52 protein-coding genes and 1 tRNA gene are annotated in these 55,576 nt (G+C 68.9%); 28 read left to right on the plus strand and 25 right to left on the minus strand.

Annotation, left to right across the window (positions count from 1 at the left end; all coding sequences use genetic code 11):
- The first annotated feature begins 252 nt into the window (after positions 1-252).
- The 3 genes from tilS to NQ204_RS10455 are packed head-to-tail and all read left to right on the plus strand — an operon-like array spanning position 253 to position 2,704.
- Positions 253-1,539: a tRNA lysidine(34) synthetase TilS gene (gene tilS / locus NQ204_RS10445; RefSeq protein ID WP_256643830.1), complete on the plus strand. Its 1,287-nt coding sequence runs from the start codon at positions 253-255 to the stop codon at positions 1,537-1,539.
- Positions 1,540-1,575: 36 nt separating this feature from the next.
- A complete protein-coding gene (locus NQ204_RS10450) occupies positions 1,576-1,836 on the plus strand; it encodes an exodeoxyribonuclease VII small subunit (protein ID WP_006381978.1) in 261 nt (86 codons plus the stop codon).
- Positions 1,826-2,704, plus strand: coding sequence for a polyprenyl synthetase family protein (locus NQ204_RS10455; RefSeq protein ID WP_116864705.1), 879 nt, complete (start codon positions 1,826-1,828; stop codon positions 2,702-2,704). The genes NQ204_RS10450 and NQ204_RS10455 overlap by 11 nt, the downstream gene beginning before the upstream one ends.
- A 120-nt stretch (positions 2,705-2,824) precedes the next feature.
- On the opposite strand, the gene NQ204_RS10460 is transcribed toward NQ204_RS10455, so the two are convergent.
- Complete coding sequence (locus NQ204_RS10460; RefSeq protein WP_116864706.1) at positions 2,825-3,187, minus strand: DUF4870 domain-containing protein; 363 nt, start codon at positions 3,185-3,187, stop codon at positions 2,825-2,827.
- An 87-nt stretch (positions 3,188-3,274) separates the two neighbouring features.
- A complete protein-coding gene (gene pmbA / locus NQ204_RS10465; protein WP_116864707.1) occupies positions 3,275-4,642 on the minus strand; it encodes a metalloprotease PmbA in 1,368 nt (455 codons plus the stop codon).
- 68 nt (positions 4,643-4,710) lie between these two features.
- Here pmbA and yjgA point away from each other — a divergent pair, with 68 nt between their 5' ends.
- Positions 4,711-5,298: a ribosome biogenesis factor YjgA gene (gene yjgA / locus NQ204_RS10470; protein WP_116864708.1), complete on the plus strand. Its 588-nt coding sequence runs from the start codon at positions 4,711-4,713 to the stop codon at positions 5,296-5,298.
- A 41-nt stretch (positions 5,299-5,339) separates the two neighbouring features.
- Here the strand turns inward: yjgA and tldD are convergent, their stop codons facing one another.
- The 4 genes from tldD to NQ204_RS10490 all read right to left on the minus strand — a co-directional run bounded on the left by tldD (position 5,340) and on the right by NQ204_RS10490 (position 12,868).
- Complete coding sequence (tldD, locus tag NQ204_RS10475; protein WP_200753320.1) at positions 5,340-6,785, minus strand: metalloprotease TldD; 1,446 nt, start codon at positions 6,783-6,785, stop codon at positions 5,340-5,342.
- Positions 6,786-6,849: 64 nt separating this feature from the next.
- On the minus strand, positions 6,850-10,749 hold the full coding sequence (locus NQ204_RS10480; RefSeq protein ID WP_256643831.1) for a YhdP family protein: 3,900 nt from the start codon (positions 10,747-10,749) through the stop codon (positions 6,850-6,852).
- A 30-nt stretch (positions 10,750-10,779) separates the two neighbouring features.
- Positions 10,780-12,267: a ribonuclease G gene (gene rng, locus NQ204_RS10485; RefSeq protein ID WP_116864711.1), complete on the minus strand. Its 1,488-nt coding sequence runs from the start codon at positions 12,265-12,267 to the stop codon at positions 10,780-10,782.
- On the minus strand, positions 12,260-12,868 hold the full coding sequence (locus tag NQ204_RS10490) for a Maf family nucleotide pyrophosphatase (protein WP_256643832.1): 609 nt from the start codon (positions 12,866-12,868) through the stop codon (positions 12,260-12,262). Before NQ204_RS10490 ends, rng begins: the two co-directional genes overlap by 8 nt.
- Before the next feature lie 130 nt (positions 12,869-12,998).
- Between NQ204_RS10490 and NQ204_RS10495 the strand changes: the two genes are divergently transcribed.
- The 4 genes from NQ204_RS10495 to arcD all read left to right on the plus strand — a co-directional run bounded on the left by NQ204_RS10495 (position 12,999) and on the right by arcD (position 19,152).
- The gene (locus NQ204_RS10495; protein WP_256643833.1) at positions 12,999-13,736 is read left to right on the plus strand and encodes an SIMPL domain-containing protein; all 738 of its coding nucleotides are present in this window, start codon (positions 12,999-13,001) and stop codon (positions 13,734-13,736) included.
- 219 nt (positions 13,737-13,955) lie between these two features.
- Complete coding sequence (locus NQ204_RS10500) at positions 13,956-14,615, plus strand: energy transducer TonB (protein ID WP_116864714.1); 660 nt, start codon at positions 13,956-13,958, stop codon at positions 14,613-14,615.
- A 219-nt stretch (positions 14,616-14,834) separates the two neighbouring features.
- Positions 14,835-17,624 (plus strand): TonB-dependent receptor, encoded by a 2,790-nt coding sequence (locus tag NQ204_RS10505; protein WP_116864715.1) that lies wholly within the window; start codon positions 14,835-14,837, stop codon positions 17,622-17,624.
- A 106-nt stretch (positions 17,625-17,730) separates the two neighbouring features.
- The gene (arcD, locus tag NQ204_RS10510) at positions 17,731-19,152 is read left to right on the plus strand and encodes an arginine-ornithine antiporter (protein WP_256643834.1); all 1,422 of its coding nucleotides are present in this window, start codon (positions 17,731-17,733) and stop codon (positions 19,150-19,152) included.
- 74 nt (positions 19,153-19,226) lie between these two features.
- On the opposite strand, the gene NQ204_RS10515 is transcribed toward arcD, so the two are convergent.
- The 8 genes from NQ204_RS10515 to NQ204_RS10550 all read right to left on the minus strand — a co-directional run bounded on the left by NQ204_RS10515 (position 19,227) and on the right by NQ204_RS10550 (position 26,132).
- A tRNA-Asn gene (locus NQ204_RS10515) sits at positions 19,227-19,303 on the minus strand.
- Between the two features lie 22 nt (positions 19,304-19,325).
- Positions 19,326-19,796 (minus strand): 23S rRNA (pseudouridine(1915)-N(3))-methyltransferase RlmH, encoded by a 471-nt coding sequence (gene rlmH, locus NQ204_RS10520; RefSeq protein WP_079222687.1) that lies wholly within the window; start codon positions 19,794-19,796, stop codon positions 19,326-19,328.
- Between the two features lie 66 nt (positions 19,797-19,862).
- Positions 19,863-20,276: a ribosome silencing factor gene (gene rsfS, locus NQ204_RS10525; RefSeq protein WP_256643835.1), complete on the minus strand. Its 414-nt coding sequence runs from the start codon at positions 20,274-20,276 to the stop codon at positions 19,863-19,865.
- 70 nt (positions 20,277-20,346) lie between these two features.
- Positions 20,347-21,012, minus strand: a complete 666-nt coding sequence (gene nadD, locus NQ204_RS10530; RefSeq protein ID WP_305888370.1) for a nicotinate-nucleotide adenylyltransferase — start codon at positions 21,010-21,012, stop codon at positions 20,347-20,349.
- A 3-nt stretch (positions 21,013-21,015) separates the two neighbouring features.
- A complete protein-coding gene (gene holA / locus NQ204_RS10535) occupies positions 21,016-22,053 on the minus strand; it encodes a DNA polymerase III subunit delta (protein WP_108769535.1) in 1,038 nt (345 codons plus the stop codon).
- A 13-nt stretch (positions 22,054-22,066) separates the two neighbouring features.
- A complete protein-coding gene (locus NQ204_RS10540; protein WP_256643837.1) occupies positions 22,067-22,651 on the minus strand; it encodes an LPS-assembly lipoprotein LptE in 585 nt (194 codons plus the stop codon).
- A gap of 133 nt (positions 22,652-22,784) precedes the next feature.
- Positions 22,785-25,427, minus strand: a complete 2,643-nt coding sequence (gene leuS / locus NQ204_RS10545; protein WP_116865380.1) for a leucine--tRNA ligase — start codon at positions 25,425-25,427, stop codon at positions 22,785-22,787.
- A 105-nt stretch (positions 25,428-25,532) separates the two neighbouring features.
- Entirely contained in the window at positions 25,533-26,132 is a 600-nt protein-coding gene (locus tag NQ204_RS10550) for a DUF998 domain-containing protein (RefSeq protein ID WP_256643838.1), read from the minus strand.
- Positions 26,133-26,295: 163 nt separating this feature from the next.
- On the opposite strand from NQ204_RS10550, the gene trxA reads away from it, so the two are divergent.
- The 3 genes from trxA (at position 26,296) to NQ204_RS10565 (ending at position 30,586) form a co-directional block, all read left to right on the plus strand.
- On the plus strand, positions 26,296-27,156 hold the full coding sequence (gene trxA / locus NQ204_RS10555) for a thioredoxin (RefSeq protein WP_116865073.1): 861 nt from the start codon (positions 26,296-26,298) through the stop codon (positions 27,154-27,156).
- A 107-nt stretch (positions 27,157-27,263) separates the two neighbouring features.
- A complete protein-coding gene (locus tag NQ204_RS10560; RefSeq protein ID WP_305888371.1) occupies positions 27,264-28,964 on the plus strand; it encodes a FecR family protein in 1,701 nt (566 codons plus the stop codon).
- Positions 28,961-30,586, plus strand: a complete 1,626-nt coding sequence (locus NQ204_RS10565; protein WP_256643840.1) for a CHASE2 domain-containing protein — start codon at positions 28,961-28,963, stop codon at positions 30,584-30,586. The genes NQ204_RS10560 and NQ204_RS10565 overlap by 4 nt, the downstream gene beginning before the upstream one ends.
- A gap of 125 nt (positions 30,587-30,711) precedes the next feature.
- Here NQ204_RS10565 and NQ204_RS10570 read toward each other — a convergent pair whose 3' ends face one another.
- A complete protein-coding gene (locus NQ204_RS10570; protein WP_256643841.1) occupies positions 30,712-31,164 on the minus strand; it encodes an REP-associated tyrosine transposase in 453 nt (150 codons plus the stop codon).
- Between the two features lie 289 nt (positions 31,165-31,453).
- Between NQ204_RS10570 and NQ204_RS10575 the strand changes: the two genes are divergently transcribed.
- On the plus strand, positions 31,454-31,918 hold the full coding sequence (locus tag NQ204_RS10575; RefSeq protein ID WP_116865077.1) for a DUF4442 domain-containing protein: 465 nt from the start codon (positions 31,454-31,456) through the stop codon (positions 31,916-31,918).
- A gap of 1 nt (position 31,919) precedes the next feature.
- Here the strand turns inward: NQ204_RS10575 and NQ204_RS10580 are convergent, their stop codons facing one another.
- Positions 31,920-33,176 carry a hypothetical protein gene (locus NQ204_RS10580; protein ID WP_256643842.1) on the minus strand — a complete coding sequence of 419 codons (1,257 nt, stop codon included), beginning with the start codon at positions 33,174-33,176 and terminating at the stop codon, positions 31,920-31,922.
- Between the two features lie 96 nt (positions 33,177-33,272).
- Between NQ204_RS10580 and NQ204_RS10585 the strand changes: the two genes are divergently transcribed.
- The 9 genes from NQ204_RS10585 (at position 33,273) to NQ204_RS10625 (ending at position 41,875) form a co-directional block, all read left to right on the plus strand.
- Positions 33,273-33,956 carry a DUF502 domain-containing protein gene (locus NQ204_RS10585; protein WP_256643843.1) on the plus strand — a complete coding sequence of 228 codons (684 nt, stop codon included), beginning with the start codon at positions 33,273-33,275 and terminating at the stop codon, positions 33,954-33,956.
- Positions 33,953-34,750 carry a queuosine precursor transporter gene (locus NQ204_RS10590; protein ID WP_256643844.1) on the plus strand — a complete coding sequence of 266 codons (798 nt, stop codon included), beginning with the start codon at positions 33,953-33,955 and terminating at the stop codon, positions 34,748-34,750. Before NQ204_RS10585 ends, NQ204_RS10590 begins: the two co-directional genes overlap by 4 nt.
- Before the next feature lie 94 nt (positions 34,751-34,844).
- Positions 34,845-36,779, plus strand: a complete 1,935-nt coding sequence (locus NQ204_RS10595; RefSeq protein WP_256643845.1) for a DUF885 domain-containing protein — start codon at positions 34,845-34,847, stop codon at positions 36,777-36,779.
- On the plus strand, positions 36,776-37,183 hold the full coding sequence (gene gloA2, locus NQ204_RS10600) for an SMU1112c/YaeR family gloxylase I-like metalloprotein (RefSeq protein WP_116865081.1): 408 nt from the start codon (positions 36,776-36,778) through the stop codon (positions 37,181-37,183). Before NQ204_RS10595 ends, gloA2 begins: the two co-directional genes overlap by 4 nt.
- A 309-nt stretch (positions 37,184-37,492) precedes the next feature.
- On the plus strand, positions 37,493-37,942 hold the full coding sequence (locus NQ204_RS10605) for a DUF2147 domain-containing protein (protein WP_116864970.1): 450 nt from the start codon (positions 37,493-37,495) through the stop codon (positions 37,940-37,942).
- A gap of 102 nt (positions 37,943-38,044) precedes the next feature.
- Entirely contained in the window at positions 38,045-40,120 is a 2,076-nt protein-coding gene (gene metG / locus NQ204_RS10610; RefSeq protein ID WP_256643846.1) for a methionine--tRNA ligase, read from the plus strand.
- A gap of 76 nt (positions 40,121-40,196) precedes the next feature.
- On the plus strand, positions 40,197-40,787 hold the full coding sequence (locus tag NQ204_RS10615) for an HAD family hydrolase (RefSeq protein WP_256643864.1): 591 nt from the start codon (positions 40,197-40,199) through the stop codon (positions 40,785-40,787).
- 25 nt (positions 40,788-40,812) lie between these two features.
- Positions 40,813-41,226: an Rnf electron transport complex subunit RnfB gene (gene rnfB / locus NQ204_RS10620; RefSeq protein ID WP_256643847.1), complete on the plus strand. Its 414-nt coding sequence runs from the start codon at positions 40,813-40,815 to the stop codon at positions 41,224-41,226.
- 292 nt (positions 41,227-41,518) lie between these two features.
- Positions 41,519-41,875 (plus strand): hypothetical protein, encoded by a 357-nt coding sequence (locus NQ204_RS10625; RefSeq protein WP_256643848.1) that lies wholly within the window; start codon positions 41,519-41,521, stop codon positions 41,873-41,875.
- A 191-nt stretch (positions 41,876-42,066) separates the two neighbouring features.
- Here NQ204_RS10625 and NQ204_RS10630 read toward each other — a convergent pair whose 3' ends face one another.
- Positions 42,067-42,414, minus strand: a complete 348-nt coding sequence (locus NQ204_RS10630) for a RidA family protein (protein ID WP_108750666.1) — start codon at positions 42,412-42,414, stop codon at positions 42,067-42,069.
- A gap of 194 nt (positions 42,415-42,608) precedes the next feature.
- Here NQ204_RS10630 and mprF point away from each other — a divergent pair, with 194 nt between their 5' ends.
- Complete coding sequence (gene mprF / locus NQ204_RS10635) at positions 42,609-45,173, plus strand: bifunctional lysylphosphatidylglycerol flippase/synthetase MprF (RefSeq protein ID WP_256643849.1); 2,565 nt, start codon at positions 42,609-42,611, stop codon at positions 45,171-45,173.
- 51 nt (positions 45,174-45,224) lie between these two features.
- Here the strand turns inward: mprF and NQ204_RS10640 are convergent, their stop codons facing one another.
- The 4 genes from NQ204_RS10640 to NQ204_RS10655 all read right to left on the minus strand — a co-directional run bounded on the left by NQ204_RS10640 (position 45,225) and on the right by NQ204_RS10655 (position 48,098).
- The gene (locus NQ204_RS10640; RefSeq protein ID WP_305888372.1) at positions 45,225-46,571 is read right to left on the minus strand and encodes a virulence factor family protein; all 1,347 of its coding nucleotides are present in this window, start codon (positions 46,569-46,571) and stop codon (positions 45,225-45,227) included.
- Positions 46,572-46,649: 78 nt separating this feature from the next.
- The gene (locus NQ204_RS10645; protein WP_116864976.1) at positions 46,650-47,267 is read right to left on the minus strand and encodes a DUF998 domain-containing protein; all 618 of its coding nucleotides are present in this window, start codon (positions 47,265-47,267) and stop codon (positions 46,650-46,652) included.
- The gene (locus NQ204_RS10650; protein ID WP_207776500.1) at positions 47,264-47,437 is read right to left on the minus strand and encodes an oxidoreductase-like domain-containing protein; all 174 of its coding nucleotides are present in this window, start codon (positions 47,435-47,437) and stop codon (positions 47,264-47,266) included. Before NQ204_RS10650 ends, NQ204_RS10645 begins: the two co-directional genes overlap by 4 nt.
- Before the next feature lie 58 nt (positions 47,438-47,495).
- Positions 47,496-48,098 carry an HD domain-containing protein gene (locus NQ204_RS10655; RefSeq protein ID WP_116864978.1) on the minus strand — a complete coding sequence of 201 codons (603 nt, stop codon included), beginning with the start codon at positions 48,096-48,098 and terminating at the stop codon, positions 47,496-47,498.
- 231 nt (positions 48,099-48,329) lie between these two features.
- Here NQ204_RS10655 and NQ204_RS10660 point away from each other — a divergent pair, with 231 nt between their 5' ends.
- Positions 48,330-49,481 carry a tetratricopeptide repeat protein gene (locus NQ204_RS10660; protein WP_488192357.1) on the plus strand — a complete coding sequence of 384 codons (1,152 nt, stop codon included), beginning with the start codon at positions 48,330-48,332 and terminating at the stop codon, positions 49,479-49,481.
- Between the two features lie 7 nt (positions 49,482-49,488).
- Here NQ204_RS10660 and NQ204_RS10665 read toward each other — a convergent pair whose 3' ends face one another.
- Positions 49,489-49,824 carry a zinc ribbon domain-containing protein YjdM gene (locus NQ204_RS10665; protein ID WP_256643851.1) on the minus strand — a complete coding sequence of 112 codons (336 nt, stop codon included), beginning with the start codon at positions 49,822-49,824 and terminating at the stop codon, positions 49,489-49,491.
- A 585-nt stretch (positions 49,825-50,409) separates the two neighbouring features.
- Between NQ204_RS10665 and NQ204_RS10670 the strand changes: the two genes are divergently transcribed.
- The 3 genes from NQ204_RS10670 (at position 50,410) to NQ204_RS10680 (ending at position 52,487) form a co-directional block, all read left to right on the plus strand.
- Positions 50,410-51,771, plus strand: a complete 1,362-nt coding sequence (locus tag NQ204_RS10670; protein WP_256643852.1) for an Hsp70 family protein — start codon at positions 50,410-50,412, stop codon at positions 51,769-51,771.
- A gap of 228 nt (positions 51,772-51,999) precedes the next feature.
- On the plus strand, positions 52,000-52,293 hold the full coding sequence (locus tag NQ204_RS10675; protein WP_108747862.1) for a YkgJ family cysteine cluster protein: 294 nt from the start codon (positions 52,000-52,002) through the stop codon (positions 52,291-52,293).
- A gap of 11 nt (positions 52,294-52,304) precedes the next feature.
- Entirely contained in the window at positions 52,305-52,487 is a 183-nt protein-coding gene (locus tag NQ204_RS10680; RefSeq protein ID WP_079222716.1) for a hypothetical protein, read from the plus strand.
- A 48-nt stretch (positions 52,488-52,535) separates the two neighbouring features.
- Here NQ204_RS10680 and NQ204_RS10685 read toward each other — a convergent pair whose 3' ends face one another.
- From NQ204_RS10685 to NQ204_RS10695, 3 genes are read right to left on the minus strand one after another with little or no spacing between them, the layout of a single operon-like run.
- Entirely contained in the window at positions 52,536-53,414 is an 879-nt protein-coding gene (locus tag NQ204_RS10685) for a DUF4097 family beta strand repeat-containing protein (RefSeq protein WP_256643853.1), read from the minus strand.
- Between the two features lie 11 nt (positions 53,415-53,425).
- Positions 53,426-53,968, minus strand: coding sequence for a hypothetical protein (locus NQ204_RS10690; protein WP_256643854.1), 543 nt, complete (start codon positions 53,966-53,968; stop codon positions 53,426-53,428).
- Entirely contained in the window at positions 53,965-54,543 is a 579-nt protein-coding gene (locus NQ204_RS10695) for an RNA polymerase sigma factor (protein WP_116865456.1), read from the minus strand. Before NQ204_RS10695 ends, NQ204_RS10690 begins: the two co-directional genes overlap by 4 nt.
- Before the next feature lie 122 nt (positions 54,544-54,665).
- Between NQ204_RS10695 and NQ204_RS10700 the strand changes: the two genes are divergently transcribed.
- Together NQ204_RS10700 and NQ204_RS10705 are read left to right on the plus strand one after the other, a co-directional pair.
- Positions 54,666-54,845 (plus strand): hypothetical protein, encoded by a 180-nt coding sequence (locus tag NQ204_RS10700; RefSeq protein ID WP_256643855.1) that lies wholly within the window; start codon positions 54,666-54,668, stop codon positions 54,843-54,845.
- 35 nt (positions 54,846-54,880) lie between these two features.
- Positions 54,881-55,474: a mechanosensitive ion channel family protein gene (locus NQ204_RS10705; protein ID WP_116865458.1), complete on the plus strand. Its 594-nt coding sequence runs from the start codon at positions 54,881-54,883 to the stop codon at positions 55,472-55,474.
- Positions 55,475-55,576 lie beyond the last annotated feature (102 nt).

Raw genomic sequence — 55,576 nt, forward strand, 5'->3', positions numbered from 1 at the left:
GAGGGGGTGTGAGCGGCATGGGCCCGAGGCATGCCTCGGGCGGGTTGGGCAGGACGCCCAACCCCGGTCTTGCCGTGGGCGCAGGACAGCGCACACGAGCAAGCGGCGACCGAGCTTACAGGGACGTACTTGCAGCGTCCCCCTCAACCGGACCCACCCCGCCATCCCACGGTAAGCCCGCTGTTGCTGTTGCTTCGGCTTCGGCAGGTGCAGGGCGCAGCCCTGCCAGACACCCCCCTTATACTTGCCGCCGTGAGTACCTTTCCCACTCTGGTCACGCTGGAAACCCCGCTGCTCGTCGCCTACAGCGGCGGCCTGGACTCGACCGTGCTGCTGCACTGGCTGCAACACTGCGCCCACACCAGCGGCACACCGCTGCGCGCCGTGCACGTGCACCACGGCCTGCAGGCCAGCGCCGATTCCTGGGTGCAGCACTGCCAGCAGCAATGTGATGCCTTGGGCATCGAACTCGCCGTGCATCGCGTGCAGGTCGACACCGCTGCCGGCCTGGGCCTGGAAGCCGCCGCTCGACAGGCGCGACGCGCGGCCTTTGCCGCTGAACTGCGCGACGGCGAAACGCTGGCACTGGCCCAGCACCAGGATGACCAGGCCGAAACGTTTTTACTGCGTGCACTGCGCAGTTCCGGCATCGATGGCCTGGCGTCGATGGCCGTCGACAGCACCCTGCAGCGCCACCGCCTGTGGCGGCCGCTGCTGCACACCGCACGCGACGCGCTGCGCGACTATGCGCAGGCACGTGCCCTGCACTGGATCGAAGACCCCAGCAACGCGCGCGACGACGCCGACCGCAATTTCCTGCGGCTGCACGTGATGCCACTGCTGCGCCAGCGCTGGCCGCACGCGGCCGCGGCGCTGGCCGGCAGCGCCGACCATTGCGCGCAGACCCGCGCGTTGCTGGACGAGGAAGATGCCGAACTGATCGCCCATCTCGAAGTGGCGCCACGGGTGTTGTCGCTGGAGCTGCTGCGCCAGGTGTCGCCCGCGCGCGGTGCGCGCGTGCTGCGTGCCTGGGTGCGCGCGCATGGCGCAGCACCGTTGTCGGCCACGGTGCTGCGGCAACTGCAGCTGGAACTGCTGGAAGCATCCAGCGATCGCCAGGCGCAGGTGCGCTGGCAGGATCATGCCATCCAGCAATGGCGTGGCCACGCCTACCTGTTGCCGGCACACCTGCCCGCCCTGCCAGCGGACTGGCAGGCCGCGTGGGATGGCCGTGCGCCGCTGCCACTGCCCGATGGCGGGCAGCTGCGCCTGCTCGGCGGCGCGGCGTTTGAGCGGCCGGTGCAGGTGCGTCCGCGGCAGGGTGGCGAACGCATCCTGCTGCCCGGCCGCAGCCATTCACACGCGTTGAAGGACTGCCTGCAGCGCGAGCACTTGGCGCCCTGGCGGCGTGCGCAGCTGCCCCTGTTGTTCGATGGCGGGCAGTTGCTGGCCGCCGCCGACGTGGTGGTTTCCGCGCCCTTGCAGGCCTGGCTGCAGGACCACGATGCGCAGTTGCAGTGGCGGCCCGGCGGCTGGTGAATTGACCCCCGCGCGGCAGCCGTCCACACTTGTCGCATGGCCAAGAAGTCCCCCGAAAACGCCTCCCCTGTTGCCCAGTTCGAGCAGTCGCTTGAATCGCTGGAACAGCTGGTGGAGCAGATGGAAACCGGCGAGCTGAGCCTGGAAGCTTCGCTCAGTGCTTACGAACGCGGCGTCGGTCTGTACCGCCAGTGCCAGCAGGCGCTGGAGCAGGCCGAGCTGCGCGTGCGCCTGCTCAGCGATCCGGCCCAGCCCGAAACCGCAGAACCCTTCGACCCGCCCAGCCATGACGGCTGAAGCGCAGTTCGCCCGCTGGCGCGACCGTATCGAAAGCCAGCTCGATGCCGCCCTGCCCTCGCCGGCCGATGCGCCGCAACGCCTGCACCAGGCGATGCGCTATTCGGTGCTGGGCGGTGGCAAGCGCATGCGCCCGCTGCTGGTGTATGCCAGCGGCCAGCTGTTCGGCGCACCGCTGGACCAGCTCGATGCCGCCGCCATGGCGGTGGAGATGATCCACGCCTATTCGCTGGTGCATGACGACCTGCCGGCGATGGACGATGACGCCCTGCGCCGTGGCAAGCCCACCACCCATATCGCCTTCGACGAGGCCACCGCGATCCTCGCCGGCGATGCCCTGCAGACCCGCGCGTTCGGCCTGCTGGCCGATGCACCGCTGCCGGCCACCCTGCGCGTGGCCTGTCTGCAGACCCTGGCCCACGCCTCCGGTGCGTCCGGCATGTGCGGTGGCCAGGCGCTGGATATCGATGCCACTGGCCAGCAGCAGTCGCTGGCCGCACTCACCCGCATGCACGCGCTGAAGACCGGTGCGCTGATCCGCGCCGCGGTGCGCATGGGTGCGCTGTGCGGCCACGCCCCCGAGGTACGGCTGGCCCAGCTGGATGACTTCGCCGATGCGCTCGGCCTGGCCTTCCAGGTACGCGATGACATCCTCGATGTCGAAGCCAGTTCCGAGCAGCTGGGCAAGACCGCCGGCAAGGACCAGGCGCAGGACAAGAGCACCTTCCCTGCCCTGCTGGGCATGGACGGTGCCAAGGCGCACCTGCGTGAGCTGGCAGCGCGCATGCAGTCGGTGTTGGCCGGCCATGGCGAAGAGGCCGACGCACTGCGTGCGCTGGCAACGCTGGCGGTGGAACGCGATCACTGAAAGCGCTGACGCAGCCGCGCGCCGCGCTCGCCGGGCATGGCCCGGCGCTACCATACGCGCCCCAAATGGAAACGCCCGGCATCGCCGGGCGCTTCTTTCTGCGTCGTTGAGCGTTGCCGCTTATTTGATCAGGCGCAGGGTGAACGGGTAACGGTAGGTTTCGCCGTTGTTGGACTTCACTGCAGCGATGATGCACAGGACCAGGTTGGCCACGTACACGATCGGCATCAGGATGGCGCCGATGATGACGAAGCTGAGGATCACGCAGGCCAGCACCGCGATGGCGACGGTGATCTGGAAGTTCAGCGCTTCCTTGGACTGGTCGGTGACGAAGCCCTTGCCGGCGTCATCCTTGTTGATGAGCCAGATGATAAGGGCACCGATGAAACCGGTGAAGATGCCCAGCAGGTGCGCTGCCAGCGCCATGGTGCGCTGGTCGCTCGGCACGCTCGAGGCGGCCGGCACGTTTTCGAAATCGCTCACGACAAAACTCCTTTTTTTTGGGTGGTCTTGACCGACCGGCGGCAGGCCGGTCGCGTCAGGCGCGCATAGCTTACGCCATCAATGACATCAATCATTACCAGCGATGGTCATCCGCCCGACCAGGATCGAGCCAGTGCGGATGTGCGAGCGCGGGTCGACGTCGCTGCCGACCGCTTCGATGGCGGCAAACATCTCCCGCAGGTTGCCGGCGATGGTGATGCCATCGACCGGGTACTGGATCTCGCCGTTCTCGACCTTGAAGCCGCCGGCGCCCCGCGAATAATCGCCGGTCACCCCGTTCACGCCCTGCCCCATCAGCTCGGTCACCAGCAGGCCCTGGCCCATCTGCCGGGCGATATCGTGCAGCGAACCGGCGTTGGCCGCCAGCTGCAGGTTGTGCACGCCGCCGGCATTGGCGGTGGTCTGCAGGCCCAGCTTGCGCGCCGAATAGCTGCCAAGCACGTAGCGCTGCAACACGCCGTCGCGGACCAGGGCCGAGGCCCGGGTGGCCACGCCGTCGCCGTCGAAGGCGGCCGAGCGCAGGCCGCGGCGCAGGTGCGGCAGCTCCTCGATCTGCATCCAGTCCGGGAACAGCTGCTGGCCGACGCTGTCCAGCAGGAAGCTGGCCTGGCGGTACAGGGCACCGCCGGACACCGCCGAAAGCAGGTGGCCGACCAGGCTGCGCGCCACTTCCGGGGCGAACAGCACCGGCATGCTGCCGGTCGGCAACGAACGCGGCTGCAGGCGGGAGACGGTGCGCTCGGCGGCGCGGCGGCCCACGTGGTCCGCCGCCTCCAGGTCCTCGCGGGCTAGGCCGCCGGTGTACCAGCCGTCGCGCTGCATGCCATCGCCGCTGCCGGCGATCAGGGCGCAGCCGACCGAATGGTGGGTGCCGCGCTCGCGGCCGATGAAGCCGTGCGAATTGGCGTAGACCGAGACGCTCTGCATGCTGGACACCGAGGCGCCGTCGGAATTGCTGATCCTCGGGTCGGCCTCGCGGCCGGCCGCTTCGCAGGCCAGGGCCAGGTCCACTGCCTCGTCGGCCTGCAGTGCCCAGGGGTGCCAGCTGTCCAGGTCGGGGAAATCGCGGGCCATCAGCGCCGCGTCGGCCAGGCCGGCAGCCGGGTCGTCCTCGGTGTGGCGGGCGATCGCGCAGGCCTGCTCGACAGTGGCCGCCAGGCTCGCCTCGTTCAGGTCGGCGGTGCTGGCGCTGCCCTTGCGCTGGCCGAAATAGACGGTCATGGCAATGCCGCGGTCGCGGGTGGACTGCACGGTCTCGACCTCGCCGAGACGGACGTTCACTTCCATCCCGCGGTCTTCGCTGCAGCTCACTTCGGCCTGGCTGGCGCCCAGCGCGCGGGCGCGCTCCAGCAGCTGCTGGGAAAGGTCGGCCAGGCGTTCCAGACGGGCCGGGCTGTCGTCGCCGGCGGCCACTTCAGGGGCGATCACGTTCAATGCTTTATCCTGTGCGGGTTGGGCCCGGCATCACGCCGGGCGACTTTTTTTGAAATCAGGTATGGACGATGCGCGGACGCGACGAAGAAACCGGTGAATTCCACGACAAGAGCCGCAGCCAGAACCGGCGCGACGCGCTCGATGTCCTGGCCTTGGGCGAGAAGCTGGTGTCGCTGACCCCGGCCCAGCTGGCGCGCCTGCCGGTGCCGGAAGACCTGCTCCCGCATATCGCCGAGTGCAAGCGGATCACCGCCCACATTGCCCACAAGCGGCAGCTGGCGTTCCTGGCCAAGCACATGCGCCGCGAGGAAGACGCCACGCTGGACGCGATCCGCGATGCGTTGGACGCCAACAGCGAAACCGGCCGCCGTGAAGTGGCGATGATGCACCGCGCCGAAGACTGGCGCGAGCGCCTGCTGGCCGATGGCGACAAGGCGCTCGGCGCCCTGCTCGACGAGTACCCGCAGGCCGACCGCCAGCAGCTGCGTACGCTGGTGCGCAACGCCCAGGCCGAAAAGGCCAAGAACAAGCCGCCGCGCGCCTACCGCGAGATCTTCCAGGTGCTGCGCACGCTGATGCTGCCGGCGGCGCTGGGCCTGAAAGCCGCGGCCGATGAGGCCGACGACGTCAAGACCGACGACGCCGACGAGGACTGAGTCCCCGCCGGCCCGGGCGGTGGCGCTGGCCATCGCCCGGCTCAGGCCTGGGTACCGCCGACAGTGATGCCTTCGATCAGCAGCGAAGGCTGGCCCACGCCCACCGGCACGCTCTGGCCATCCTTGCCGCAGATTCCGACGCCCTCGTCCAGGGCCAAATCGTTGCCGACCATGCGCACCTTCTGCATGGTTTCCGGGCCGTTGCCGATCAGGGTCGCGCCCTTCACCGGCGCGGTGATCCGGCCATCCTCGATCAGGTAGGCCTCGGTGGCCGAGAACACGTACTTGCCGCTGGTGATGTCGACCTGGCCGCCACCGAAGTTGACCGCATACAGGCCCTTCTTCACCGAGCGGATCATTTCCTGCGGATCGTGCTCGCCGGCGCGCATGTAGGTGTTGGTCATGCGCGGCATGGTCAGGTGCGCGAACGACTCGCGACGCCCGTTGCCGGTCGGCGCCACGCCCATCAGGCGGGCATTAAGGCTGTCCTGCATGTAGCCGACCAGGATGCCGTCCTCGATCAGCGTGGTGCACTGGCTCGGGTGGCCCTCGTCATCGATGTTGAGCGAACCGCGGCGCCCGTCCAGGGTGCCGTCGTCGACGATGGTCACGCCCGGCGCGGCCACGCGTTCGCCGATGCGGCCGGCGTAGACGCTGGTGCCCTTGCGGTTGAAGTCGCCTTCCAGGCCGTGGCCCACGGCTTCATGCAGCAGCACGCCGGGCCAGCCCGGGCCGAGCACCACCGGCATCACGCCGGCCGGGGCCGGTACGGCTTCGAGATTCACCAGCGCCTGGCGCAGGGCCTCGCGGGCGAAGGCTTCGGGCCGGCCATCGGCGAACAGTTCGGCATAGCCATAGCGGCCACCGCCGCCGGCATAGCCCGATTCACGGCGGCCGTTCTGCTCGACGATCACCTGCACGTTCAGCCGCACCAGCGGGCGCACGTCGGCGCCCAGCACGCCGTCGGTGCGGGCCACCAGCACGGTGTCGACGCCACCGGACAGGCTCACCATCACCTGCTTCACCCGCGGGTCGGCGGCACGCAGATAGCCATCCAGGCGCTTGAGCACCTCGACCTTGGCCTCGTTGCCCAGGCTGTCGATCGGGTCCAGGGTCGGGTACAGCGCGCGCGCGTTGCCGCGCAGCAGCGAACGCCCGGCCTGGGCGCCGCCTTCGCGCGAGATCGCGCGGGCCGACTGCGCGGCGGTCAGCAGCGCGTCGGCATGGATGTCATCGGAATAGGCGAAGCCGGTCTTCTCGCCGGCGATGGCGCGCACGCCCACGCCCTGCTCGATGGAATGGGCGCCGTCCTTGACGATGCCATCCTCCACGCTCCAGCTTTCGCGCCGGGCATGCTGGAAGTACAGGTCGCCGAAGTCCACGCCGGGGCCGAGCAGCTGGCCGAAGGTGCGCTCCAGGCCGGCGGTATCCAGGCCGCCGGGGCGCAGCAGGCGGTCCTGGGCAAGCGTCAGTGCGTTATCAGTCATGGTCTCGATCTGGGGGTCTGGAGGCGGCCAGGCAAGGCTGCCGGATGAACAGGGGCCGCGACGCTCAACGCGGGCGCGGCTGGTCGGTGACGGTCGGCGGCACGGACGGAGCCGGTGCAGGCGCGCGCGGCGGGGCCGGGGTCCGTTCACGGCTGCGCTCGATCACCTCCACCTTCGGCTCCTTCCAGGGGCCGGTCACCCGGTAGGTACGGGCGCCGATCTCGCCGAGTGGCTTGGACAATACCGCATTGGTGGCCGCACCCAGCGCCGCGCCCACCGGCCCGCCGGCCACCGCGCCGACCACGGTCAGCAGGTTGCCTGCACGCGGATTGACGTCGATGGTCTGGTCGAACTGCTGCTGGCGCAGGTCGGTCTGGCCACGGATGGTGATGTTGGCCGCCGGGCCTTCGATCAGCACCTTGTCGGTGCGCGCCATGCCGTCGCCGAACTGCATGCCGCCTTCGATGTGATTGAAGGCGAAGCCCTTGGAGAAGAAATCGCGGAAATCGAACATCAGGCGACGCGGCAGCTGGGCCACGCTGAGCAGGCCGAGCACGCGGCCCGCGCCGGGATCCAGTTCCAGCAGCTGGCCGTTGCGCGCATCGATGTCGAGCGTGCCCTGCAGGTTACCCAGCTGGAAATCCGACGGCCCACCGGCCCAGGCCGCCTGCAGCTGCGCCTGGCCGGAGCCGCCGCGCAGCTGGCCGGCGTAGTCGAGGTTCTGCATCAGCCCGCCCAGGTCTTCGCTGCGCACCTTGGCGGTCAGCTCGGTGCGCGCGCCGGCGCCCTTGCCCAGCCACCGGCCGGTGATGTCGATCTCCTGCTCCGGGGCACGGAAGCGCAGCTCGTCCACGCTCAGGCCGTTGCCCAGCGGGCGCGTGCGCAGCACCGCCTGGCCCAGCATCACCTTGCCGAATTTCAGGTCGGCGATGTCCAGAGCGAACGGCGGCAGTTTGGCCGGATCCATGTCATCGGCACCGGTCTGCGGCCGCGTCGCGGCCACGGCGGTGTCAGCCCCCGGCGCCGCCGGCGGTGACTGCCAGTACACGCGGTCGAGCTGGCCGCTGATGGTGCCGCCATCGGCATTGGGCACGCTCAGGTGGCCGGCCAGCGAAGGGCCGTCCAGGCGCACGTCCAGCGCCTGCGCGCCCGGCCGCAGCTGCAGCCGCGTCTGTTCGAAGATGCCGCCGATCAGCATCAGCCTGCCGACCTGCACGTCCACCGCGCGCAGCGGCATCGGGTCGCCATCGCCACCGGCGCCACGGGCAAGGCCGATCCATTCCAGCGCATCCAGGGTCGGGCTGCGGCCGTTGATGGCCAGCCCGCTGGTCGGCGGGTCGCGGTCAACGCGGTCGCTGCCCATCGTGACCTGCACGCCGGTCTGGCTGTTGTGGGTGCGCGCGGCCAGGGCCAGGCGCTGGCCGAACGCCACGTCGATGCGGCCATCGCCCATCGGCAGCTGTGCCGACACGGTGGTCGCCAGCGCATCGGCAGCCGGCTTGTCGAGCGGCGCCGGCAGGTCCAGGCGGGTGCCCACCAGGTCCGAATGCAGGCGCAGCTCGCTGGGCGGGGCCGGCGCACCGGGCGCCACCTTGGGCAGGTTGACGGCGACGGTCCAGGCCGAGGTGCCCTCAAGATAGGGCTTCAGCCAGGCCATTTCCGGCGCACGGTCGATCAGCACCTTGGCATCCAGGTGCGCGGCCAGTTCCGATTCAAAGGCCAGCGCCGGGTTGCGCACATAGCCGCCGGCACGCAGGCTCAGGTGGCCGTCCTGGCCGAGGTAGCGCACGGCCAGCTCCTCGGCGGCAAAGCCACCGCTGCCGTAGCGGGCCTGGCCCTGCATGGCGTCGAATTCCAGATCGAAGCGCTTGTCCACCAGCTTCACACCGGCCAGGTCCACCGTGCCCTGCAGGTGCCCACCGCCTTCATCGTGGTGCAGCGGCTGCAGCAGGTCGAAGTGCACATTGGCCGGGCCGCTGGCGACCAGGTTGTCGAGCGTGTCGCCGTAGTCCTTGTGCAGGCCACTCTGTCGCAGCATCGCCAGCAGGCGCCCCGCCTCGCTCTGGCTGTCGGCGCGCACGTACAGCGGCGCGTGGCCGAAATCTTCGATGCCGGCCTCGAACTTCTGTACCGCTACACCGGCCAGGTCACCGCGGCCTTGCATGTGGAAGCCCGGCCCGATGAAGGCGATATCGGCGTCGACCTGGCCCATCAGCGGCCAGTCGTGCTGGAAGCGGATGTCGCCGTTGCTGATGTGGCCGGTGGCCTCGAAGCGGCCATCGTTGTTGTCGAACGGCCAATCGTCCAGATCGCCGCTGACCAGGCCGATGCCGCCGCGCACCTGGCCACCCACCAGCGCGGCGTCCAGCCAGTCGGTGGCGCCCTTGCTCATCTTGGAATGGATCCAGAACCGCTTGGCGGCGGTCATCGGCACGTCGTCCAGCTTGGCCGCCAGCTGCAGCCACGGGCGCGTGCCGTCGCCCTGGAACCAGACGCCGCCACGTACGTCGGCCGCATAGTTGGTGCCTTCCACGCGCATCGCCGGGGTGCCGATACGCCAGCCACCGGCTTCGTCACGCCAGCCGACGATCTGCCCGGCCAGATGCAGGTCGTGGCGCTCGCCGAAACCGGTCGGCCAGTCGAACTGCAGCTCCTGCTGGGGCTTCAGCTGCAGGCTGAAGCCATCGGCATCGCCTTGGAAACGGCCACCCAGGCCACGCACACCGGGGGCATCGCCGACGCTGGCAAAGCCCAGCGCCTGCAGTTCGCCCTGCGCCCACAACGGGCCGTCGCGCTCGCCCCACAGCTGCAGCGACTGCACATCCAGCTGCGGCTTGGACAGGTACAGCCAGCGGCGCAGGCCCGGTTCCAGGCGGTCGCTCAGGGCCAGCGCGCGCAGGGCGGTACCCGCCTGCACCGGCCCACTGCTGATCCGCAGCTGCTTGCCCACCTGCACCTGCAGGCCATCGAGCTGTTGTTCGTCCGCCCCGCTCTGCAGGCGCAGGCGCGGCACCTGCAGCGCCCAGCCATCGCCCTGGCGCTGCCAGCGCAGGCGTGCCTGCACGCGCTGCAGCTGCAGGGCGGGCGTGGTCATGCTCTGTAGCGGCGCGCTCTGTAGCGGCGCGCCCTGCAGCGGCGCGCCGTCCACGCGCACCTCGCGCAGGTCCGAATCGGTGGTCAGGGCCACCGGCGCGAAATCGCGCAGGACCAGCCACAGGTTGAGTTCGCCCTTGCCTTCGCGCAGGCGCAGGCCGCCGGCCGCCAGCAACGGCGACCACGCTTTGAAATCGACGGGATCCGCGCCCAGCCAGGCCTCGCCGTTGCCGTGGCGGCGGTCCAGGTCCAGCACCGCGGTCAGCGGCAGCGCGTCGCTCTGTGCCCAGGCGCGCACGCCCACCCGCAGGCGGTCGCCATCCACGCGCAGGCGCAGGTCGATGCGCGGCAGGGTGGCATCCACGCCCAGGCCCGGCGCATGCACACCGAGGCGGCCACCGATCACCTGCAGTTCGCCCAGCCGGCGCAGCGCATCCAGCGGATCACCGCCGCTGCTGGACTGCGGCAGGCCACGTACCGACCAGCGGCCATCACCGCCCTGCTGCAGGTCCAGGGCCAGGCCGCGCAGGCGCAGCTCGGTCAGCGAACGGCCCGGCAGCAGGCCGCTGTACATCGACACCAGCACCTCGGCCTCGCCGATGGCCAGGCCCTGCCCCGCGCCGATGCGCAGGCCCTTGAGCTGCAGCAGCGGGCCGCGCCGGGTCCAGGCGGTGTCCAGTTGTTCAAAACGCACCGGTTGCCCGGCACGCTCACTCAGCCACGCGGCGATCGCCTCGGGGTGGCGCTCGGCCAGCGGCAGCAGCTGGCTGAGCGTACCCACCAGCAGCGCAAGCACGACCAGGCCGACCGCGCAGGCAGCAACGAAATGACGGCGGATCCTTCGCAGTCGCAGGCGCGGCGGCGCGCTCATCGGCCCCGACCGGTGCCCGGTCCGCGCGGCTCAGAGCAGAACGACATCGAACTGCTCCTGCAGGTACTGCTCATCGGCCTGGAAGCGGATGCTCTTGCCGAGGAATTCCTCCAGCTCGGCCACCGCCGCCGATTCCTCGTCGGTGATGCGCGCCACCACCTTGGTCGACGCGATCACCAGCAGGCGCGCCGCCTCGAACTGGCGCACGGCGCGGGTGATCTCGCGGAAGATCTCGTAGGTCACCGTCTCGGTGGTCTTGATCGAGCCGCGCCCGCTGCACTGCGGGCAGGTTTCGGACAGCTGCCGCTCCAGGCTTTCCACCGTGCGCTTGCGGGTCATCTCGACCAGGCCCAGCGGCGAGAAGTCGTACACCGTCGTCTTGGCGTGGTCGCGGGCCAGGGCCTTCTCCAGCGTGCGCAGCACCTGGCGGCGGTGCTCGGGATCATCCATGTCGATGAAATCGATGATGATGATGCCGCCCAGGTTGCGCAGCCGCAGCTGCCTGGCCACCGCCTGCGCGGCCTCCAGGTTGGTGCGGAACACGGTTTCTTCCAGGTTGCGCTGGCCGACGAACGAACCGGTGTTCACGTCGATGGTGGTCATCGCTTCGGTCTGGTCGATGACTAGGTAGCCACCGGACTTCAGCGGCACCTGCTTGTCCAGCGCGCGGCCGATCTCGTCCTCCACGCCGAACATGTCGAAGATCGGGCGGTCGCCCGAATACAGCTCCAGCTTCTCGGCCAGCACCGGCATGTACTTGGCCACGAAGGCCTGCAGCTGGGCGAAGGTCTCCTTCGAATCGACCTTCACCTTGTCCACGTCCTTGCGGATCAGGTCGCGCACCGAACGCAGCGGCAGGCTCAGGTCTTCATAGATGTTGCTGCACGAGGGGGCTTCGCGGCCGCGGCGCTCGACCACGTTCCAGACGCGCGACAGGTAGGCCACGTCCTCGGCGATGGCTTCGGCCGGCTGGCCTTCGGCATTGGTACGCACGATGTAGCCGTAGCCGCCGTGCTGGGCCGACAGCTCGGTCACCAGTGCCTTCAGCCGTGCGCGCTCGCCTTCATCCTCGATGCGCGCCGACACACCCACCACCTTGGACTGCGGCAGCAGCACCATGTAGCGCGAGGGAATGCTGATCTGCGTGGTCAGGCGTGCGCCCTTGGTGCCGATCGGGTCCTTGACCACCTGCACCACGATGTCCTGGCCGTCGCGCAGCAGCTCGACGATGGGCACGCTGGACGGCGGCGGCAGGGTGGTGTTCTCGGTATCGGCGCTGGCCACCGGGGCCGGCCGGATCACGTCGTTGGCATGCAGGAACGCCGCGCGCTCCAGGCCGACCTCGACGAAGGCCGCCTGCATGCCGGGCATCACCCGCTGCACCTTGCCCTTGTAGATGTTGCCGACCACGCCGCGGCGCCAGCCGCGTTCGATGTGCAGCTCCTGCAGCATGCCGTTTTCGATCACCGCGACCCGGGTCTCGCGCGGGGTCACATTGACCAGGATTTCCTCAGACATCGGCAGCCTCCCTGGCGGCATCGGCAATGGGGGCCGGCACGCCGCAGCGCGCCAGCAGACGATCGGTATGAAGCAGCGGCAACCCCATCACGCCGGAGTAGCTGCCGGAAAGGTGTTCGATCCAGCGCTCGGCACCGCCCTGGATGGCGTAGGCGCCGGCCTTGTCCAGCGGCTCGCCGGTGGCCACGTAGGCGGCGATGTCGGCCACGCTGATCGGGGCGAAGGTGACCTCGGAGACGACCAGCTCGCTGTCCAGCCCGCCAGCGCCCACCACCACCACGGCGGTCATCACCTGGTGGGTGCGCCCGGCCAGCCGCGCCAGCATCGCCCGCGCGTCGGCCGCGTCGGCCGGCTTGCCGAACACCTCGCCGTCCAGCACGACCTCGGTGTCCGAGCCCAGCACCCGCGCCTGCGGGTCCGTGGCCAGGACCGCGGCGAGGCCGGCGCGCGCCTTGTCGGCCGCGACGCGGCATACATAGGCTTCAGCGCTTTCGGCAGCTGCACGCACCTCGGGCACCTCCAGGTCGAGGGCTTGGAAGGGGCGTCCGAGTCGGGCCAGCAGCTGGGTGCGTCGGGGGGAGCGGGAAGCAAGATAGAGCATCGGCACAGCATAACCTGAGGGCACTGCCTGAATCGTAGGCAACCCTGCCCGAAGCGCGTCCAACCCCGAACGGACTCACAGCGCGTTCATCGCTACGACACCACCCTCACCGCCATAACAAGGAGATCCCATGCGCCGCACCGCCACCCCGCTGCTGCTTGCCCTGTCCCTCGCTCTTGGAGCCTCGATGACCGCCCACGCCGCCCCGTCGTCGCCGTCGATCGCCGCCCCGGCCGAAGGCACCCTGCTGAACATCTCGGCCAACGCCGAGGCCACCCGTGTGCCGGACGTGGCCACCCTGTCGGCCGGTGTCGTCACCCAGGGCGCAGACGGCAACAGCGCCATGCGCGAGAACGCCCAGCAGATGGACAAGGTGCTGGCCGCGATCAAGGCCGCCGGCATCGCCGAGCGCGACGTGCAGACCAGCGGCGTCAGCCTCAACCCGCAGTACCGCTATGCCGACAACGAGGCGCCGAAGATCACCGGCTACCAGGCCAGCAACACGGTCAGCCTGAAGGTGCGCGACATCGCCAAGCTGGGCAGGGTGCTCGACGCCCTGGCCGCGCAGGGCGCCAACCAGATCAACGGCCCGCAGTTCGAGATCGACCAGCCGGAGCCGGTCTATGACGAAGCCCGCCTGGCCGCGTTGAAGAAGGCCCAGGCCCGCGCCCAGACCTACGCGAAGTCGCTGGGCCTGCAGGTGCGCCGCATCGTCAGCATCTCCGAGAACAGCAATGGCGGCTTCCGCCCGATGCCGACGATGCGGGCCATGGCCGCCGGTGCGGCAATGGACAAGGCCACCCCGGTGGCGCCGGGTGAATCGACCGTGTCGGTGAACCTGGACGTGGTGTTCGAACTGGGGCGCTGACGACATTCGCCAACCCGGGTTGGCAACCAGTGGGGACACGGAGCGGGGCCAACGCAGGTTGGCCCCGCTCTTTTATATGAAGCCCAGCCCAACGACGTCACCCCTGCCTCTAGGCAGTGGCCGGGGGGCGGCGCTAATGATTGACTGCCAGCCGCGTGCGGCAACCCCGATGGCGGCCCTGGTGCGTTGAGGACTTCGTCACTGGCATGGAGGTGGACCATGGTTCGTACGTATCCCGTTGTACCGCTGCAGTTCGATCCCGCCCGCGTCGCCGCCTGGAGCGCGGCCATCGCCCTGCACCTGCTGGCCTTCCTGTTGCTGCTGATCCCGGCAACCTACCAGGCCATCACCGCCCTGCCCCGCGACAACACCGAGGTCAGGTTGATCCCCAAGGAACAGCCGAAGCCGCCGGAGCCGTTGCCGGTCGAGCCGAAGCAGGAAGTCGCCAAGGTCGTGCCCAAGCCGCAGGCCGCGCCGACCGTGGTCCCGCCGCTGCCGGCCCCGACCGCGACGCTGGAAGAGGCCCAGGGCATCATCCTGCCCGCAGCCGAACCGGCCCCCGTGCAGGCGGCACCGAGCCTTGCTCCGTCCGCGCCGGTGGCCGGGGTGCAGCTGCAGTACCGCAGCGCACCGCCGCCGGCCTACCCGATCCAGGCCCTGCGCAGCCACGAACAGGGCACCGTCCTGCTGCGGGTCGAAGTGGATACCAGCGGCAAGCCGGTGAACGTCAGCATCGAGCGCAGCAGCGGCTCGCGCAGCCTGGACCAGGCCGCCCGCCAGCAGGTGCTGCGCCAGTGGCGGTTCGTGCCGGCCGAGCGTGACGGCGTGGCCGTGCCGGCCATCGGCATGGTGCCGGTGCAGTTCTCCCTGCCCGACTGACGCCAACGGCGGTCCGGCGCCATGCCGGGCCGCCATTTTTCACGGTTTGCCCCACGTCAAGAGCCGTTCGCGCCAAAACATTTCGCTTTAGTCGAAAGATCGTTACGAATTCAGTAAAACTTCACATCTTCGTCACCTGCCAGAAACCTAGATTGATACGTCCCGGTACACACCGGATGACGCCCTCAATGCTCGAGTTTTCCAGTCAGGAGAGAAGCTGTGAAACACCCGATCCAACGGCCCGCCAGCCGCCGCCAAAACCACCTGGCATCATCCATCACCCATATCCTCGCTGGCGGCACCCTGCTGCTGGCCGGCGCCGCGGTCTCCTCCTCTGCCTTCGCGCAGGAACAGGCCACCAACCTTGACCGCATCACGGTCACCGGTTCGAACATCCCGCGCACCAACACCGAGACCCCGTCTCCGGTACAGGTGGTGACCCGCCAGGAAATCGACCGCACCGGCAAGACCACGGTCGCCGAGTACCTGCAGACGCTCACCGCCGATGGCGCCGGCTCCATTCCCAAGACCTTCGGCAACGGCTTCGCCGGTGGCGGCGCGGGCATTTCGCTGCGCGGCCTCGGTGCCGGTTCGACGCTGGTGCTGTTGAACGGCCGCCGCATGGCGACCTACGGCCTGGCCGATGACGGCCAGAAGGTGTTCACCGACCTCAGCACCATCCCGCTCGACGCCGTCGAGCGCGTGGAAGTGCTGAAGGACGGCGCCTCGGCCATCTACGGTTCCGACGCGATCGCCGGCGTGGTCAACATCATCCTGCGCAGCGACTTCCAGGGCGCGATCCTGCGCGGTTCGTACGGCGTGTCCGGCGATGGCGACGGTGATGCCAAGAAGGCCACCCTGACCGCCGGTACCGGCGACCTCGCCAGCGACGGCTGGAACGCGTTCTTCAGCCTGGACGTCGGCAAGACCGACCGCATCCAGATCAGCGACCGCAAGAACCGCAAGTGGATCGGCACCGGCGATATCCGTCGCTGGGGCTACGACGCCGCTGACGCGCAGTTCCTCGGTGGCGCCTACTTGTCCGGCGGCACTGCCGGCGGCACCGGCCCGAACGGTTCGGTGTTCAACAACGCCGGCCAGCTGGTTGCGCTGCCGGGTTGCGCGGGCGTGACCACGATTCCGGGCCAGACCGATGCCACCGCCCAGGCACAGGGCTGCCTGTGGGATCCGGCACAGCTGTACCGTGACCTGACCCCGGAAGAGAAGTACGTCAACGTGTTCGGCCGTGCCAGCTTCGCCTTCGGTGAAGGCGGCGAGGTCTACACCGAGATCGGCTACTCGAAGAAGGAAACCATCTTCAGCAATACGCCGTCCGGCGTGTCCGGCGGCTGGGGTTACCCGGGCGGCCCGGTCAACGCCAACAGCGGCGCCGGTGCGACCATGCTCTACGCCGGCCACCCGGACAATCCGCTGCCCTACGCTGCGCGCCTGCGCTACAGCGCCTGGGACGTGGGCCCACGCGTGACCAACAACACCAACGAGTTCAACCGCTTCCTGGTGGGCGTCAAGGGCAACTGGGGTGAGTGGAGCTACGACACCGCCTACCTGCACTCGGGCACCGACCTGGTCAACAAGCGCACCGGCTTCCTGAACTATGACGCCGTGCGCTGCGTGCTCGGCAACCCGGCCTGTCCGTACGGCACCTGGCGCATCGGTGACAATGCGTCGCTGACCCCGCAGTCGGTCTACGACGCGATCAGCCCGACCATCAGCGCCCGCGCCAAGTCCAGCCTGGACATGTTCGACTTCACCATCTCGCGCAGCCTGATGGACCTGAAGGGCGGCCCGCTGGGCCTGGCCTTCGGTACCGAGTGGCGCAAGACCAGCAACAGCCTGACCCCGCAGACCTTCACCGACGTCGGCCAGATCATCGGCCTGGGCTACTCGGCCTATGACGGCACCCAGAACGTGTACGCCGGCTACGCCGAACTTTCCGCACCGGTGCTGGAATCGTTGGAACTTTCGGGCGCCGTGCGTTACGACAAGTACGAGAGCGGTGAAGGCAAGGCTACGCCGAAGCTGGGCGTGAAGTGGACCCCGGCCGACTGGATCGCGCTGCGCGCCAGCTACGCCGAAGGCTTCCGCGCGCCGAACCCGGCCGAGAACGGTGACGGTGGCCTGGCCGCCTTCTCCAACGCCCGCGATCCGGTGCGCTGCGCCATCGATCCGGCCAACGAGTGCACCGCGCGCTCGGTGGCGATCATCACCCGCCCGAACAAGGACCTGAAGCCGGAAGAGTCCAAGAGCTACTCGGTGGGTATCGTGCTGCAGCCGACCTCCACCACCTCGCTGACCGTTGACGCCTGGGAAATCAAGCGCACCAACGAAATCGCCCAGGGCAGCACCGCCGATGCGATCGCCGCCGGCAACGTCCTGCGTGATTCCAACAACATCGGTGGCGTGGCCAACAGCGGCACGATCCTGGCGGTCAACACCGCGTACGTGAACGCCAACTCCTCGCGTGTCCGCGGTATCGACACCGACGTGCGCCAGACCTTCGACTTCGGCGCCGGCCAGCTGGAAATGGACCTGCAGTGGAGCCACATCCTGAAGTTCGAACGTACCGAGGGTGACACCACCGTCGATTACGTCGGCACCCACGGCAACTGCGACGTGACCAACTGCATCGGTACGCCGCAGGACAAGATCAACTTCGGCACCACCTGGAAGCAGGGCCCGTGGAGCGTCAGCGGTGTGGTGAACTACATCGACAGCATGGAGAACAAGGACCGCCGCGGTGGCGACTACCTGGCCTTCTACGAGGACGGTTCGCCGGTGGAGAAGATCTCCTCCTTCACCACCTTCGACCTGTCCGGTCGCTGGAACATCACCGAAGCCTTCGAACTGAACGCCTCTGTGCAGAACGTGTTCGACCGCATCGCTCCGCTCGACCCCAGCACCTACGGTGCGGTCAACTACAACCCCCTGCACTTCAGCGGCGCGATTGGCCGTTACTTCACCGTCGGCGCCAAGTACACCTTCAAGTAATCGAAGGCGCGTGACCTGCAAAGGCCTGGGCATCTGCCCGGGCCTTTGTTTTTCCGCACACATTGCAGAGGCGAAGATGAAGTCCCTTGGCCCGATGGAACGGCAGATGGCGACCTCCCCGCAGCGACTTGGCCTGGCCGCGCTGACCGCTCTGGTGGTCGGCTCGATGGTCGGCGCCGGCATCTTCTCGCTGCCGCAGAACGTGGCCCGCAGCGCCGGGCCGGCCGCCGTCCTCATCGGCTGGGTGCTCAGCGGTGCCGGCATGCTGATGCTCGCCTTCGTGTTCCAGGCGCTGGCCAATCGCCGCCCGGACCTGGATACCGGCATCTACGCCTACGCCCGAGAGGGCTTCGGCAACTACATCGGCTTTTCCGCGGCGTGGGGCTACTGGGTGGCCTCGGTGCTGGGCAACGCCAGCTTCTTCGTGCTGATCTTCAGCGGCGTGGGCCATTTCCTGCCGGTGTTCGGCGAAGGCAACACCGTTGCCGCCGTGGCGGCGTCCTCGGTCCTGTTGTGGACCGTGCACCTGCTGGTGCTGCGTGGCCTGCGCACGGCCGCGCTGGTGAACAGCCTGGTCACGGTGGCCAAGCTGGTGCCCATCGCCCTGTTCCTGGTGCTGGCCGCAGGCGCGTTCCGCATGGACGTGTTCACGGCGGATTTCTTCGGCGCACCTGCGCTGGGCGACCTTGGCACGCAGCTGCGCGGAATGATGCTGGTCACCGTGTGGGTGTTCATCGGCATCGAAGGCGCCAGCATCTATTCACGGCGTGCCGCACGCCGCGCCGATGTCGGCCGGGCCACGGTCATTGGTTTTGTCGGCGTCTGGCTGCTGCTGGTACTGGTCAGCCTGCTGTCCATGGGCGTGCTTTCGCAGCCGCAGCTGGCTGCGCTGCCCAACCCTTCCATGGCCTACGTGCTGCGCGCCATTGTCGGCGAATGGGGGGCGACGGTGATCATCATCGGCTCGATCATTTCAGTACTGGGCGCGCTGCTGGCCTGGGTGCTGCTGTGCGCCGAAGTGCTGTATGCCGCCGCCGGCGATGGCACCATGCCCGCCTTCCTCGGCCGTGAGAACCCGCGCGGCGTGCCGGCCAATGCGCTGTGGCTGAGCAATGGCCTGATCCAGCTGTTCCTGCTGCTGGTGCTGTTCAATTCGGGCAGCTACACCAGCCTTGTGCTGCTAGCTGCATCGATGAGCCTGGTGCCCTACTTCCTGTCGGCGGCATTCGCCGTGCAGCTGGCTTGGCGCGGCGTGGCCTATGCGGAACAGCCGGCCGTGCGCTGGCGCGATTTCGGCGTGGCCCTGCTGGCCAGCACCTATGCACTGTGGCTGGTGTATGCCGGCGGCCTCGACAACCTGCTGCTGTCGGTGCTGCTGTACGTGCCCGGCGTGGCGCTGTTCGCGCTCACCCGGCGCCAGCATGGGCAGCCGGTGTTCACGCGCTGGGAGTGGGTGCTGTTCGGCGCGATCCTGGCCGTGGCGATCGCCACGCTGGTGGCGTTCTGCAGCGGCAACCTGCAACTGTAGAGCCGAGCATGGGCTCGGCTCTACAGAAGATCGACGCAAAAAAACCCGCATCTCGCGATGCGGGTTTTCAAAGGTGGCGCCCGAAGTTGGACTCGAACCAACGACCCCCTGATTAACAGTCAAGTGCTCTAACCGGCTGAGCTATTCGGGCAGACGACTAGTATAACCACTCTTCACGCGCGATGGTAGGGGTGATTCGCAATCATTGCGGCGGCCCGATACAGCTGCTCGGCCACCACCAGCCGCACCAGCATGTGCGGCAGGGTCAGCGGTCCGATCGACCACTTCTCATCGGCCAGCGCGGACACTTCCGGCGAGTGCCCTTCCGGGCCACCGATCAGGAAGGCCAGGTCCCTGCCCTGCCCGCGCCAATGCTCCAGGCGCTGCGCGAGCTGTTCCGAACTGAGCTGGCGGCCCGGCACGTCCAGCGCCACTACGTAGGCATTCTTCGGCAGCGCAGCGATCACACGCTTGCCTTCGTCCTCAGTGGCGCGACGCGCATCGCGGCCCTTGCCACGCAGGCCCGGCTCGATTTCCACCAGTTCGAACGGCAGCCAGTGCGACAGCCGCTTCTGGTATTCGGCGAAGCCCTGCGCGACCCAGCTGGGTGCGCGTTCACCGGTAGCGATCAGGCGGGCTTTCATCTACGCAGTCTCCAAAACGTCAACGGCGCCATCGGCGCCGTCGAAGGGGTGCAGCAACGCCGTGGCTCAGGCCACTTCGTCGTCGTCGCTGGGCGGCGGCTGGTCGCCGACGGTCCACAGGCGCTCGAGGGCGTAGAACTCACGCACGCGCGGCAGCATGACGTGGACGATGATGTCGCCCAGGTCGACCAGCACCCACTCGGCTTCGCGCTCACCTTCCACGCCCAGCGGCATCACGTCGATGTTCTTGGCGAAGCGCACGATTTCATCGGCGATCGACTTGACGTGGCGGGTCGAGGTGCCCGAAACGACGATCATGTAATCGGCAACGCTGGACCGGCCGCGCACGTCGATCTCGACCAGGTCCTTGGCCTTCAGGTCTTCGGTGGCTTGGCGGACGCTGGCCAGCAGTTGCGGCACGGAGGGCGGCGGGCTGGGCAGATCGACCTTGATGGTCTGGGGCTGGGTCTGGTTGCTCAAAGTGGATCGACTCTATAAACGTGGGGGCGATTATACGGGCATGGCGCGCTTGCGCCATTCACGCGGGTATTCAGGGTGTACCGGGGTGGTACAGGCGCTGCCCGGCCACATAGTCGGCCACCGCCGGCGGCAGCATCGCCCGCCAGGGCCCGGCCGCGCCAATCTGGGCGCGTACGGCACTGGCCGACTCGCCACGCAGGGGCTGGTGCAGGCGCAGCACGCGCCCGGTCGGGCTGGCGAACAGCGACTGCTCGTTGTCGGCCCAGCGCCCTTCCAGGGCCTGGCCGAGCTCGCCGGCCACGGCGTCGCGCAACGGGCTGCCCGGCCGCTCGGCCACGATGAAGTGGGCCAGGCCGAAAAGCGCCTGCCATTCGTGCCAGGCCGGCAGGGCCAGCAGGCTGTCGGCACCGACCAGCCAGGCCAGCGGTCGGCTCGGGCCCAGCTCGGCGCGCAGCTCGCGCAGGGTATCGACCGTGTAGGACGGCTGGCCAGGGTTGCGCGCGGCCCGGTCCAGCTCGCGCCGGTCGAGCAGCAGGCCCGGCTCGTCACCGATGGCCAGCGACAGCATCCGGCAGCGCTGTTCGGCGGTCGCCCCCGGGGGGGCGCGGTGTGGCGGGTCGGCGGCCGGCAACATGCGCACGGCCACCTGCAGCTCGTCGCGTGCGGCGCGCGCGATGGCCAGATGGCCCAGGTGCACCGGATCGAAGGTGCCCCCGTAATAGATCCGCAGGCTCATCACTCAGGCGCGCGCGAGCAGGCGCACGGCACGGGCCTCGGACACCGCCACCAGCAGGCGCTCCAGCGCCAGCCAGGCGTCACCGTCGGCACGCCCCTTGGCGATGCGGTCGACCAGGCCGGCCTCGGCCACGAATCGTTCCCAGCGCTTGCCTTCCGGATGCCGCTGCAGCGCGCGCTTGTACGGCGCCTGCCGCGATTCCCAGATGCCGCGCGATTTCATTTCAGCGGCGAGGTTGCCGCCACGGGCCTGCACCCGTGCCAGGCCGGCGCCGGCCAGCAGTTCGCGGATGACGATCGGCATCAGCGCGGCCACGGCCTCGCCTTCGCCACGCAGGCCCGCCAGCATGCGCAGCACCGCCTGCGGCTGGCCCGAGAAGGTCGCTTCGACCAGACGGAACACGTCGTAGCGGGCGGCATCGGCCACCAGCGACTCCATCCGTTCCACGTCCAGCGGCTGGCCGTCGGCCAGCAGGGCCAGCTTGTCGATTTCCTGCGCGGCAGCCAGCAGGTTGCCTTCCACGCGCTCGGCCAGGCGCTGCACCGCGGCACCGTCGGCACGCAGGCCCTTGCTGCGCAGGCGGCGCTCGATCCAGTCCGGCAGTTCGTGCGGCTTGATCGCCCAGGCCACCGACAGCACGCCGACGCGGTTGACCGCCTCGGCCCACTTGCCCTGGTGGGCCTTGCTCCATTCGTTGGCGGTGATCAGCAGCACCACGTCCGGCGCCGGGTCGGCGCAGAACCGGCTGATGACCTCGGCGCCGTCCTTGCCCGGCTTGCCGCTGGGCAGGCGCACTTCCACCAGGCGCCGCGCACTGAACAGGCTGGGCGCGTTGAAGCTGGCGTCGAGCTGGTTCCAGTCGAAGTCGCGGCCGTCGGCGTCGAACACCTCGCGCTCGTCGACGCCGCTGGCACGGGCGCGTGCGCGTACCGCATCAGCGGCTTCAAGCACGCGCAGGGTTTCCGGGCCGGCGATCAGGTATACCGGCGCCAGCGCGGTGTCACCGCCCTGGCTGGCCAGCTGCTCCGGTCGCAGTTCCATCGTGGACGGCAGCTCAGGGCTTGACCGGCGCCGGCGTCGTCGCCGGTTCGCCATCGGTGGTCACGCCCGGCTTCGGCGCGGACAGGCTGCCACCGCGTTCCAGCTCGGCACGCACCACGCTGTCGATGCGGCGGATGATCGAGGCGGACATTTCCCGGCGCAGTTCGTCGGCCAGGATCTCGCGTTCGGTGGTGGTACCGGTGGCGTCGGTCGGCGGCGACACGTAGTCGCGCGACAGTTCGATCACCTGCTGCGGCACCAGCTCGCTGCCATCCTCGCGGCGGAAGATGAAGATGACCGCGTAGCGCAGGCTGTATTCCTGCGCACGGCCCTGTGCATCGATGGCGATGGGCAGGTCACCCCAGCGCTCGGACAGCACCTGCAGCTGTGCTGCCGGATCCTTGCTGTCCTCGTCGGCCAGCTTCGCACCGGATGCCAGCAGGCTGCGGTTCAACAGCTTGACCAGCTCGCTGTAGGGCGCGGTGGACACCACCTTCACCGGCGCGGTGTCGGTCGGCAGCATCAACTTGTTGCGCAGGTGGAAGCCACAGCCGGCAAGGCCGAGGGCAAGGACGAGGGCAAGCAGAATTCGGGTCATGGGAACAGTCTGGCGGAGCCGGGCGATCACGGCAACAGACAGCGTGCCCGAGGACGCGTGAACGCAGGGCCATCGGCCGATGGCCGTGGCGACAACGCACCGGCCGCCTGGGCGGCGGCCGGTGCCGGGTACATCAGGCAGCGACGATGTTCACGATCTTGCCGGGGACGATGATGATCTTGCGCACCGTCAGGCCTTCCATGAACTTGGCGGTGTTCGGCTCGGCCAGGGCCAGTGCCTCCACCTGCTCGCGCGCGGCATCGGCAGCCACATCGATCGTGCCACGCAGCTTGCCGTTGACCTGCACGGCCAGGGTCAGCGCATCACGCACCAGCGCGGCACTGTCGGCCTGCGGGAACGGCTGGTCTTCCAGCAGCGTCTGGCCGTGGCCCAGCACCTGCCACAGGGCGTGGCTGGCGTGCGGGGTGATCGGATTCAGCAGCAGCACGACGGCCTGCAGCGCTTCCTGGCGCACCGCACGACCCTGCTCGCTGGCGTCCTCGAACCTGGCCAATGCGTTCATCAGCTCCATCACCGCGGCAATGGCGGTGTTGAAGCTGTGGCGGCGGCCGTAGTCGTCACCGACCTTGCCGATGGTCTCGTGGGTCTTGCGGCGCAGTGCCTTCTGGTTGGCATCCAGCGCGGCCACGTCCAGCGCCGGCGCGGCGCCGTCGGCGGCGTGCTTGTGCACCTGGGCCCACAGGCGGCGCAGGAAGCGGGCCATGCCGTCCACGCCGGCCTCGTTCCACTCCAGCGACTGCTCCGGCGGTGCGGCGAACATCGAGAACAGGCGCACGGTGTCGGCGCCGTACTTGCCGACCATCGCCTGCGGGTCCACGCCGTTGTTCTTCGACTTGGACATTTTCTCGGTGCCACCGACCACCACCGGCTGGCCGTCGGCGATCAGGGTGGCGCCGGTGATGCGGCCGCGCTCGTCGCGCTGCACGTCCACGTCGGCCGGGTTGATCCAGTCCTTCGAGCCGTCCGGATTCGGGCGGTAGTAGGTCTCGGCGATCACCATGCCCTGGCACAGCAGGTTGCGCGCCGGTTCGTTGCTGTCCACCATCCGCGCGTCACGCAGCAGCTTGTGGTAGAAGCGGAAATACATCAGGTGCAGGATCGCGTGCTCGATGCCACCGATGTACTGGTCCACCGGCAGCCAGTAGTTGCCGCGCTTGTCGACGGCATCACGGGCACCCGGCGAGGTGTAACGGGCGTAGTACCAGCTCGACTCCATGAAGGTGTCGAAGGTGTCGGTCTCGCGCTCGGCCGCGCCGCCGCAATCCGGGCAGGTGGTCTTGCGCCATTCCGGATCGGTCTTGATCGGCGAACCGGTGCCCGAGAACGCCACGTCCTCCGGCAGCACCACCGGCAGCTGTTCTTCCGGCACCGGCACGGCGCCGCACTTGGCGCAGTAGATCACCGGAATCGGGCAGCCCCAGTAACGCTGGCGGCTCACGCCCCAGTCGCGCAGGCGGTAGTTGACGCGGCGCTGGCCCTGGGCCTTGCGCTCGAATCGTTCGGCCAGCGCTTCGAAGGCGCCCTGGAAGTCCAGGCCGTCGAATTCGGCCGAGTTGACCAGTTCGGTCTGGCGGCTCTTGTCGCTGTACCAGTCCTGCCAGCGGGTGGCGTCCCAGGTGCGCTCATCGTCGTTGCGCGCATCCTTCAGGGCGATGACCTGCACGATCGGCAGGCCATACTTGTTGGCCACCTCGTTGTCGCGCTGGTCGTGGCCGGGAACCGCCATCACCGCGCCGGTGCCGTAGCCCATCAGCACGAAGTTGGCGACCCACACCGGCACCTGCTCGCCGGTGACCGGATGCACGGCGCGCAGGCCGGTATCCATGCCGCGCTTTTCCTGGGTTTCCAGTTCGGCTTCGGACACGCCGCCCTGCTTCAGGTCGGCCAGCATCGCGGCCAGTTCCGGGTTGTTCTTCGCGGCGTGCAGCGCCAGCGGGTGCTCGGCGGCGATCGACACGAAGGTCACGCCCATCACCGTGTCCGGGCGGGTGGTGAACACGCGCAGCGGGTCCAGCGCGCTGCCGTCGACATCGCGCACGTCGAACTGGATTTCCAGGCCTTCGGAACGGCCGATCCAGTTGCGCTGCATGGTCTTGACCGATTCCGGCCAGCCGTCCAGCTCATCCAGGCCGTCCAGCAGTTCCTGGGCGTAATCGGTGATGCGCAGGAACCACTGCGGGATCTCGCGCTTCTCGACCAGGGCACCGGAGCGCCAGCCGCGGCCGTCGATGACCTGCTCGTTGGCCAGCACGGTCTGATCGACCGGGTCCCAGTTCACCACCGCGTTGCGGCGGTAGGCCAGGCCCTTGCGCATCAGGCGGGTGAACATGCGCTGCTCGTGGACGTAATAGTCCGGGCGGCAGGTGGCGAACTCGCGCGACCAGTCGATGGCATAGCCCAGCGACTGCAGCTGGCTGCGCATGTGGTCGATGTTCTTGTAGGTCCACGCCGCCGGCGCGGTCTTGTTCTTGATCGCGGCGTTTTCCGCCGGCAGGCCGAACGCGTCCCAGCCCATCGGCTGCAGGACGTTGTGGCCGGTCATGCGCTTGTAGCGGCTGATCACGTCGCCGATCGTGTAGTTGCGCACATGACCCATGTGCAGCGCGCCGGACGGGTACGGAAGCATCGACAGGCAGTAGTACTTCGGCTTGTCCGAGGTCTCGTCGACCTCGAAGGCGCGGGTGGCATCCCAGAAGCTCTGGGCGGCGGATTCAACCTGCTGCGGGTCGTAAACGTTGGGTTCGGCGCTGGTCATGTAACACGCGGTTGCGGCGGCAAAGCGGTACAGCGTACCGCAGTGCGGCAAACGTCTCCAATCCCGGGCCGGAAAGCCCGGCGCGACGGTGGCCCGGCCGCCGTCTCAGCGCGCCCGCGACAGAGGGAGGGCCAGCGCCAGCCAGGCCGCCCAGCAGGCAAAGGCCAGCCGCTGCGCCAGCGGCGCCGCCAGCACGCCCTGCAGGGCGAAGGCGGCCAGGCCCGCCAGGGCGCCACAGGCCACGGCCAGCCCGGCCATGGCGCGCCCATGCCCCGCGCCCAGGCGCGGGATGCCCAGCATCAGCGCGCCGACCACGAAGCCCAGCACCCAGACCATCCACGCACTGGCGTGCAGCTGGCTGGCGCTGCCATGCAGGTCTTCCGGGTCCAGTGGCAGCAGGCCCATCGCGGCAAAGGCAAGCCCCGCCAGCAGCAGCATCTGGCTGCCGACCCGCGGCGCCCAGCCCGCCCCCACCGGCAGCTGCCGGCGCAGGCGCTCGGCCACCACCATCGCCAGCGCGCCCGGCAGCACCAGGCCCACCACGTTGAAGGCCAGCGCGTGCGGCACGCCGTGGGCCCCGAGCAGCGCCACCGGGTGCATGGCCTGGGAGTAGCCGCCCAGCGCCGCGCCGAAACCGACGACCGCCAGCACGAAGCACGCGGCGGCCAGCAGCCCCAACCAACGATCAAGCCAGAGCACGGACATCGCGCGGATCCACCTGTAATGAAAGACCGCTGCATTGTCGCGGCAGGCGCGGCAACCGCCAAGCCACGACGCGCCTGCCGGTGCCCAGTGTGAGGACAGGCTTGAGACCGACATGGATCGACACCATAGAATCGGTCTCCAGTTGCCAGGCGATACTTCCCCCATGACCGAGACGACGACCCACGTATTCGACGCCACCACCGCGACCTTCGAGGCCGAGGTGCTGCAGAAGTCCCTGCAGACGCCGGTGCTGGTGGACTTCTGGGCTACCTGGTGCGGCCCTTGCAAGACCCTGGGCCCCATGCTGGAAAAGCTGGCCGCCGAGTACAACGGCGCGTTCGAGCTGGCCAAGGTCGATGTCGACGCCGAACAGCAGATCGCCGCCGCCTTCCAGATCCGTTCGGTGCCGACCGTGTTCCTGGTCAAGGGCGGCCAGCTGGTCGACGGCTTCCCCGGCGCCATCCCCGAAGGCCAGCTGCGTGAATTCCTGGCCCAGCACGGCATCGTGCCGGCCGACATCGGCGACACCGTGGCCGAAGACGAAGCGCCGCTGGACCCGCAGGCGCAGGTGGACGTGCTGCGTGCGCAGATCGCCGCCGAGCCGGACAAGGACGAGCTGAAGCTGGACCTCGCCCTGGCCCTGCTGCAGGTGGGCGGCGTGGACGAGGCCGGCACCCTGATCGACGCCCTGCCCGCCAACCTGGCCACCGATGACCGAGCGGTGCGCGGCCGTGCGCGCCTGGCCTTCGCCACCGCGCTGAAGGATGCGCCCTCTGCCGAGACCTTGGACGCGCGCATCGCCGCCGACGGCAAGGACCTGCAGGCCCGCCATCTGCGCGGCGTGCAGCTGCTGCTCGGCGGCCACGACGAAGCCGCGCTGGAACAGTTCCTGGAGATGCTGCGGATCGACCGTACCTTCTCCGAAGGCCTGCCGCGCAAGGTGCTGATCGATGCTTTCAACGTCATCACCGACGAGGACCTGGTTGGCCGCTACCGCCGGAAGATGGCCTCGCTGCTGTTCTGAACAAAGACGCGTCTCGTTCAGAAATCCTGCACTGACCGCGGGCAATAATGTGATCGGTAGCGTCCTTTTGGCCGCTACGATCCATTCGGGGGGATGAGGTCGGGGCCATGGGGTCTTGCAGCTGCGCCCCCGCACAGCCGGGACAGCACTCCGTGACCGTTGGCCGTTCGTCGCCTTTCCTTGCCCTTCGCTTCGCCGCACTGCTGTGCGCCCTGCTCCTGCTGCCCGGCCTCGCCGCCGCACAGGACTGGAACTACCGGGTCCGCCCCGGCGATACCCTCTGGGACCTGGGCGGGCTGTACCTGAAGGCGGACGTGCCGTGGCAGCAGCTGCAGCAGTACAACCGCATCGACAACCCCTACCGCCTGCCGCCCGGCGGGCTGCTGCGCTTCCCGGTCAGCTGGCTGCGGGTCGAGCCGGCCCCGGCCCGCGTGCTGGCCGTGCGCGGCGCCGTGCAATTGGTGGCCGCCAATGGCAGTGCCCCCCGCGCGCTGAGCGCCGGCGAGCTGCTGCACATCGGCGACACCGTGCAGACCGATGCCGATGCCAGCGTCACCCTCGAATTCGCCGATGCATCGCGCCTGCAGCTGCGCGAGCACTCGCGGCTGCGCCTGGACCAGCTGAGCCGTTACGGCCGCACCGGCATGGTCGACACCCGCATGCGCCTGCAGCGGGGCAGGGCCAGCAACCGCGTCACCCCTGCCCGCGGCCCGGCGTCGCGCTACATCATCGAGGCCCCTGCCGCCACAAGCAGCGTGCGCGGCACCGTGTTCCGGGTCAGTGCCGGCGACGGCACGCAGGTCGGTGCCACCGAAGTGCTGGAAGGCCGCGTGCAGGTCGGCAACCCGCATGGCCAGCGTCTGGTGCGCCCGGGCCAGGCCAGCCGCAGCGCCAGCGCCGACACCGCACCCGACGCCGTCTCCGCGCTGCTGCCCCCGCCGCGGCTGCGCAGCGATGCCACCGCGCTGGCACCACTGCCGGCACGCCTGGCATGGGAGCCGGTGGCCGCTGCCGACCACTACCGCGTTGAAGTCGTGCTGGCCGCCACGCCGGAGGTCCTGCTGTTCGCGGCCACCACCCGCGACACCTCGCTGGTCATCGACGACCTTCCGCCGGGTGCCCTGCGCCTGCTGCTGCGCGCCGTCGATGCGCAGGGCGTGGAAGGCCTGGATGCCAGCGCCGATTTCCTGCTCAGCGACCAGCCGCCACCGCCGCTGACCGTGTCGCCCCTGCACGGCCAGACCGTCAACAGTGACCGCCCGCGCTTCCGCTGGACCCAGGCCCCGGGCGCGAGCAGCAGCGTGCTGCAGATCGCCGCCGAGCCTCGTTTCCTGCAGCCGCTGCTGCAGCAGGCCAGCACGGGCACCGACCTGCGCCTGGCCACGCCGATGCCGCCCGGCCAGTACTTCTGGCGCGTGGCCTCGCGCGATGGTCAGGGCCACCAGGGCCCATTTGGCCAGGCCCTGCCGCTGCAGCTCACCGACGAACCGGTCGACCCGGCCCTGCAGCCGCCCGAAGCTGGGCATGGCGAGCTGACCCTGCGCTGGCAGGCCGGCAGTGAAGGCCAGCGCTACCGCGTGCAGGTCGACCGCCGCGGTGACTTCAAGGCACCGCTGGTGGATGAAACGCTGGCGCAGCCGCAGGTCAGCTTCAAGCGACCGTGGCGCGGCACCCTGCACGTGCGCGTGCAGTACATCGACGACGACGGCCACGCTGGCCCGTTCTCACCGGCCCAGCAGGTCACGTTGCCGTGCCGGCTGTGCTACGGCGCCGGCGGCGGTGCCCTGCTGCTGTGGCTGCTGCTGTGAGGCGCTCGCCGCTGCCCTGGTCGCGGCGCATCCTGCTGGCCCTGCTGGCCGGCATCGCCACGGCGGTGGTCAGCGACGGGCAGTTCCTGTGGCGGCAGGATGAAGCGGCGTATGACCTGCTGGTGGGCGACTGGGAGTACCGGCCCGACCCCAGCGTGCTGATCGTGGCCATTGATGAAGACAGCCTGCAGCGTATCGGCCGGTGGCCGTGGCCACGCTCGGTGCATGCACGGCTGCTGGACCGGCTGACCGACGCCGGCGCCGAACGGGTGGTGCTGGACCTGATGCTGTCCGAGCCGGACCGCAACGATGCGCGCCAGGATGCGGCGCTGGCCGCGGCCATCCGCCGCAACGGCCGGGTGGTGCTGCCGGTACTGGCGGCGCCGGCGGCAGGCGACCGACTGGCCGAGGAACTACTGCCCATCCCGTTGATCGCGGCGAGCGCGGCGGCGATCGGCCACAGTGATGTCGAAGTCGATGGCGATGGCGTGGCCCGCGGCGTGTACCTGCGCGCCGGCATCGGCCAGGCGCACTGGCCGTCGCTGGGCATGGCCCTGGCCGGCATTCCGGCCAATCGCGTGCATGGCCTGGCCGACCCCGAGCCCGCGCTCGACTCGCCCTATCAATGGCGTCGCACCGACTACGTGCGCGTGCGCTATGCCGGCCCGCCCGAGCGCCTGCCGCAGGTCTCCTACGCCGATGTGCTCGATGGCCAGGTTGACGCGTCGCTGCTGCGCGGCCGGCGCATCGTGGTCGGCATGACCGCCGGCGGCATCGCACCGCGCCTGCTGACCCCGACCACCCGCGAGTACTGGATGAGCGGCAGCGAATATCAGGCCAACATCGCCTCGATGCTGCTGCAGGACAAGCAGATCAACGTGCTGCCACGCGCCGTGCAGGACCTGCTGTCCGGGTTGATGGCTGCACTGTGCGTGATGCTGCTTGGCCTGCGCCTGCCGTGGCTGGCTGCGCTCTGCTCGCTGCCGCTGGCCCCCGTGCTGGCCTGGCTGCTGCTGCGCGTGGGCAACCTGTGGTGGGCACCGGCCAGCGCCCAGCTCGGCGTAATGCTGATCCTGCTGGTGTGGGCGGTCTGGCGCATCTCGGCCTGGCATCGCCAGGCCAACCGCGATGCGCTGACCGGGCTGGGCAACCGCCTGCGTTTCGAACAGGCCCTGCAGGAGGAATGCGACGCCGCGCGGCGCAGTGGCAAGCCGCTGAGCCTGGCCCTGATCGACGTGGACCATTTCAAGCATCACAACGACCGCCACGGCCACCAGGTGGGTGACGACGTACTGCGCGACGTAGCCCGGCTGATCGCCGCACATGCGCGCCGCCCGCGCGACATGGCCGCGCGCTATGGCGGCGACGAGTTCGCACTGGTGCTGCCGGACACGCCGGCCGACGGTGCGCGCCTGGTGGTGGAAGACCTGATCGCCAGCGTGCGCGCCTTGCCGCCTCCGGGCGACGGCAGCGGCGCAGGCATCACCCTCACCATCGGCGTGTACACGCGCGTGCCCGACGGTAGCCTGCACCCCCATCATTTTGTTGAAGGCGCCGATGCCGCGCTGTACCGCGCCAAGGACAACGGCCGCGACGGCTATGCCATGAGTGGCGACCCGTAACGTCGAGCGTGCTCGACTGGCCGTGCCGTGACGCCCGTAGAGTCGAGCTTGCTCGACTGACCGCAGCCGCGACGCCCGTAGAGTCGAGCTTGCTCGACTGACCAAGCAGTCGAGCAAGCTCGACTCTACGAAAGCGGCCAGCGACACCATGCGTAGGGATAATCGCCCAGTCTCAGCGCCAGGCTTGCGCGTACAGGATTTTCCATCACGTACAGAACCTGCTGACGGACATCACGCTCGTCCCGTATCCAGTGATCGTAGTAGCCACGTTGCCAGACCGCAGCACTCCCCCCCAGTGTCGCGTTGATGGCAATGGCAGACCTCGATTTCAGGGACTGCACACAACGCCCCAGCCCACCTTCGCGCAACTGCATTACCCAGTGGAAATGATCTGGCATGACCACCCAAGCGAAGGACCGGGTCAATCCACGCCTGTCGCTGTCCTTGAAATGTTCCATCAAGGCGCCCGCACATTCCGGGACAGCAAACAAGGGACGGCGACCGGCCACTACGCTGGTAATCACGTAGAAGTGTCCAACCGCTGAAGTACGGCAGCGCAGGAGTGCGGGACTGGGCATGACCCAGAGTGGCGGTTGGGGCGGCGGCCGGCGCTAGGGATACACGGGTTCTGCCGTCGGTAGAGTCGAGTTTGCTCGACTGGTTTTCGCTGACACCGCGCCGAAAGCAGTCGAGCAAGCTCGACTCTACGAACGGCAAGGGCCAGGAGCAGTCGAGCAAGCTCGACTCTACGAACGGCAAGGGCCAGGAGCAGTCGAGCAAGCTCGACTCTACGACGGACAGACTGGGGTTCAACATACGCATGCGAATGGTTAGACTCGGATCCTCGCCCCCGCGCCCCGTCCGCACATGAAAGCCAGCACGTTCCGCCTCGGTATCAATCTGTGGCCGCCGTTCCTGTTCACCGGCATCCATGTCACCCGCATCACCCCGGACTACCGGCAGATCGAGGTGGAGCTGCGGATGCGCCCCTGGAACCGTAACTACGTCGGCACCCATTTCGGCGGCAGCCTGTTCGCGATGACCGATCCGTTCTGGATGCTCGGCCTGATGCATACCCTGGGCCGCGACTACTACGTGTGGGACCGCGCCGGCGCCATCGACTTCGTCAAGCCCGGGCGCGGCACCGTGCGCACCGCGTTCCATATCGACGAGGCGGTGCTGGATGAGCTGCGCGGCGAGGCCGCCAACGGAGAAAAGGTCCTGCGCTGGTTCAGCAACGACGTGGTCGATGCCTCCGGCGAAGTCGTCGCCCGCGTGCGCAAGCAGGTCTACGTGCGCCTGAAGCCGCAGGCACGCGGCAGCGCCGCCTGACTTACAACGGCACCGACAACATCGCATCATCCTTGTCGCCTGCATCACGCGCGCGGCGCGGCACCTGCAGCCGCGTGCCATCGGCCGACAGCACCGGCACGCGCGTGGATGAGCGCCATTGCGCCGGCAGGCGCTGCAGGGCCTGCTGCGGCCCCTCCGGCTGCTGTCGAAGCCAGCGCTGTGCACCCAGCAGGCGCAGCACGGCCGCCACGTCCTGGCTGCGTGCGACGTAATCCTGGTAGGCCGGGCCGGAGATGTCACTCAGCGTGCAGCCCACGATGTTGGCCAGGCAGCGCATATCCCAATCCGAGCCCGCAACCACCTCGACCGGCCGGTCGGCCTGCAGCGCAGCATCCGAGCCTGGACCACAGGCCCAGCCGAAGTTGGCGGCGAAGCGGCCCAGGGTGTGCTCGCGATCCATCACCAGCACGGTGCCGGTCTGCTGCAGCGATGCATCGATGGCGGCCCGGGTCATCGCGAACTCGCCCTGCATCGGCCGGCACAGGCTCTGCTCGGCGGCTTCCATCGGCTGCAACGCGCTTTCGCAGGCCGCCGGCAACATCTGGTCCGGCGGCAGTTCCGCCAGCATCTCCGCCAGCAGGTGCACGTTGGCGCGCACCATCGCGGCGCCGATCATGCTGTCGATGAGGGTATTGCCACCGCGCATCAGGCGCCGGCCCAGCTGCACCGAACGACAGCTGCCGGCCAGCGCCGCAGGAACATCGCCCTGCACGAAGGCCAGCGCATGCACGCCGCTGCCATCCATCAGCATCTGGTAGCGCGGCATCGGGAACAGTCCGGTGGCGCCGTCGGCCTGGAACGGGCTGTCGAAGCGCTCTGCATCGGCCAGCGCGTCCAGACGTTCATGCAGGCCCTCATGCCCGGCATGGGCGGCACGGAACTGCGCGGTATCGGCGCGCACCTTGGCCAGGCAGCTCTCGCCGGTGGACCGGCAATAGCCCTGGGTGTCGCCCTTCACTGCCGGCTGCGTGGCCGCCAGCGCGGAATCGATGACATCCGGCGTGGAGCGCGCCTGCCAGCGCCTGGCATCCTCGGCCAGCGCAGCCTCGCGCTGGGCAGGCCCCAGGCCGTCGAAGGGCAGCGTCCACAGCAGCGCGAACCCGTTCCTGCCCGGCACCTGCCGGACGTCTTCCAGCAGGCGTACCTGCTCTCGCTGGGCGGCCGCCAGCGGCCAGAATCGCGACATCGCCCACAGCAGCACCGCCAGCACCAGCAGCCCCAAAAGGGCCCAGCCCACTCCGCGCAGAACCCTCAACACAACATCCCTTCCCTGTCCGGCTCCCGCCCCTGGGTTCCAGCGTAATCCAGCGCCGCCGGCCGCTACAATGCGCACATGTCGCTCGAAGCCCCCGCCCTGGTCCCCCGTCCTTCAATGCAACGCCTGTTCCTGACCGGCCTGCTGACCCTGCTGCCGATCTGGCTGACCTGGGTCGTGGTGAAGTTTGTCTTCGTGTTGCTGTCGGGTATTTCCAGCCCGCTGGTGGTGCCGCTGTCCGAGCAGATCGCGACCAGCTTCCCGCACTACCTGGGCTGGGTCCATGCCGAGTGGATCCAGGACACCATCGCCCTGCTGGCCACTCTGCTGGTCATCCTGGCGGTCGGCGTGGCCAGTCGACGCGTGGTCGGCCAGCGCCTGCTGCGCTGGGTCGGCGCGATCATCAAGCGCATCCCGCTGGCCAGCATCATCTACGACAGCGCCAAGAAGCTGCTGGACATGCTGCAGACCGAACCGGGCAGCACCCAGCGCGTGGTCCTCATCGATTTCCCGCACCGTGACATGAAGTCGGTCGGCCTGGTCACCCGGGTCATCAAGGAACAGGGCACCGACCGCGAACTGGCGGCGGTGTACGTGCCGACCACGCCCAACCCGACCTCGGGCTATCTGGAAATCGTGCCGGTGGAACTGCTCACCCCGACCGACTGGACCGTGGACCAGGCGATGAGCTTCATCATTTCAGGCGGTGCGGTGGCCCCGGCCAGCGTGCCGTTCACCCGCGCCGGCGAACGCCCCGAGTGAGCACCACGCCCAGCGACGCGCCCTACGCGCGCCCCCTGCAGGACCGTGCGGTCCTGCTGTTCATCATCCTGGCCACGTTCTTCTGCGGCAACGCAGTGCTGGCCGAGCTGATCGGGGTCAAGATCTTCGCGCTGGAAGACACGCTGGGCATCGATGCGCTGAACTGGAACCTGTTCGGCCAGACCGGCTCGTTGAGCTTCACCGCCGGCACGCTGCTGTGGCCGGTGGTGTTCATCATGACCGACACCATCAACGAGTTCTTCGGCAAGCGCGGCGTGCGCTTCATCTCGTGGCTGGCGGTGGTGTTGATCGCCTACGGTTTCCTGTTCGCGTTCGCGGCGATCTCGCTGGCCCCGGCCAGCTGGTGGGTCACCTCGATGGATGCGCACGGCGTGCCGGACTACCAGGCGGCGTTCGCTGCGGTGTTCGGCCAGGGCATGTGGACCATCGCCGGTTCGCTGGTGGCCTTCCTGGTCGGCCAGCTGATCGACGTGGCGGTGTTCCATCGCATCCGCCAGGCCACCGGCGAGCGCCATGTCTGGCTGCGCGCCACGGGCTCGACCGCCGTCTCCCAGCTGGTGGACAGCTTCGTGGTTATCTGGATCGCCTTCGTGCTGGGCCCGCAGAAGTGGCCGACCTCGCTGTTCCTGGCCGTCAGCAGCGTCAACTACATCTACAAGATGGGCTTTGCGATCGCCCTGATTCCGTTGCTGTACCTGATGCGACGCGCGATCACCCGCTATCTGGGCGAACAACGCGCCGCGCAGCTGCGCGCTGCCGCTGCGGCTGACTGAAGCCCCAGCGACGGCAAGCTGACTGCGCCTTCACGCTGGCCGTACGCGCGCGGATCGTGCAAGCTCCACGGTCTGTGTTCCACGGAAGCTCCTGATGCCGTATCCCACCCGCGCCCTGGCCGCCGCCATCGCCGCGTTGTTCCTGTTCAGTGCCGTGCCGTCGGCAGAGGCAGCGAAGAAGAAGGCCAGCCGCCCCGCCGCCGCGCAGACCCGGCAGGCCGCCAAGCCGAAGGCCAAGCCCGCACGCGCCACCCCGGCCCGCGGCAGCAGCACGCGCCGCGCCGCAGCGCGCCCGGTCGCACCGGCCCGCGCCGTGCCCAAGCAGGTGCAGCTGGAGCGCCTGTACGACGAATACTGGGAAGCCTCGATGCGGTTGAACCCGCTGCAGGCCACGTTCCAGGGCGACGCCCGCTACAACGACCAGCTGCCCAACATACTCTCCGCCGCATGGCGGCAGCAGTCGCACGATTTCACCACCGAATGGCTGGGCAAGGTCGAGAAGGTCGGCAGTGACGGCCTGCAGGGCCAGGACCTGCTCAGCTACGAGATCTTCGTGCGCGATGCGCGCGCCTCGCTGGCCGCAGAGCGCTACCCAAGCTGGATGATGCCGATCAGCCAGTACTACAACATCGGCAGCATCATGGCGATCCTCGGCGCCGGTGCCGGCGCGCAGCCGTTCAACACGGTCAAGGATTACGACACCTGGTCGCGCCGCTCGCTGGGCATCCCCGACCTGTTCAACCAGGCCATCGACAACATGCGCCAGGGCATGAAAGCCGGCGTGGTGCAGCCGCGCGACCTGATGGAAAAGGTGCTGCCGCAGCTGGACGCGGTGATCACCCCGACCGCCGAGGAAAGCATCTTCTGGTCGCCGATCAGGACCATGCCGGGCGATATCCCCGCCGAGGAAAAAGCGCGCATCAGCGCCGAATACAAGCGCATGATCGAGCTGCGCATCCTGCCGTCCTACCGCGCACTGCGCGGCTTCATCGCCACCGAATACCTGCCGGCCACCCGCAGCAGCAGCGGCCTGGGCGCCCTGCCCGATGGCCAGGGCTGGTACGCCGACCTGATCGTGCAGACCACCGCCAGCGACCAGACCGCCGCCCAGCTGCATGCCATGGGCGAGCAGCGCGTGCAGGAACTGGGCGCGCAGATCGCCACAGTGATGAAGAACAACAAACTGCGCGGTTCTCAGGCCAAGCTGCTGAAGAGCATGCGCAGCGACCGCCAGTTCCAGTACGGCGATGCCAACGCACTGATCAACCGCTACCGCCAGCTGCAGCAGCAGGTGGATGCGCGCCTGCCGCAGATCCTGGACACCCTGCCGAAGGATCGCCTGGAAGTGCGTGCGGTCGAGCCGGAGCGCGCGATGACCGCTGCCGCAGCGGCCTACCAGCCGGGCCAGCCGGGGCAACCCGGCGTGCTCTACATCAACACCCGCGACCTGCCCAGCCGCAAGCGCTGGAGCGTGCCGGTGCAGTACCTGCATGAAGCCATCCCCGGCCACCACGTGCAGCTGGGCCTGCAGCAGGAACTGGCCAAGCTGCCGCGCTTCCGCCGCCTCGGTGGCGACCTCGCCTACGTCGAAGGCTGGGGCCTGTATGCCGAAACGCTGGGCGACGACCTGGGCGTCTACAGCGATCCCTACGACCGCATCGGTTATCTGTATTCGCGCCTGCTGCGCGCGGCCCGCGTCGTTGCCGATACCGGCGTGCATGCGCAGGGCTGGAGCAAGCAGCAGGCGGTGAACTACCTGCAGAAGACCGTGGACATGAGTGAGGACGACGCCAGCGCGGAAGTGGAACGGATCATGGCCCAGCCGGGCCAGGCACTGTCGAACGTGGCGGGCCTGAGCCGCATCCTCGCCCTGCGTGACAAAGCCAAGGCCCGCCAGGGCGCGGCCTTCGACCTGCGCCGCTTCCATGCCGAAGTGCTGAAGGATGGCTCGATGCCGCTGGACGTGCTGGAGCGCAAAGTGGACCGCTGGCTCGAACAGCCCGCCGCAGCGGCACCGGCCACGCCATGACCGGCGCAGCGACCGGCGGCCTGCTGGGCATCCACCATGCCGCCGTGATCTGCAGCGATTACGCACGTTCGAAGGATTTCTACGTGCGCATCCTCGGCCTGCGCGTGCTGGCCGAGAACCACCGTGCCGCGCGCGACTCGTGGAAGCTCGACCTGGCCCTGCCCGACGGTGGCCAGCTGGAGCTGTTCTCCTTCCCCGCCCCACCGCCACGCCCGAGCCGCCCAGAGGCCCAGGGCCTGCGCCACCTGGCCTTCCGGGTGGCCGCGCTGGAACCGATCATCCAGCGCCTGGCCGACCACGGCGTCGCCTGCGAACCGATGCGCGTGGACGAATACACCGGCGCCCGCTTCACCTTCTTCGCCGACCCCGACGACCTGCCGCTGGAGCTGTACGAAGCCGGTTGATCCGGCCCCGTGCCGACCAACGGTCGGCACCGACCATGAGCAGCGTGAACCTGTCAGAGGTGGGGCGGTGTGGGCTTGCAGGACCGCAGGCGCCATGGATGGCGCCTACGAGCCCCCATGGACGGGTTTACGGCGTGTCCTGCAGGCCCACACCGCCCCGCCATCCCACGGAAAGCCCGCTGTTGCTGTTGCTTCTGCAGGTGCAGGGCTGCAAGCCCTGCAAAGCCCCCCCCTTCCCCATACCCCGCCGAATGGGTATACAGTCGCCCTGTACCGGCGACGTGCCGGAATGAACCCTGGGAGGGGACCATGCGCAAGACCTTCAAGACCCTGTTGCTGGCACTGCCGCTGTGCCTGGCCGCCCTGTCGGCCCAGGCCGCCGACGGCGCCGCCGGCCGCTGGAAGACCATCGACGACAAGACCGGCAAGGTGAAATCGATCGTCGAGATCAGCCAGGCCGCCAACGGCGCGCTGACCGGCAAGGTGGTCGAGATCCTGCACTCGGACAAGGGTCCCAACCCGATCTGCGACGGCTGCGAAGGCGCCAACAAGAACAAGCCGGTGAAGGGCATGACCATCCTGTGGAACCTGTCGCAGGACAAGGGCAGCCACAGCAAGTGGTCCGGCGGCACCATCCTCGACCCGGCCAACGGCAAGACCTACAAGTCCAAGCTGGAACTGCAGCCGGGCGGCGGCAAGCTGGACGTGTCCGGCTGCATCGCCTTCATCTGCCGCACCCAGACCTGGGTCCGCGAGTAAGGCCTCCGGCCCGCGCAGCCCCCCCGTGACCCGGCCCCGGCCGGGTCACCTTGTTGCAGGCATGCGATAATCTGCGGTTCCCCTCGGCTGCACCCCGCGACCATGACCCGTACCGCGCTCGTCACCACCGCCCTGCCCTACGCCAACGGCCCCCTGCACCTGGGCCACCTGGTCGGCTACATCCAGGCTGACATCTGGGTGCGCGCGCGGCGAATGAGCGGCGGCAAGGCCTGGTTCGTCTGCGCCGACGACACCCACGGCACGCCGATCATGCTGGCCGCGGAAAAGGCCGGGGTCACCCCGGAAGCCTTCATCGCCAACATCCAGGCCGGCCATGAGCGCGACTTCTCCGCTTTCGGCGTGGCCTTCGACCACTACGACTCGACCAACTCGGCGGCCAACAAGGCGCTGACCGAGCAGTTCTACCTGAAGCTGGAAGCGGCCGGCCACATCAGCCGTCGCTCGGTGGCGCAGTTCTACGACCCGGCCAAGGGCATGTTCCTGCCCGACCGTTACATCAAGGGCATCTGCCCGAACTGCGGCAGCGCCGACCAGTACGGCGACAACTGCGAAGTCTGCGGCGCCACCTACAACCCGACCGACCTGAAGGACCCGAAGTCGGTGATCTCCGGCGCCACGCCGGAAATCCGCGATTCGGAACACTTCTTCTTCGAGGTCGGCCGTTTCGAAGGCTTCCTGCGCAACTGGCTGGCCGGCGACGTCGCCCTGCCCGGAGTGAAGGCCAAGCTGATGGAATGGCTGGACGCTGACGGTGGCCTGCGCGCGTGGGACATCTCGCGCGATGCGCCGTACTTCGGTTTCGAGATCCCCGGCCAGCCGGGCAAGTACTTCTACGTCTGGCTGGACGCGCCTATCGGCTACCTGTCCAGCTTCCAGACCCTGTGCGGCAAGCTCGGCGAAGACTTCGAATCGCACCTGCGCCAAGGCACCAACACCGAACTGCACCACTTCATCGGCAAGGACATCGTCAACTTCCACGGCCTGTTCTGGCCGGCGGTGCTGAACGGTACCGGCCACCGCGCGCCCACCCGCCTGCACGTCAACGGCTACCTGATGGTCGACGGCGCGAAGATGAGCAAGTCGCGTGGCACCTTCGTGATGGCGCGCACCTTCCTCGATGCCGGCCTGGAACCCGAAGCCCTGCGTTACTACTACGCGGCCAAGACCAGCGGCGGCGTCGACGACCTCGACCTGAACCTGGGCGACTTCGTGGCGCGCGTGAACGCCGATCTGGTCGGCAAGTTCGTCAACCTGGCCAGCCGCTGCGCGGGCTTCATCAGCAAGCGCTTCGATGGCCTGCTGGCCGCGCAGCTGCCCGATGCGGCGCAGTACCAGCGCTTCGTCGATGGCCTGGCGCCGATCCGTGAAGCCTACGAACGCAACGACCCGGCCGCCGCCATCCGCCTGACCATGACCCTGGCCGACGAAGCCAACCGCTACATCGACGAGGTCAAGCCGTGGGTCATCGCCAAGCAGGAAGGCGCCGACGCGCAGCTGCAGGCGGTGTGCAGCCAGGGCCTGAACCAGTTCCGCGTGCTGGTCACCGCCCTGAAGCCGGTGCTGCCGGCCACCGCCGCGCAGGCCGAGGCCTTCCTGGCCGCGCCGGTGAACGACTGGACCGCGCTGGCACAGCCGCTGCTGGGCCACCGCATTGCTGAGTACACCCCGCTGTTTACCCGTATCGACCCGAAGAAGATTGACGCCATGATCGACGCCTCCAAGGACACCCTGCAGCCGGCCGCCGCTGCCGCCCCCGCCGCCAGGACCGAAGCCGTGAAGCCGGCTGCCCCGGCCAAGGACGAAGCGAAGAGCGCCGACGCACCGGCCTACATCGGCATCGATGATTTCGCCAAGCTCGACCTGCGCATCGGCAAGGTGCTGGTGTGCGAGTTCGTGGAAGGCTCGGACAAGCTGCTGCGCTTCGAACTGGATGCGGGCGACCTGGGCAAGCGCCAGATCTTCTCCGGCATCCGTGGCAGCTACGGCGAACCGGAAGCGCTGGTCGGCCGCAGCGTAGTGTTCATCGCCAATCTGGCCCCGCGCAAGATGCGCTTCGGCCTGAGCGAAGGCATGATCCTGTCGGCCGGTTTCGACGGTGGCGCGCTGGCGCTGCTGGACGCCGACAGCGGCGCACAGCCGGGCATGCCGGTCCGCTGATGCCCTGCGGGCGCGGCCCTCGCCGCGCCCCGCCACGCAGACCGCCACGGAAGGCACCGCCATGGGAGAGAGCAGGATGGAACTGGCGCTGTTCGATTTCGACCACACCGTCACCACCTGCGATACCTATGGCCGCTTCCTGCGCCGCGTGGCCACGCCCGAGCAGCTGGCGCGCGCGTGGTGGATGGTCGGCCCCTGGCTGCTGGCCTATCGCCTGCGCATCATCTCCGCCGCGCGCATCCGCGCCCGCGTCACCCGCCTCACCTTCAGCGAACGCCATGCCGATGACATCGCCACGCTGGCGGCAGGTTTCGCCCGCGAGGTGCTGCCCGACGTGATGCGTCCGGAAATGCTGGAGCAGATCCGCTGGCACAAGGAACAGCAGCACACCGTGGTGATCGTGTCCGGTTCGCTGGACCTGTACCTGCGGCCGTGGTGCGAACAGCTGGGCCTGCAGCTGATCTGCAACCGGCTGGAAAGCCAGGATGGACGCCTGACCGGGCGCTACGCGGGCGGCGACTGCGCCCCGCGCAAGGTCGAGCACATCCGCCGCCAGTTCGACCTGTCGCGCTACCTGCGCATCCACGCCTACGGCGACAGCTACGAAGACCGGCCGATGCTGGCCCTCGCCCACGAGCGCTGGTACCGCGGCAGACCCCTGAAGTGATTTTGACGCGCAGACTTCGCCACGCATGAGCCTGATTCCGCCCCTGACCGAACGCCTCGACCGCCTGCTGCCGCAGACCCAATGCGGGCAATGCGGCTACGACGGCTGCCGCCCGTATGCGCAGGCGATGGCGCGCGGCGAAGCGGGCGTGGACCGCTGCCCGCCCGGCGGCGATGCCGGTGCACGCGCACTGGCGCAGGTGCTGGGCGTGCCCGCCGTGCCTTTCGACCGCACGCGCGGCGAGCACAAGGCGCCGCAGGTCGCGCTGATCGTCGAAGCCGACTGCATCGGCTGCACCAAGTGCATCCAGGCCTGCCCGGTGGACGCCATCGTCGGCGGCGCCAAGTACATGCACACGGTGATTGCCGACCTGTGCACCGGTTGCCAGCTGTGCATCCCGCCATGCCCGGTGGACTGCATCGACCTGGTGCAACTGTAGCGGGGGTCGGATCCCTTTCCAGCGGAAAGGGCTCTGACCCCACTTCACCCGACATTCGTCGCAATCACCGCGTCCTGCGCGCCCCGCGCCCTCACGGAACAGGACGCACATCGCAGATTGCCCCGCTGCTCGCGGCACATGCGCCAGCCCACTGCGGCCTCTTTCAACCGCATGCCAGACTTCCGCAAACGTCCTGTGACGGGCCACCCCAAGCGGCTGGCCGGTTTTCAAGCCACGTTCCGCCCGCCACCGTGCCGTGGAGGCTACCGATTGACCTGAACGGAGCTGTGCCATGACCCCTTCGGACGTTACCGACGACTGCACCCGCGACATCACCGATGCAGCGGACGACATCGAGCGCCATCCCGACAGGATGATGGCCCTGTTGCGGAAGATCAGCGCGGCTGCCGCCGTCGATGGATTCCCCTGGCCGGAAGGCTACCTGCTGCCCGGCGGCCATCTCGGCCTGACCGACGCCGACCGCACCCTGGTCGGCCTGCGCGTGGTGCAGGAGCTCGTGCTTGCCGCCGAACGCACCCGCCAGGACGGCGAGGCCGACGAATACGTCGGCGACCGCATCATGGAAGGCCTGATGCAGGCCGGCATCGCCCTCTCCGCGCACGCCGCGACGAAAATCCGCCCGCACTGAACCAGCACGGGGTCAGAGCCCCCTCCTTCGGAGAGGGATCCGACCCCGCTCAGCATTTGGCGCCATGGACGGCGCCATCGAGCCCCCATGGATGGGTTTGCGGCGTGTCCTGCAGCTCCACACCGCCCCACCCCATGCGAAGGAGCTCAGAGCCGATCAACCTGCTCTGGCTGTGGCAGGCAAATCCAGAATTACGGCACTGCCGCCGTGATCACGATCTCGACCTTCCACTCGGCATGCGCCAGCTTCGCTTCGAACGTTGCACGCGCCGGGGTCGCACCTTCGACCACCCACTCATCCCATGCCTTGTTCATGCCGTCGAAATCGGCGATGTCGGCCAGGAACACTTCCGCGCGCAGCACGTGCTGGCGATCACTGGCCACCAGCGCCAGCAGCTTGTCGATCTCCGCCAGCACCTGCCGGGTCTGCCCGGTGATGTCCTGGCTGGTGTCTTCCGGAATCTGGCCGGAAAGGTAGGCGACCTTGTTGTGCACGGTCATCTCGGACATGCGCGGTCCGACGTCGTAACGCTCCATCATGGGCGTGGCTCCTGCGGGGTGGACTGAACCCCATTCTCACCCAGCCGGGCGGTGAAATGTGGCCTCCCGGACGCACATTCGTTGCCGCCAATCGCCGCACACTGCCGGTGCTGGTCAAACGCCACCGACAGGCGCACGATGCGCCACGTTCACGTTGACACCCCTCTTCCCCCTGCTGTCGCATTCTTGCGCCGATGACCCCAGCCAACGACCCCACCACCGCTTCGCACACCCCGGCATGGAAGCGGGTCCTGACCATCATCGTCCCGCTGCTGATCCTGTCGCTGGCCCTGCACGGGCTGGCCAACGAGTTCGACGAGCACGGCTACCGTGCCATCCGCGAAGCCTTCCACAAGCTGACCGGCACGCAGATCGCGCTGACCGTGCTGCTGGGCCTGGCCAGCTACGGCTGCCTGATCGGCTTCGATGCCATCGGTCTGCGCCGCAGCGGTATCCGCGTGCATCCGGCGCGCGTGGGCATCACCGCTTTCCTCGCCCACACCCTGGGGCAGACGGTGGGCTTTGCCGCACTGACCGGCGGCGCGGTGCGCCTGCGTGGCTACCGCAGCGCTGGCCTGGACCTGGCGCAGATCGGTCAGGTGGTGCTGATGAGCACGCTGGGCTTCGTGTTCGGTGCCTGGCTGCTGATCGGCGTGGCACTGTGCATGGAGCCGGCCGCCGCCGCGCTGGCCCTGCCGCTGGACCCGGCGGCGGTGCGCGTGGTCGGCATCCTCGCCCTGCTTGCCTACGCCGCCACCGTGCTGCTGGTCGGCCGTAACGGCCGCCAGTTCAGCATCTTCGGCCATGGCCTGTGGCTGCCGGATCGCCGCACGGTGCTCGGCGTCACCGTGCTCAGCGTGATCGAACTGGTGCTGGCCAGCGCCGCGTTCTACGTGCTGCTGCCGGACTCGACGCCCACCGGCCTGCCTGGCTTCGTCGGCCTGTACCTGGTGGCGGTGCTGGCCGGCCTGGTATCCACGGTCCCGGCCGGTCTGGGCGTGTTCGAGTGGAGCCTGCTGAAACTCCTGCCGCAGGTCGCCCCGGCCGCGGTGCTGGCGGCCGCGCTGATCTATCGCGTCACCTACTACGTGCTGCCGCTGCTGCTGGCCACCCTGCTCGCCCTCGCCCCGGCCCTGCGCCAGCCGCTGCAGGCCAGCGCCGGTGCCACCCGTGCCGGCTGGCATGCGCTGCGCCCGTGGCTGCCGCAGATCATCGCCCTGGCCGCCTTCAGCATCGGCGCCGCGTTGGTCATCGATGGCACGCTACCGACGCCACGCCGCCATCTGCTCAACGCCTCGCTGCCGATCCTGGAAACCTCGCACCTGATCGGCAGCCTCGGTGGCGTCGCCCTGCTGCTGATCGGCCAGGGCCTGGCCCGGCGCAGCCATGCGGCGTGGATGCTGGCGATGGCGGTGTGCGTGATCACCCCGCTGCCGCTGTGGCTGCGCGGCGGCCAGCCGCTCATCGCCGTGTCCGCGCTGCTGGTGGCGATGGCGCTGTGGGCCGCGCGCCGTGAGTTCTACCGCCAGGGCGCGCTGCTGGATGAAGCGTGGTCGTGGCCATGGCTGCGCAACCTGGGTCTGGTGCTGGTCGCGGTCACCTGGCTGCTGTTCTTCACCTACAGCCACGTCGAATACCAGAACGAGCTGTGGTGGCAGTTCGCGGTATCGGGCAATGCGCCGCGTGCGCTGCGCGCGTTGCTGGTGGTGGCCATCGCGCTGGTGATGTTCGGCCTGGCACGCCTGCTGCACAGCACGCGCACGCCGCTGCCGGCCGCCGACGATGCCACCCTGCAGGCGCTGGCGCCGGTGCTGGCGGGCGCCACTGACACCCAGGCCTGCCTGGTGCTGACCGCCGACAAGGCGGTGCTGCGCGACGAGGCGAAACAGGGCTTCGTGATGATGCAGCGCTATGGCGGCTCGCTGATCGCGATGGGCGATCCGGTCGGCCCGCCCGACGTCGCCCGTGCGCTGATCTGGCGCTTCCGCGAGGAAGCCGACCGCCTCGGCCTGCGCCCGGTGTTCTACCAGGTGGGCGAGGCCTACTGGCAGACCTATCTGGATCTCGGCCTGGGCCTGGTCAAACTGGGCGAGGAAGCAATGGTGCCGCTGCACGATTTCGGCCTGGAAGGGCGTGAGCGTGCGGACCTGCGCCAGGCGTGGAACCGCGGCAAGCGCAGCGGCCTGTCGTTCCGCGTGGCACCGGTGGAAGAAATTCCCGAGCTGCTGCCGCGCCTGCACGCCATTTCCAACGCTTGGCTGGACGACAAGGCCGGTGACGAAAAGGGCTTCTCGCTGGGCAGCTTCGACCCGCAGTACCTGGTGCGCTTCCCGGTGGCGCTGGTCGAGGCCGAGGGTGAGATCGTGGCCTTCGCCAATCTCTGGCAGGCGCCGGCCGGTGCCGAGCTGTCGGTGGACCTGATGCGCCACGTCAACGAAGCTCCGAAGGGCACGATGGATTTCCTGTTCATCGAGCTGTTCCTGTGGGGCCGCGCGCAGGGCTATGCGCGTTTCTCGCTGGGCATGGCGCCGCTGTCCGGGTTGGCCCAGCACCGCCTGGCGGGCCGCTGGAACCGCTTGGTCGGGTTGCTGGCGCGGCATGGCGAACGTTTCTATGGCTTCAGTGGCCTGCGCCGGTTCAAGTCGAAGTTCGCCCCGCAGTGGCGCCCGCGCTACCTCGCCGCACCCGGCGGCATTCACCTGCCGGCGGCGCTGCTGGATGCCACGCGGTTGATTTCGTTGGACCCGCGCCGCGGGTGATCAAGGTGTTTTGCCGGGCATGGCCCGGCGCGTCGCCCCGGTGGGTGCGGCCTACGCGCCGCCCTTGAGGATCACCTCCGCCAGGCGGTCGTAATCACCATTGAAGTGATGGTCGCCCGGCAGCTTCACCTTCTGCACCGCCTCGCCGGCCGGCAGATCCGGGCACAGCGCATCCTCATCCTTTTCGCCGTACACGCACAGCGTCTTGCCCGCCGGCAGCCTGGCCACTTCCGGCGCGATCGGCAGGCCATCGCCACCGCCGCCCAGCCAGTTGCTGACGTGGAATTCGAAATCGGCCTTGCGCCCCACCGACAGCAGGGCGATGCGCTCGACACTCTCGCGGGTGCCTGCATCAAGCTGGTTGATGGTGGCCGGCAGCACGTCGGCGCCCTGCGAGAACCCGACCAGCACCACCTTGTCGCGGTGCCACTGCTGCCGGTAGTGGGCGATGATCTTCTGCAGGTCGGCGGCAAAGCCCTTGGGCGTGCGCTCGCTCCAGAAATACCGCAGTGAATCGATGCCGACCACGGCCACGCCATGCTCGCTCAGCGAGGCGGCAACGTTCTTGTCCAGGCCGGCCCAACCGCCGTCGCCCGACACGAAGATGGCCAGGGTGTCGCCGTTGCCGGTGGCCGGCACTTCCACCACCGGCAATCCCTTCAACGCATCCGGCGGCGGTGCCAGGCTCACGCCGGCCTGCGCGCCCACCACCCGTGCCGCAGCCACCAGGCCGGGCGAGGCATCGCCGCGCGCGGTGCGCTTGAACTCACGCGCCATCGCCACCTGCTGCACGAACGGGCTGCCCTGGCCGGCCTGGCAGGCGTTGCCGCCGGCCGCGCTCAGCCACGGGAAATTCAGTTCGGCCGGCTGCAGCCGGTTGTGCTTCACGCCATCGCCGCAGACCATGCGCTCGTGGCTGTGGCCAGGGCAGAAGCCGGTGGTCAGCAGGCCGGCAAAGACCTGGGTATCGGCCTGCGCGGCCAGCGTGTAGGCCATCTCCGCACCCTCGCCATCACCGCCAACCAACGGCAGGTGATAACCCGGCAGGTGCAGCGAGGCCTGCAGCCAGCGCGAGAAATTCTCGACGTCGCCGGCACCGAACGAACAGGTCGGATTGCCTTCGCGCTTCAGCACGCCACGCAGGTGATTGATGTCCACGGCGGCGACGAGAGCGCCATCGGCACGCAGGGCCTCGATCGGCAGGCGGCTGGTATCGCCACCGGCGGTCGGCTCATGGAACCAGATCACCACCCGCTGCGGGGTTCCCGCCGGCATGTGCACCGGTATCTGGTCGAAGCGCCCGTGGCTGAACTGCTGCACGTTCGCCGCCGCCATGGCCGGCAACGCCGCCAGCGCCAGCACCACACCCATTGCCCTGCCCAGCCCTGCACGCTTCATATCGCATCCCCGGTGGAATGCGCACACGATACGCCGCCACCGCGTGCACGGCACGTACCCGTGCGGGCCGTTTGAGGTCTAGTTGGAAGCGCTGCGACGACCCCGCCGGTACATCGCCACGGCCAGCCACAGCAGCCAGCCGACGATCACCACGATCACCGTTTTCTGGCCCAGCCCACGCGGCGGACCTGCCCGCCACAGCACGTGCAGCCACAACAGGGCGAAGGCCAGCCACGCCCAGCCCCACAGCAGGGCCGCACTGCGCTGCCAGCCCGGCTCGCGGCGCAGGTACCACGCCTGCAGCAGCATGCCGACGCTGGCGCACAGGAAGGCAGTGTTCGCAGCCACGCCATGTACCAGCGGCGCCAGCAGTGGCGTCGCCTCGGGCAGCCAGCTGTCGCCGATGGACACTGTGGCCAGGCCGAGCGCGGCCACGGTGAACAGCAGCGGCGCGGCGGCACTGCGGCGTGGCCCCGTGCTGTGCCGGTACAGCGCGATGCCGAGCACGGCGATGGCCAGCGCCAGCAGGCAGTAGGCACTGCGCAGGGCCAGCCCTGAGGGGCCGTGCAGGTAGATGCTCAGGGTGGTCTGCACCCAGTCCAGGTCACTGCGCGCGAACTGGGTCCACAGCGCCGTGGCGATGAACAGCAGCAACGCGACCATGGCCAGCAATGCCGCCGGCCGCGCGCGCGTCATGGCGCCTCCTGCGGATGCCGCGCCTTCCATTCGGCCAGCGCCTTGCGGTAGCGCTGCAGCTCGTCGGAATACAGGTCGAGCACGCACAGCGGGCAGCCACTGCCGCAGCACTCGTTGGGGCCGGGCTCTTCCGGCGGTAGCGGACGCGGATCGGGATCAGGCACAGGCACGGGGTCGGTCACGGGCAGGCACGGCGTTGCAGACAGGCGCCCAGTGTAACGATCCCGCTCAGGCGTCCAGCTGCCGCTGCAGGTTGGCGCGCGCCGCCGCATCCAGGCGCTGGTGGAAGAAGTCGCTGAGGAAGATGCGTGGCGCGCGCAGCAGGCCCTGCAGGAAGCGGCGGCGGCCGGCACGGTAGAGAAAGCCCGGCACCACGCCCTGGTACTCCTCGGCCACGCCGCGGTCGTAGGCGGCGAACACCGCTTCGGGGGCCGCCAGGATGGCCATGTCGCAATCCAGGAACAGGGCCGCCTCGGCATCCACGTCGTCCGGTCCCAGTTCGCCATGGCGCGCGGTCAGCAGGATCAGCTGTTCCACCCGCGCGGCATCGATGCCCGAGAGCTCCGGCGCATGCGCGATGGCCCTGCGCGCCAGCTCGGCCGAGCGCGCTTCGTTGTCCTTGCGCCCTGCCTGGTAGATGGCGTCGTGGTACAGCACCGCCAGATACACCTCGGCGGGCTGCTGCCAGCCCGGCCCGGCCGCGACGTCCTGGCAGTGCTGCAGCACCGCGCGCACGTGGCCGAAGTGGTGGTAGGCGCGCGGCGGCGTGGCGTAGGCATCCTGAAGCGTCTGCCACTGCGCCGGTGCAAGCGGGATCGGGGCGAAGTCCATGCAGGGGATCATCCCGCCCGCAGGCGCCGCGGGCAAGCTGGACAATTTTTCACCAGCCGCTCACATCGCCCGCCGGGCAAGGCTGGCAAGGGGTTGTCCACAGCTTTGTCGCGGGCTGGTCCACACCGCATGTGGATGAACGCGGAGGACCGATAAATGGTTGATGCCGGCCCACCCGCGCGGGTCTACACTGCCGGCAGGCGGGCCTACCCGCCGCCGCAGGAAACTGCCATGCGCCGTCTTGCCGCTTGTTGCCTTGCGTCTTTGCTCGCTGCCACGGGCGTGTCAGCCGCCCTGGCCCAGGATCCTCCACCACCCGAACCCCTGATGGCGCCGGCCGCACCGGTTGCGGTGGCCAGCGTGCCGACACCGGAACAGGTGCTGGCCATTCCCGCACCGCTGCGGCAGATGCTGCAGACGCGGGTGATCGCCCGCCACAGCTCGCGCGAGCAGCGCCTGCAGGCGCTGGCCGAAATGATCTTCGGTGCACAGGCGCTGGACATGCAGTACGACCCGACGGCGACCTACACGCTCACCGAAATCTGGCAGAAGCGCCAGGCCAACTGCCTGGCGTTCACCCTGCTGTTCGCCACCCTGGCGCGCGAAGCCGGCATCCAGGCGCGCGTGCAGGAGGTGGATCGCGTGGTGTCCTGGTACCAGGACCAGGAACAGGGCGTGGTCTACAGCGTGGGCCACGTCAACGTGGGGATCATGGTCGACGGGCGCGGCGGGACTGTCGACCTCGACCGCAACATCCTCTACGACCGCCGCGGCCCGCACCCGATCTCGCTGGACCGCGCACTGGCGCACTTCTACAACAACCGCGGCGCCGAGCGCATGACCGCGGGCGACAAGGTGGGCGCGCGCGCGTTCTTCACTGCGGCACTGGCGCGCGCGCCGGATTTTGCGCCGACCTGGAACAACCTCGGCGTCCTCGACAGCCGCGAAGGTGACTTCGCGGGCGCGCGCGCCGCACTGGAGAATGCGCTGCGCCTGGATGGCCGCGAGGATTCGGCGCTGATCAACGCCAGCGTGCTGTATCGCCGCCTGGGCCTGGTGACGCAGGCGCAGGCGCTGGAGCAGCGTTTGAAGGCGGCGCAGCGCGACGACCCGTTCGCGCAGTACATGGCCGGTGCTGCCGCCGAGCGCAACGGCGACCTGGCCACGGCGATCCGCTATTACCGGCGCGCGGTGCAGCTGTACGACAACGCGCACCAGTTCCATTTCGGGCTGGCGCGCGCGTATTTCCTCTCGGGCCAGTTGGCCCGTGCCGACCGCGAACTGACGCGGGCAAGGTCGCTGGGTGGCAGTGTCAACCAGCAGCGCTACCAGGCCAAGCTGGACGGCCTGTCGCGCCTGCGCACGCAGCAGGCGCGACGCTGAGCGCGGCTCAGGCCTTCTTGAGGAAGCAGGTCTTCAGCACCAGACCCTTGATCTTGTCCGAGTTGCCTTCGATGTGTTCGGCATCGTCCTCGACGAGGCGGATGTTGCGGATGACGGTGCCCTGCTTGAGCGGGATGGACGAGCCTTTGACCTTCAGGTCCTTGATGACGGTGACCGTGTCGCCGGCCTGCAGGGTGTTGCCGTTGCTGTCGCGCACGACGAGGGAGGCGCCGGCGCCCTCCTCGGCGGTCCACTCGAAACCGCAGTCGGCGCAGATCCACAGCGCGCCATCGGCATAGGTGTTTTCCAGGGTGCACTGCGGGCAAGCGGGAGCGGAAGACATCAGCAAGTACCTCAAAATGAATCAACAACCGCCATTGTAACCGCCGGGTCCGTGCTTCCATTTTTTCCCGCGTGTGGCGCCTCTGTTGATACTGGTTTGAGGCGAGGGGCCATGCGGGTCAGGACACGCCGTAAACCCATCCATGGGGGCTCGATGGCGTCTTGCTCGTGTGCGCTGTCCTGCGCACACGGCAAGACCGGGGTTGGGCGTCCCGCCCAACCCGCCCGAGGCATGCCTCGGGCCCATGGCGCCACCGGTCCTGCCCCGCATGGCCCCTCGCCTCTGGACAGATTCCCGCGGCGGCGGCCGGAAAATTCAAAAAGCCTGGGCTGCTGCTCTGCCGCTTGCTGACGCGACGCGGGGAACTGTCGTGGCGGCGTGGGGAGGGGCGGACGGGACCGTAGGCGCCACGGACGGCGCCTACGAGCTACATGGACGTATTTACCGCGTGTCCCGTCCGCCCCTCCCCGCGCCGCCCAAGCGATCCAGGGAGGCGCTGAACCCACCTGAACGAGAGGCGGGAACTTGCAGGAAGACCCGAACTGCAGCAGAGTGCGCGGCCCCCGCCCGCCCCCGGACCTCCCCATGCGCCTTGGCATCGACTTCGGTACCAGCAACTCCGCCGCCGCCATCGTCCGTGATGGACAGCTGCTGCCGATCCGCTTCGGCGAAGCGGAACAGTTCCGCACCAGCGTGTATTTCCCCGGCGTGGTGCCCGACCCGGACGACTTCCAGCTCGATGCCGGCCAGGAACACGAACTGCAGCAGATGATCGACAGCGCCGCGCGTGCCGCCCGGGCCGCCGGCCAGGAACGCACCCCGCAGGCGCTGCGCCGTGAAGCCCTGCGCGCCCTGCGCCGCGAATGGATGGAAGCCCGCGCCGGCAAGGAACGCAGCGCCAGCGACCTGCTGCAGAACGCCATCTACGGCGATGACGCCCTCGAAGCCTATTTCGAGGAACACGAAGGCAACCTGGTGCAGAGCCCGAAGTCGATGCTCGGCTACAACCTGCACCCGCGCGCGCGCCAGACCATCACCGGCATCGCCGCGCACATCCTCGAACACATCCGCCTGACCGCCAGCGCCCAGCTCGGCCAGCCGCTGCGCGCGGCCCTGCTCGGCCGCCCGGTGCAGTTCCGCAGCTCGATCGGCGCCGCCGGCAATGACCAGGCGCTGGACATCCTGCGCGAGGCCGCCACCCAGGCCGGCTTCGACCAGATCGATTTCCTCGAGGAGCCGGCCGCGGCGGCCATGCACTACCACGCCGAAAGCCGTGAGCGGCACCAGGCTGTCATCGTCGACATCGGCGGCGGTACCACCGACATCGCCCATGCCGAAGTCGGTGGCGATGCCGCCCCGCGCATCCACCGGGCCTGGGGTATCGCCCGCGGCGGTACCGATATCGATCTGTCACTGAGCCTGTCCAGCTACATGCCGCTGTTCGGCCGCGGCGTCACCCGCGTGCCCGCCCACCACTACGTGGAAGCGGCCACCGTGCAGGACATGACCCGCCAGCGCGATTTCCGCCAGCACAAGTACGACCATGTCGACGATCCGTGGGGTTCGCGCCTGCAGGCGCTGCAGGACGCCGGCAACACCGCGCGCCTGTACCGCGACGTCGAACGCGCCAAGATCGCCCTGAGCAGCAGCCCCAGCCACCGCAGCACGCTGGACTACATCGCCCGCGACCTGCATGCCGACAGCAGCACCGACGGCCTGGCCACGGCCGCCTCGGGCTACCTGACCCAGATCTGCGAGCTGCTGGCCCAGGTCCGCAGCGACATCGGCGGCGACCCGGATGCGGTGTTCCTGACCGGCGGCATGTCCCGCGCCGGCTACCTGCGGCAGGCCGCCGCCGAGGCCTTCCCGGGCGCCCGCATGGTCCACGGCGAGCCCTCGCTGGGCGTCGTCCAGGGCTTGGCGCTCGCGGCAGCCAGCCGGGATTAACAAAACGTTACGCGGAGTTTGCTACCCTCGGTAGGCTTGATAGGGCTCTACCTTCCGCCGGCTGCGCCGGTGTGTGTACCCGGGTAGGGCCCGGCCCGCCCAGCGGGCCTTGCGGCCATGCCTTCTGGCTCGTTCATGGTCCGCGTACTACCCGAGCCGCCATCGAGACCCGCTTTGGGCACCCGCCTGGCCCCCGTGGCCGCACAACCTGAAGAAACACCAGCACCCATCGACTGCCGCCGTTGTGACGCGGTCTGTTGCCGGTTGCCCGTGCTGCTGCAGGCCGGCGACGACGTGCCCCGCCAGTATACCTCGCGCGACAGGCACGGCCGTGCCGTGATGGCGCGCAATGACGAGGGCTGGTGCGCGGCGATCGATCCCTATCACCTGCGCTGCACGATCTATTCGCAGCGCCCGGCGATCTGCCGCCAGTTTTCGATGGGTGGCGACGACTGCCGCCGCGAGCGGCAGGATTACCTGCGCCAGGCCGATGCCTGGTCGCTTTCCTCCCCTTCCACCTGACAGGAGCAACCATGCCCCGCAAGGCAAAGACCCCCGCGAAGGCTACCAACAGCATCCGCAGCGAACGCAAGGGCGCGGCCGCCAGCACCACGGTCAGCAGCGATTCGATTGCGTCCGATCTGGCCGCGTTCCGCAAGAGCGGTGGCAAGATCGAAGTGCTTGGCACCACCTGGGCGCTGAAGAAAGCCAGCTGACCCACCCTGACCGCGGCGGCGTTGCCGCCGCGGCCTGCCGGGCCGCGCTCAGCGGTCCAGGCTGACCCGCACGCTGCCCGAATGCGACTGGATGCGGATGTCACCATCGCCGCCACCCAGCTTCGTGTCCAGGCTGCTGCCCGGCCCATAGCGCGGCCGCTCCACGGTGCCGGCATCACTGTTGATCGAGCCGGCGAAGCTGTTCACCGACAGCTGTGCCGAGACCTTGACCGGCAACCGCAGGTTGACCGACGCACTGACCGATTCCACGTTGATGCGGCCCCCCGGCGCCAGGCCGGAGGTGGACAGATCGATGGCGCCCGAGACCGTCTCCACCGCCAGGCGCTGGACGCGGCCGGCATCCACGCCGACCCGCCCGGACACCGTCTGCGCACCAATATCCCCAGACACGCCGCCGCCGGCCTCGATGCGGCCGCTGACCGTGTTCACATCCAGCCGCGGCGTCTGCAGCTTGGCGATGACATTGCCGCTGACCGTGTTGAGCTTGCTGTCGCCACTGCGTCCGGCCGCGGTCAGGCTGCCGCTGACCGTATCGGCCTGCAGGCGGCGCACGTCGATGCCACTGATGTCCTGGTCGGCACTGACCGTGCTCAGCAGCAGTTCCGACGCGCGCGGGACATTCAGCACCAGCGTCGCCGTGCCATTGGTGTGGCGGCGCGGATACTCCACTTCCCAGCGCACGCGGTTGGCGCTCTTTTCCTGGCGCAGCTGCAGGCCATCGCCGAGGCTGCCGGTCAGCTGCACCTCGTTGCGGTCCCAGCCGCGCACGGTGACCTTGCCGGCCACGTTGCTCAGCTCGATGCGGCCACCACTGGCCAGGGCATGGCGCTCATCGACGCGGGTGTCGGCCAGGGCCAGCGAGGGCAACAGCAGCAACGCAGCGCAGAGCGGAAAAAGGGATCGCATGGGGTGTCTCCTCAGGTTGTCATTCCGGCTGCGGCGGCCTGCGCCGCCTGCCGGGTCAATTCCAGCCGCAGCGCATAGGTACGCTTGAGCTGTCCAAGCAGGTGCGGTGCGCGCGGATCCTGCGCCAGCGCGGCACGGATCTGTGCCGCGCTTTCATCCAGTTCGTGCAGGGCCGGCTGCCATGCGGCCGCGCGGCCACCGGGCAGCGATGCCACGGCCTGCTGGTACTGCTCGGTCATGGCCGCCGCCTGCAGCTGCAGGGTCGATGGCGCCGGCGCCTGCAGCGGCGCCTGCCGCCACGGTGCCACTGCATAGACGGCCAGGCTGGCGGCGAGCGCCGTGCCCAGCGGCAGCCACCCGCGCAGACGGCTGCGCTGCGGCAGGGCGACGACGTTGCCTGCGTGCTCCACCGCGACGGGTGCGGCCTCGCGTGGTGGCAGCTGCGCCGCCAGGCGTGCCCAGCCATCGGCGGGGGGCGTGCGCTGGTCGGGCAGCGCGCGCAGCCGCGCCTGCAGATCGGGGTCGTGGTCGTGATCGGTTTCGTGGGTACTCATGTCATGTCTCCCAGACGCGCGCGCAACAGGCCACGCGCGCGGTGCAGCTGTGCCTTGGAACTGCCAACGGCCATCTGCAGCTGTTCGGCGATCTCCTGGTGTTTCCAGCCCTCGATATCGTGCAGTACCAGTACCGCACGGGCCCGTGGTGGCAGCGTCGCCAGCGCGCGCTCCAGGTCCCGCTCGGTGCCGGCGCAGCGATCGTGCACGGCCAGCTCCTGCAGGCCGCCGTCGACATCATCGAGGCTGTCGTGGTCCTGCCCGGCGGCGCGGCCGCGCAGTTCCATCAGCGCCGCGTTCACGCCCAGCCGGTGCAGCCAAGTGGCCAGGCTGCTTTCAAACCGGAACCCCGGCAGCGCCCTCCAGGCCTGCAGGAAGGCTTCCTGCAGCGCATCCTCGGCGCGCGCCTGCTGGCCGCCAGATAGCCGCCACAGTACGGCGAACACACGCGGCGAGTGGCGCCGGTAGAGCTGTTCATAGGCCGCCATGTCTCCGGCGGCCGCGGCCCGCACCAGGGCGGGATCGTCGACGGCGTCGTTGGCGGCAGGCAGCGCGGGCATGGTGGTGTCGAGCATATCGCTTGGATGCGGCGACCCGGAAAAAGGTTTAAGCCCGATTGACGGCAGCCGCATTGCAACCTTTTCGGTGCTGGCTGCATCCATGCAGGGTCCTTGGTGAAAATTCCCGGAGTCCTGCCATGTCCAGCCCCTCCTGCGCCGCCCTGCTGGTGATCGTCGCCTGCGTCGTGCTGCAGGCCCTGGACCTGTCGCTGCAGCTGCGCGCGGACAGCGGCCAGGCCTGCGTGCATCAGCATCGCCAGGCCCTGGTCTGCGTGGCGTGGTCCGGACCGGTCGAAACCCCGGCACGCGCCGGGTAACATCAAGGGTCGTTAACGCCAGATGCTGTCGCCCCATGATGTTGTCGCTGAAAGACCACCTGCCCGCCTGGAGCCACCCGTGGCTGCACTACATCGGCATCGCCCTGCATATCGTGCTGGTGCTGGTGATCGCCTGGCTGCTGCGGGTGCTTGCCCGCCGCCTGATCCGCCGCTTCGCCGAGCACTACACGCTGCCGCCGGAGATGGCGATGGGTGCGCGCCGGATCACCAGTTTCGTGGTCTATTTCAGCGCGCTGCTGTACATCCTCAGCCTGCTGGGTGCTTCGCCCTCGGTGCTGTGGACGGCCTTCACCGGTTTTGCCGCGGTGGGTGCGGTGGCGTTCTTCGCGGCGTGGAGCGTGTTGTCCAACATCTTCTGCACGCTGCTGATCTTCACCACGCGCCCGTTCCGCCTGCATGACTACATCGAGGTGCTGGAGAACGGCGAGAAGCCGGGCCTGAAGGGCCGGGTGATCGACGTGAACCTGATCTACACGACGCTGCAGGAAACCGGCAACGGCCACGAGGGCACGGTGCTGCAGCTGCCGAACAACCTGTTCTTCCAGCGCACGGTACGGCGCTGGCGCGATCCCTCGCACGCGCCGGGTGGCATCCAGGGCGACGGCTGAGGGAAGGTTTTTCTTTGCAGGGCTGCGCCCTGCACCTGCCGAAGCCGAAGCAACAGCAACAGCGGGCTATCCGTGGGTTGGCGGGCTGGGTCCGGTTGAGGG

Origin of the sequence: Stenotrophomonas testudinis (assembly GCF_024499815.1) — a bacterium.
Lineage (GTDB): Bacteria > Pseudomonadota > Gammaproteobacteria > Xanthomonadales > Xanthomonadaceae > Stenotrophomonas.

Excerpts from the sequence above, each read along its gene's own strand:
- NQ204_RS10450 (WP_006381978.1), top strand. The coding sequence starts at position 1,576 with ATGGCCAAGAAGTCCCCCGAAAACGCCTCCCCTGTTGCCCAGTTCGAG.
- NQ204_RS10455 (WP_116864705.1), top strand. The coding sequence starts at position 1,826 with ATGACGGCTGAAGCGCAGTTCGCCCGCTGGCGCGACCGTATCGAAAGC.
- yjgA (WP_116864708.1), top strand. The coding sequence starts at position 4,711 with ATGCGCGGACGCGACGAAGAAACCGGTGAATTCCACGACAAGAGCCGC.
- tldD (WP_200753320.1), bottom strand. The coding sequence starts at position 6,785 with ATGACTGATAACGCACTGACGCTTGCCCAGGACCGCCTGCTGCGCCCC.
- NQ204_RS10480 (WP_256643831.1), bottom strand. The coding sequence starts at position 10,749 with ATGAGCGCGCCGCCGCGCCTGCGACTGCGAAGGATCCGCCGTCATTTC.
- rng (WP_116864711.1), bottom strand. The coding sequence starts at position 12,267 with ATGTCTGAGGAAATCCTGGTCAATGTGACCCCGCGCGAGACCCGGGTC.
- NQ204_RS10490 (WP_256643832.1), bottom strand. The coding sequence starts at position 12,868 with ATGCTCTATCTTGCTTCCCGCTCCCCCCGACGCACCCAGCTGCTGGCC.
- NQ204_RS10495 (WP_256643833.1), top strand. The coding sequence starts at position 12,999 with ATGCGCCGCACCGCCACCCCGCTGCTGCTTGCCCTGTCCCTCGCTCTT.
- NQ204_RS10500 (WP_116864714.1), top strand. The coding sequence starts at position 13,956 with ATGGTTCGTACGTATCCCGTTGTACCGCTGCAGTTCGATCCCGCCCGC.
- arcD (WP_256643834.1), top strand. The coding sequence starts at position 17,731 with ATGGCGACCTCCCCGCAGCGACTTGGCCTGGCCGCGCTGACCGCTCTG.
- rlmH (WP_079222687.1), bottom strand. The coding sequence starts at position 19,796 with ATGAAAGCCCGCCTGATCGCTACCGGTGAACGCGCACCCAGCTGGGTC.
- nadD (WP_305888370.1), bottom strand. The coding sequence starts at position 21,012 with ATGAGCCTGCGGATCTATTACGGGGGCACCTTCGATCCGGTGCACCTG.
- holA (WP_108769535.1), bottom strand. The coding sequence starts at position 22,053 with ATGGAACTGCGACCGGAGCAGCTGGCCAGCCAGGGCGGTGACACCGCG.
- NQ204_RS10540 (WP_256643837.1), bottom strand. The coding sequence starts at position 22,651 with ATGACCCGAATTCTGCTTGCCCTCGTCCTTGCCCTCGGCCTTGCCGGC.
- leuS (WP_116865380.1), bottom strand. The coding sequence starts at position 25,427 with ATGACCAGCGCCGAACCCAACGTTTACGACCCGCAGCAGGTTGAATCC.
- NQ204_RS10550 (WP_256643838.1), bottom strand. The coding sequence starts at position 26,132 with ATGTCCGTGCTCTGGCTTGATCGTTGGTTGGGGCTGCTGGCCGCCGCG.
- trxA (WP_116865073.1), top strand. The coding sequence starts at position 26,296 with ATGACCGAGACGACGACCCACGTATTCGACGCCACCACCGCGACCTTC.
- NQ204_RS10560 (WP_305888371.1), top strand. The coding sequence starts at position 27,264 with ATGGGGTCTTGCAGCTGCGCCCCCGCACAGCCGGGACAGCACTCCGTG.
- NQ204_RS10570 (WP_256643841.1), bottom strand. The coding sequence starts at position 31,164 with ATGCCCAGTCCCGCACTCCTGCGCTGCCGTACTTCAGCGGTTGGACAC.
- NQ204_RS10575 (WP_116865077.1), top strand. The coding sequence starts at position 31,454 with ATGAAAGCCAGCACGTTCCGCCTCGGTATCAATCTGTGGCCGCCGTTC.
- NQ204_RS10585 (WP_256643843.1), top strand. The coding sequence starts at position 33,273 with ATGTCGCTCGAAGCCCCCGCCCTGGTCCCCCGTCCTTCAATGCAACGC.
- NQ204_RS10595 (WP_256643845.1), top strand. The coding sequence starts at position 34,845 with ATGCCGTATCCCACCCGCGCCCTGGCCGCCGCCATCGCCGCGTTGTTC.
- gloA2 (WP_116865081.1), top strand. The coding sequence starts at position 36,776 with ATGACCGGCGCAGCGACCGGCGGCCTGCTGGGCATCCACCATGCCGCC.
- NQ204_RS10605 (WP_116864970.1), top strand. The coding sequence starts at position 37,493 with ATGCGCAAGACCTTCAAGACCCTGTTGCTGGCACTGCCGCTGTGCCTG.
- metG (WP_256643846.1), top strand. The coding sequence starts at position 38,045 with ATGACCCGTACCGCGCTCGTCACCACCGCCCTGCCCTACGCCAACGGC.
- NQ204_RS10615 (WP_256643864.1), top strand. The coding sequence starts at position 40,197 with ATGGAACTGGCGCTGTTCGATTTCGACCACACCGTCACCACCTGCGAT.
- rnfB (WP_256643847.1), top strand. The coding sequence starts at position 40,813 with ATGAGCCTGATTCCGCCCCTGACCGAACGCCTCGACCGCCTGCTGCCG.
- NQ204_RS10625 (WP_256643848.1), top strand. The coding sequence starts at position 41,519 with ATGACCCCTTCGGACGTTACCGACGACTGCACCCGCGACATCACCGAT.
- NQ204_RS10630 (WP_108750666.1), bottom strand. The coding sequence starts at position 42,414 with ATGATGGAGCGTTACGACGTCGGACCGCGCATGTCCGAGATGACCGTG.
- mprF (WP_256643849.1), top strand. The coding sequence starts at position 42,609 with ATGACCCCAGCCAACGACCCCACCACCGCTTCGCACACCCCGGCATGG.
- NQ204_RS10640 (WP_305888372.1), bottom strand. The coding sequence starts at position 46,571 with ATGAAGCGTGCAGGGCTGGGCAGGGCAATGGGTGTGGTGCTGGCGCTG.
- NQ204_RS10645 (WP_116864976.1), bottom strand. The coding sequence starts at position 47,267 with ATGACGCGCGCGCGGCCGGCGGCATTGCTGGCCATGGTCGCGTTGCTG.
- NQ204_RS10655 (WP_116864978.1), bottom strand. The coding sequence starts at position 48,098 with ATGGACTTCGCCCCGATCCCGCTTGCACCGGCGCAGTGGCAGACGCTT.
- NQ204_RS10660 (WP_488192357.1), top strand. The coding sequence starts at position 48,330 with ATGCGCCGTCTTGCCGCTTGTTGCCTTGCGTCTTTGCTCGCTGCCACG.
- NQ204_RS10665 (WP_256643851.1), bottom strand. The coding sequence starts at position 49,824 with ATGTCTTCCGCTCCCGCTTGCCCGCAGTGCACCCTGGAAAACACCTAT.
- NQ204_RS10670 (WP_256643852.1), top strand. The coding sequence starts at position 50,410 with ATGCGCCTTGGCATCGACTTCGGTACCAGCAACTCCGCCGCCGCCATC.
- NQ204_RS10680 (WP_079222716.1), top strand. The coding sequence starts at position 52,305 with ATGCCCCGCAAGGCAAAGACCCCCGCGAAGGCTACCAACAGCATCCGC.
- NQ204_RS10685 (WP_256643853.1), bottom strand. The coding sequence starts at position 53,414 with ATGCGATCCCTTTTTCCGCTCTGCGCTGCGTTGCTGCTGTTGCCCTCG.
- NQ204_RS10690 (WP_256643854.1), bottom strand. The coding sequence starts at position 53,968 with ATGAGTACCCACGAAACCGATCACGACCACGACCCCGATCTGCAGGCG.
- NQ204_RS10695 (WP_116865456.1), bottom strand. The coding sequence starts at position 54,543 with ATGCTCGACACCACCATGCCCGCGCTGCCTGCCGCCAACGACGCCGTC.
- NQ204_RS10700 (WP_256643855.1), top strand. The coding sequence starts at position 54,666 with ATGTCCAGCCCCTCCTGCGCCGCCCTGCTGGTGATCGTCGCCTGCGTC.
- NQ204_RS10705 (WP_116865458.1), top strand. The coding sequence starts at position 54,881 with ATGATGTTGTCGCTGAAAGACCACCTGCCCGCCTGGAGCCACCCGTGG.